Below are 57,671 nucleotides of genomic sequence, written 5' to 3' on the forward strand. Positions count from 1 at the left end.
GTAACTTCACCCGAAGGTGAAATCCGCTCGACTTGCATGTATTAGGCACGCCGCCAGCGTTCGTCCTGAGCCAGGATCAAACTCTCCATTAAAGTTGTAGTCCAACGCAAGCGTTGACTACCATAACAGAGCTTGTCTTAAGCTCAAAAATGCTGACTTGCTTGTATTTCTTAATGGCATTCAACCATCATTTGTTTAGTTTTCAAAGAGCTTTCGTTGCTTCTAACTCCATCACTCTTTTGCCGTGACAAGAATATATCTTATCAGATTTTCAAGTGAATTGCAACTGTTTTTTATTTATTTCTTTTTCTTCGTCATCCTCTGAAGCTTGTCTGTCTCAGCGGCGACAAAAAATAATGTACCACAAATCATGTGTGATATGCAACACTTTTTTAAAAAAGTTCGTGAAGCCGGTTTTTCATCCCAACTCATCACGATAATTAAAAGTGAAATAAACACTTTGCAAACAAAAAAGGAGGCACTAGGCCTCCCCTAACAGCTGCAGCAGCTCCTGTTCATCATCAATGACGCGGATGCCAAGATCCTGCGCCTTCGTCAGTTTGCTGCCCGCACTTTCGCCGGCGATGACGATGTCTGTCTTTTTGGATACACTTCCGGTGATTTTGGCTCCCATTGCCTCTAATTTTTTGCCGCATTCCTCCCGGCTCATGGAAGACAGCGTACCTGTCAGAACAATCGTTTTGCCAAAGAACGGGTTATCCGTGTCTACAACGGCAGGAGCCTCCTCACTAACGGGCTGGACACCGGCTTGAAGCAGCCGTTCGATACTGCGCTGCATGACCGGATCACGGAAAAAGCTGACGATACTTTCGGCAACAATATCACCAATATCATGAAGCAAGACGAGCTCTTCAGGTGTCGCTTGCATCAATTTGTGAAGATCGCGGTAATGATCGGCGAGCACCTTGGTCGTTGTTTTGCCTGTATTCGGTATGCCGAGGGCGAACAAAAATGAAGCAAGGTCGCACTGTTTGCTTTTCTCAAAAGCGGCCAGCAGCTTGTTGGCCTTTTTCTCGCCGAAGCGGTCAAGCTTGATCAAATCGTCGAAGGTCAGGTCATACAAATCGGCAGGGTCACGCACACCCAGCTCCTGATACAGCTGCTCTGCCGTCATAATACTGAATGTGTCGATATCCATCGCATCACGCGAGGCAAAATGAGTAATGCGCCCGATCAGCTGCGGACGGCATTCCAGCCGGTTATAGCAGAACAAGTGAGCGCCTTTCAGCTCCAACGGCGATCCGCAGGACGGGCATTGAGTCGGATAGATGATTTCCTGTCCATCCTGCTCCTCAGTAGCCTTACCCAATATCTCGGGAATGACATCGTTGGAACGGCGGATCAACACTTCGCTGCCGAGGGCGTGCTTCAGGTTTTTGCGCTCGATATCCCCGATATTATTCAATGTACAGTTCTGCACAGTGACTCCCGCAATATCGACGGGCTCGACCTTGGCCACCGGGGTGATTTTGCCTGTGCGGCCCACTTCCCATGACACGGAAAGCAGCCTCGTTAAAGCTTCCTCCGCCTCGAATTTAAAGGCTACAGCCCAGCGGGGAAATTTATCGGTATAGCCCAACACCTGACGGGTCCGCATATCCGTTATTTTTACAACGAGTCCGTCGATTAAGAAATCAAATGTATTCCGCATCGAAGCCACATTATCCAGCTCCTGCGCCACCGCTTCAATCGAATCGTAAAACTGAACGTACGGACTGACCTTAAACCGGTTCGCACGTAAAAACTCCACCATTTCCTGATGGTTCGCGAAGGTTAAGCCGTCGGTATAGCCTATATTGTAAAAGAAAGCGCTCAGCTTCCGTTCTGCCGTCACCTTGGGGTTCAGGTTGCGCAGGGCTCCTGCTGCCGCATTACGGGCGTTTTTGAGCGGCTCTGCAGCGGTCTCATTGTACTTATCCAGCACGGACAGATTCATGATTCCTTCACCCTGTATTTCAAGGATCCCTTCCGTGTAAGGAATGGTCAGCGGAATCGATCTGATCGTTTTGACCTGCGCCAAAATGCCCTCACCGACAACTCCGTTGCCCCTCGTAGCCGCCTGAACCAGCTTGCCGTGCTCATAGGTCAGATTCAGCGTCAAGCCGTCAAACTTCAGCTCGATCACAAAAGACAGCGGAGGCAGCGGCGATTCCGGATGCTGGGCATTGTAGTCGTTCACCAGCTTGGACGCACGGGTATGCCACGCGAGAAGATCCTCATGGTTCTGGGCTTTGTCGAGGCTCCAAAGACGGGAACGGTGCTTATGCGGGTCAAAGCCGCTCAGCAGCTGATCGCCTACCCTGAGCGTTGGCGACTCCGGCAGTACGGTGCCGGTTTCCTTCTCCAACGCCACAAGCCGGTCGTACAGCTTGTCATAATCGGCATCGCTGATGGACGGCTGATCCAAAGTATAGTACTGGTAATTATGGGTCTTGATTTCTTCGATGAGGGCTTTCATAGCCTCCAAGGCTTCCGTCATATAAAGAAAACATCCTCTCCAAAAGAAGTCCGCAGCTCGAATAGGGAGCTTGCGGTAAGGGCCACATCTGGATCCCGTCAAAAAAGAGCTTGCAGTAAGGACCAGATCAGGCTCCCGTCAAAGGAGCTTGTGATAAGGGCCAGATCAGGCTCCCGCCATGCGGGGACAGGCTTGCTGTTTCGGCTGCACATCAGCCAGGCATGGCCGTCAGCTTGCTTCTCGCCTTAGCTTTCTTTGGTAATCGGCGCGAATTTCGCAAGCAGCCGCTTCACGCCGACTGGCGCCGGGAAGGCAATCTGCAGCTCAGTGTCGTCACCCGAGCCCTTGATGGCCACCACGGTGCCGGTGCCCCATTTGCCATGGGCTACTTTGTCGCCCATGCGGTAGTCGGTGGCCGGCTTCGCGGCGGCACCGGAGGCTGCGGCGGGCCGTACGGCGCCCGCCGTGGCGGCTCCGCCGGCCGCCGTAGGCCGGAAGCCGGCGGCTTTAGCCGGCGCGGCAGAGCCGGCCGCGCCGAAGCCTCCAGCGGCACCGAAGCTGCCGCCGCTGCCGTAGCGGCTCTCGCGTCCGCCGCGCGAGAGGCCGCCCATCGAGGAGCGACCGCCGATGACGCCCGGCGTCACGAGCTCGAGGAGCTCCTCGGGAATCTCCGTCAGGAACCGGGACGGAGCGTTCATGTTCGTGCGCCCGAATAAGGTGCGCATGCGGGCACAAGTCAGGAACAGCTCCTGTTCCGCCCGGGTAATGCCTACGTAAGCAAGGCGGCGTTCCTCTTCGAGCTCTTCATTGTCGTTCGAGGCCCGCGAATGTGGGAAGACGCCTTCCTCCATGCCAATGATGAAGACAACAGGGAACTCCAGTCCCTTCGCACTGTGCATCGTCATAAGCACGACGGAGTTGTTGGCATCCGCCTGCTCCTCCGCAGCATTGTTCATCGAATCGATATCCGCGATAAGCGCCAGGTCCGTCAGAAATGAAACGAGGGATTTATCCTCATTGCGCTTCTCGAAATCCATCGTTACGGACAAGAACTCATCAATGTTCTCCAGGCGAGCGGTCGCCTCAATCGTTTTTTCCCGCTGCAGCTCCATCCGGTACTCGGTAAGCTCCAGCATTTTCTCCGTCAGCTCGGTCACCGACAAGTAATCGACCATCCGGTTCAGGTTGTCGATCATCTCGCGGAAGTCTGCCAGTGCATGCTTCGCCTTCGTTCCGATCTCCAGCCCATCGACTTCATCAAGCATTTCGAACATCGAAATGCCGCGGCGCCCTGCCGCTTCTGCCAAGCGGTCCACGGTTGTATCCCCAATGCCCCGCTTCGGCACATTGACGATCCGTACAAAACTGATATCGTCGGTCGGATTGGAAATTAACCGCAGATAAGCAAGAATATCCTTAATCTCTTTGCGGTCATAGAACTTGATGCCGCCGACAATTTGATACGGAATGTCCGACTTGATCAAAATTTCCTCGATCACCCGGGACTGGGCGTTCGTCCGGTAGAGGATGGCGTGATCGCTGAACCTTTTTCCGTTCGTTCTTACATTCTTATTAATTTCATTCGTAACAAAGTACCCTTCCTCATGCTCGGAATCGGCCTGGTAGAGCCGAATTTTGGGTCCGTCGTCTTTGCTTGTCCACAAATTTTTGGCCCGGCGTCCCGCATTGTTGGCGATCACTTTGTTGGCGGCATTCAATATATTGGAAGTGGAACGATAATTTTGCTCGAGCAAAATGGTCGTCGCCTTCGGATAGTCTTTTTCAAAGTTCAGGATGTTGCTGATATCGGCGCCGCGCCAGCGGTAGATGGACTGGTCGCTGTCCCCGACGACGCAAATGCGCTTGTGTTTGTCCGCGAGCATCAGGCAGAGCATGTACTGGGCCCGGTTCGTATCCTGGTATTCATCCACGTGAATGTACTGAAATTTATTCTGGTAAAATTCCAATACCTCCGGCACTTCCTTAAACAGCTGGATCGTCTGCATGATCAGATCGTCAAAATCAAGCGAGTTGTTGAATTTCAGTTTTTTCTGATACAGCTTGTATACTTTGGCTACGATCCCGTCGAAATAGTCGCCGATCAAGTTTTCCAGCATCTCCGGCGTCTTGAGTTCGTTCTTTGCCGTACTGATGGCCGCCTGAACGGACTTCGGCTCAAACTTTTTGACGTCGATGTTCAACTCTTTCATACAGTTCTTCACCACCGACAGCTGATCCCCTGAATCCAAAATGGTGAAATTCGAGGTAAAGCCGATCCGGGTAATATCTTTACGCAGGATCCGCACGCACATGGAGTGGAAGGTGGATACCCAAATATCCTGACCTCCCGGGCCTACGAGCTTGCTCACCCGCTCCTGCATTTCGCGTGCCGCCTTGTTGGTAAAAGTAATCGCAAGAATGGCCCATGGCGGGGCTTTGCGCGTCGCAATTAAATAAGCGATCCGGTGCGTCAGCACGCGGGTCTTGCCGCTTCCCGCTCCCGCCATAATAAGCAGCGGTCCGTCGACGGTTTCGACGGCTTGCTTTTGCTGCGGGTTCAACGTTTGTATCGAAGCAAATATATCCACATGTTCATTCATCGTAGTCTCTCCTAACCCTTCCCCATATTATGACGGCTGATGGGCACGCACGTCCCGTACCGCCTGAACCGTGGCCAGCGCCTGCTCCGGCTGCTCATATACGGCATTGCCGACCACAACGGTATGCGCCGCCTCCGCCGCTTGTCTGGCTTTATCCGGGCTGTCAATCCCGCCGCCGTAAAAAATCCGGGCCTGGTGCAGCAGGTCCCTCATCCGTTTCACTAGCGCCATGTCCCCGAAAGCACCGCTGTATTCTATATACAAAATCGGGCAGTGCAGCAGCCGATCCGCCATGCGGGCATAAGCTTCCACATCTTTGATATCGAGCGCAGTGTCCGCCTGTGTCATCTTCGCCGCGGTAGATTCCCCGTTTAAAATAACATAACCCTCGGTCATCACCTGGTTCCAATCCAGAATGGCCCCGTACTCGCGAAGTGCCTTCTGGTGATTCCCCACGATCCACTGCGGGTCGCGGGCGTTAAGAACCATGGGGATAAAAAATAAATCGAAGCCAGGTGCAATCGCGTCCTGGTCCGAAATTTCAAGCACGCAAGGCACCTCGTACCTGCGGATACGCGACATCAAATCGACCGTATTGTCAAAGGTCACTCCCGTGGATCCGCCTACTATAATGGCATCCGTTCCAGATAAACAAATCCGCTCCAACCATTCGTCGGACAGCTCTTTATCCGGATCCAGCTTAAATACATGACTCCATGTTGTTACATCCAAATGCAAAGGTGACAGCCTCCGTTCTATTGCATTGCACGAGCGGCGCCGACTTCATAAGCCTAAACTTCCGTCCCGCTCTAAAGTCATTCCTTCCGCTTCTTCCAAGCTCGCTTGCCTGTCTCATTCGGCACCTATGGGAATAGTCTATGCTACCATGGATACTGTGTCAAATGAGTTATGCACCCTTTTTTGGATCGGTTGAAAGGTAATTTTTGTTACGCTGCAGAGCAGGCCGAGGCAGGGCAGAATCCGGCAGTGATGAAGGTCGTTAAAGGGCCATGTCAGGGGAGGGAGGTGCCTTAGGGCTGTACCCTTTCTTGCAAATCACACAGGCACCAGCTCGCTGGCATAACTTATGCAGGGTGTTTTTCTTACGCAAAAAATCCCCCGCAGGCAGCTCCCTGCGGGGGATGGTTGGTTATCACCAGCTGTAAAGATTGGGTACTCTTTTACAGTTAGTATTTGCTGTTGTGGTTGTTGGCCTTCTCCGTGGAAATACTGGAGGTTACGCTGCTATCGGATTCGTCCGAGGCGCTCCAGTTATAGCTGTTCCCTCCACGGGATTCGCCTGCACTGCTTTCTGCACTCCAATTGAAGCTGTTTCCTCCACGAGGCTCGGTTGCCGAGGTATAGCTATCTTGCGACCCTTTGGACGCCGTGCTGCTGCTGAAGTTATTGTTGAAGCTGCTTCCGAAGCTTCCGGTGTAGCTCTGTGGCGATGTTGTCGATGCAGACTTTGCGGTACTGGCCATAGAGCCCGCATTGCCCGTGACAGAGCTGACGAAGCCTGGGCTTAATGTCGAGCCCGGCCCCGGGCTATAGCTGGGATTGCCATATCCTTGGCTGTAGCTGCCGGCCGATGATCCGCTTGTGCTGCTCTGGCCTGTGGTGCCATAGCCCTGCTGGCCATAGCCATACCCTTGTTGACCGAAGCCTTGTCCTGCTGATGTGGTCATCGGCTGGTAAGCGCTTGGCTGGAAGGCTGTGTTAGCCTGGTGCTGTGGATACGGTGCTGCTTGCGCCGCTTGGGCGAAGCCACCCTGAATCGCCTGCTGCACCAAGCCTTGCAGCTGCTCGGCCTTTTGCACTTGTTGTTGAAGCTCCTGGCCGATTTCCTGAGGGTTAGCCATTTTCACTGACCCGTAGCCGTTCAGCTGGGAAAGCACATCGAACAATTCTCCCTGCTGCTGCATCGTTTTCTGAGATAAGGCTTGGAAGGTTTGACGAATCACCGGATGCGTCGCTTCCAGAGCCGCAGTCGTATACTCACGAGCCGCACGTTTCAACTCGGATAAAATCAGATTTCCCCAATCCTGCTCTTGTATCAGGGCGGATGCTTGCTGGGACATGCTGCCGAATGAAGTTTGTTGATACATTGTCTCGCACCTCCTTATATGTTCATTAATGGGCCATCTGGGTATGCTGCTGCAAAGTTCGGAGCAGTTGATCCGTATGCTGCAGGCGGTCCTGAGCAATATGCGTCATTTTTTGCTTCAGCTGAGGCGTGTGGCAAGCGGAAATCGCTTGTGCGGCCATTTTGGCCAGCAATTCTTCATTTTTCAAGCAATCGGTTATGTAGGACAGTTCCTTGGAGCTAACCGTGTTCATGCCTTGCTGCTGCGCTTGTTGAGTAAACATCGAGAACCCTCCTTTCGTTTTGACAAAATTAGGTTGCCCAGTTTGTGGAAAACTATTTATGAACAAAGGAAAAAATTGCGATTCACGCTGCAGCGTACACAAACAAAAACTCACGACCTGACACGGCCGTGAGTTTGGCAGTTTGAAAGCTTTTATCCATTAATTACAGTGCCCCCATTAATATGAAGAAACTGTCCTGACATGTACGAGGCATCATCCGAGGCTAACTTCCTAAAGAGAACGAAACAGGCAATCGGGGCAGGCAAATCCATGTGCTACGGCTTAGGCAGCTTGGCCTGCTCATGCAAATCAGCCCTTCGCTTAAATAAGCGAGGGCTGACGATATAGAAACGCAGTCGGGTAGGCGAACTGTCTGCCCAGATGCAGATACCCTACCACGTACTACGCAGTTTTCACGGAGGGCCTTCTTACTGAGCTGCAGAAGAAGCAGCGGCAGCGCCTTCTTCCGTACGCGGCTGTTTTTTACTGTCCACCATCTTCGTAATTTGATCCGTCAAGCTGTCTTTGATCTGACTGATGAGGGAATCCTTGCTGATGCCTTTGGCTTCGGCAATTTCAGCAAGCGATTTGCCCGCCTTCAACTCGGTTTGCAGCTCTTCCTTGGTTAGTCCAAGAAGGGTAGCCAAGTTCTCTTGGTTGCCGAAGAAACCGCCGCCTTTGCCATGCTCGCCACCGAAGCCTCCAGGACCGCCTTTACCAATGCCTGCGTTCTCAATTTCCTTCTTCAAGCGATCGGACAAATTCTCCTTGCGCTTGTCCGCCTGATCCTGCGTCAACTTGCCTGCCGTTACCTCCGCATCGATAGCTGCGGTTTCGGCCGCTACCAATTTAGCCAAAAAGTCGTCTTCACTTAAGGAGGCTTTCTCCTGAGCGATTTGCGCTAATGTTTTGCCGGCCTTCAGCTCGTCTTGAATGACACTTTGTTCCACGCCAAGAATCGTTGCCGCTTCTTCAACAAGTTTCCCTCCGCCGCGCGGACCCCCTTCGGGACCGCCGCCAGGACCGCCGAAGCCGCCTTTACCCATCCCGGTGTTCTCGATTTCCTTCTTCAACCGATCCGACAGGTTCTCCTTGCGCTTGTCCGCCTGTTCCTGAGTTAACTTGCCTGCTGTTACGTCTGCATCGATAGCAGCGGTTTCAGCCGCTACCAATTTGGCCAGAAAGTCCTCTTCACTTAAGGAGGCTTTCTCCTGAGCGATTTGCGCTAACGTTTTGCCGGCCTTCAGCTCATCTTGAATGACGCTTTGTTCCACGCCGAGAATTGTTGCCGTTTTAGAGAGGAGTGGGCCGCCGCCGCGGATGCCCATGCCCCCCTGACGGTTGCCGAATTGGCCTTTGCCGTCTGTCGATTTATTCTGAACAGATGCCGATGCTGCATCCGCTGCGTTGGCTTGAGGAGTGTATAAACTTCCGACGAGGCCGCCTCCAAGTAAAAAGCTTGCTGCAATTGTACCTGTGATCATTTTTTTGCCGAATGGTTTCATAATGATTCCTCCACCTTTTTGTTAGGATTGTTCCTTACAATTCAAAGTATATAGGCGTTAACTTAAACTGGCATGAATTTCCGCTGAATGTTAACTGAGCGTTTCCTTAATAAACGATGAGCGTTTACTGCTGTCCGTAAGCAGCTATCCCTCTACCTTTTTCGGGGCCGCCATTGCAAAGCTCCCCATCCATCCTTTTCCGACCAGCACCGCAGTCAAGAACAGGATCCCGCTAGTCAGAAATAGCAGTGTGAACGAACCGTGGGCATACAAAACAGAACCAAGCATCGGGCCAAGCGCCATTCCCAAATACCTGACCAAGTTATACACGCCGATTGCAGTAGCCCTCTCTTCCGAAAAGAGCTCCGTTAAGATTACGGAAGGCATGGACATCGTTAAGCCCATTGCAAAACCAAACAAGCAAACCGCTAAAATCAAAAACGATAGAGAAGACATCGCAGTAAAAGCAAACAGGATAACCGTGAGCGCGTGGAGCAAGAAAGAATAAAAAAGGGCTCTTCGGTTGCCAAAATAGTTCTGTATCCACGTACCTAGCTTGATACTAGTAATAGAGCAGCCGGACAAGGAGAGAAGCACTACCCCCGTCTGGGCAGGCATGAAGTGATAAAGTTGGCTCAGCATTTGGGGTAAAAATACTAAAAATACAAAGTAGGCAAAACATTGAACAAAGCCGTAAAGAAGGATCGTACCGCTTATCGGATGTTTTGCGATTACACTAAAGTTTGTCAGACTGAACCTTCGTTGGCCTGAGTGCTCAGGCTTGGTCTCTGGAAGCACGGCTGCACTCACAGCCCATACTGCCAAAACGAGCACGGCAAGAAAAATAAACGCCCCTTGATAGCCGTAGTGCTGTCCGATAATCCCCCCAATAAGAGGTCCGATAGCAGGAGCAAGCATAAGGACGAGTTGATATGTCCCCATCCCCTTGGCACGGTCTTTCCCTTGAAACAAATCACCAATGACGGCTGCTGCAACTACAGGAATGACCGCCGAGCTGATGCCTTGGAGCAATCGAAAACAAAGCAATTGCCAAACGGAAGGCGCAAAAGCACATCCTAAGGAGGCGGCAGCATAGACGATAAGAGCAGGAAGAAGAATTTTTCTCCTGCCCTTTCTGTCAGCTAAAGGACCGAAAACGATTTGCATCACGGCAAGAGCCATTGTAAAAAGCGAGACGGATAAATTAACCATGTAACCGGTCGTATGCAGATGCTGTTCAACTTGTCCGAGCAAGGGGGAATACAAATTCTGGCCTAACGAGCCGACAAACGCACTAAAACCAATTAAGTAAAGAATAAAGCGCAGCTTCATAGAGCAGCTCCTCTCTTTCGTTTTTATTTAATGACTGACTATCAGTCAATAATTGCTTTTATTGTACTTCATTGACTGTGAGTCAGTCAACACGTAAAATGAAAATAAAAACATAAGAGGGGTACCTTACCGATGCCACGAATATCTAAAGATCCTGAAGTCAGACGTGCTGAAATTATGGACATGGCCATGGAGCTTTTTGCGGAGAAAGGCTTCGACGAAACGGCTGTAAGCGATATTGTGAAAAGAGTCGGCGTGGCACAGGGAACATTTTATTATTACTTTAAGACCAAACAAGAGCTTATGATTGCCATCATGGAACGCTCCATGGAGGAACAGATGGAGTTTATCCAATCCGTCGCCGATAATAAAAGCTTGTCTTCCCGGAATAAATTGGATGCCATTTTGTTCGATAAGCCCCATCATTCGGCTAGTTATATCAAAATGTTGGAATTCGTCCATCATGAGAGCAATGCCTGGATTCACCAAAAGCTAGTCATAAACAAAACAGGCCGAACCCTGCCTTATGTTGTTAAAATCCTGGAGCAAGGCAACAAGGAAGGAAGCTTCCATGTGCAATCCCTTCAAGAAACGGCGGAATTTCTTGTGACCGCGCTGAATTTCATGATGGACCCCGGTTTTTTCCAATGGACAGAGGAGGAGAAGGAGGAAAAAATAAAGAAGATGAAGCCATTGATCGGACGGTTGCTAGGCGAGGGTTTGAGGAGATAATTTAACATAAAAAAGCTCATGTCCCGAAATCGCTTCGGGCATGAGCTCTTTTCATGGAACCTTTTATTTCGCCGGTTGCGCAGGCGGGGTCTGCGCTCCGGTTGAGCCGGCAGGAGCCGGTGGAGCTCCAGGGGTTGCCGATTCCGCTGGCTGCGGTTTATCCAGCTCGGAGAGCTCTTGGATGGATGCGGATGGCACGGCATACGCCCATTCCCCACCCTCTTGGGCAACCCATACCTGTTCGCCGTCGAGCTTGCCGACATAAACCGTGGTTGCTTCCTTGCCCGCTATATCCGCCGTCTTGACCTCGACTCGGAGTTCTGGTGCGTTCAGCTTCACATCAGCGGCCTTCTTGGCCAGCTGCTCGGTCGCCAGGAACTGCAGCTTATCCAAGTATTTGCTGGAGTCTGCGCCCTTCACTTCCTGGTCGCCCAGCTTCCAATTGGCTTCATATGATTTTTTATCTGCATCGGTTTTGGTCAAGGTCCACTTATGGCCCTTCCAGTCGACGGTTAAGCCGCGGACTTGCTCGTAATCAAGCTTCACCGGACTTTTATCCATAAAATCAAGCGGTGTCTTCGCAAGAGACTTCACTTGAGAATCGCTTAGCTTGAACACCTCCGGCGAACCGCTGAACATCGCATAGTCATAGCCCTGTACAAGCATGGCATTGCCGACACTTAAGGTATGCACCGTACCATTGCTCAGCTTCACCGAAAATTGCTGCTGCGGCTTATCCAGCCCGTACTTCGCTAAATCTTTGCCTTCGGCATCAATCGTCGCGTCTTTCGAAATCGTATTGAACGAATCGATCCAACCGTTCGCACTGTAATCATTCAGCGGAAGCGGAGACGGCTTGGACATCGTCCATTTGCCGTCCTTTTGCTGCATTTCGAGCACCGTATCACCGGTTTTGACCGAATAGCTCGCTACCTCTTCCTTCTTCACCTTGGCTATAGGGGCGGCCTCAGGCTTTTTCTCCTTGAAAAAATCTTGGCTGGAAGCGTACCAGAAGCCGCCGATACAAATGATGACTAGCAGGAGCGTTGGAATGAGCCGCTTCATCCTTTTCTCCTCCTCCACCAAATCGACCCGCCGACGAGCAGGAAGAGTAATGGGAACAGCAATACGGTACCGTAGAAAATCGACTGTGCCTGCCCACCTGTAATGGCGGCTGTCGCTACTTTCGGATTCTCCCTAGGGCGAATCGTCACCTGGTCCTTCTGCTCCTGCAGCCAGCCTACGCTGTTCAAGGCAAAATCCCGGTTCCCTTGCTGTTGAATCACATCGTCTCTCAAGAACGTCGAACCGCCCAGGATGACCGCTTTGGGCTTGTTGTCTTTGGTAGATACGGCATACCCAAGGTTCAGCGGACCCTTGATATCTTTATCATCTTTGCCGTACTTGTTTTGCAGCAGCTGGGCAATGTCGGTCTCACCGAAGGCCTGGTCTGTCGTTTTCAGGATCGCTGTCGAAGGATAATTGTCCACCGGTGCCGAATTCAGCGCAACGGCCAAATTCATCAGCGTAAGCAAATTCGAATCCTGAAGCTTTTTCGTAATATCATGGGTACCATACTCAGGAATAATAGTGAGCGGGCTGAACAGCTTGCTTTGCTTCGGTTCGATCGCCACAGCGTGCTGATCCTGGATACCATAGACCGAAAGAAGCCCATCGATATTTTTCCACTTGGTTGCCATATCGTTATTGAAGCCAAGCGCTATATACAGCTTACCCTTGCCGTTCAAATATTCCTTGATGACTTCCGCTTCCTTATCGTTCAAGTCCGATTGCGGACCGATAATGAACAGGGATTGCGCGTCATCCGGAATTTTGCCTTCCCGCAGCAAATTTAAATCTTTAACCTCGTAGTTCTCTCCTTCCAGCCCGCTCTGCCACAAGGTCATTTGATTTAGAGGCAGCTCATTATGACCGGACAGGAAGTAGACCTTCGTCTTGTCTTTCACATTCAGGTTCACCAGCGCTTGCGTCAGCTTCTGCTCTCCGCTGAACTGATACTCGCCTTGCGATTGCCCCTGCTGGAACATTTCGTAGTAGTTGATCGACTTCTTCTGCGTTCCGCTCTCGACGACGAGGCTTCCCGACGGATCTACTTCATACTGCTGGGCAATCTCGGGATTTTTCTCCAGATCATATTGATCGAATACGATCTTCCCGTTGCGCTTCTTATATTCCTGTACCAGCTCGGAGACCTGGCGGCTCATAAGCGGATCGGTCTGGGAGCTGGTAAAGGCGATCAAATGCACGTCTTTGTCGAGCGATTTTAGCGTCTGCACGGTCTGATCGGATAAGGTAAATTGTTTATTTTGCGTCAAATCGATCTGCATCGTCTTCGTTGAATTCAGAAAGATCGTCAAGACGATGAAAATACCGATCACCGCAAGCGATAGCACGACCGCGTTCGTGCCGCGAATCCACTTGTTCAATGGTCTTTCCCCCTTAGAGCTTTGCGTAGCAAAGCTGTCTTCGAAAGCGTGGTCTGAGCTTTGCGCAGCAAAGCTGTTATCTTCGAAAGCATAAGCTTAAGCCGGATACAGCAGGCAGCAAATGATGACAAGCTGGGCTGCATTTCTCCAGCAGGTGTTATGTGATGCCGTCTTACATGAACTTAAACGAAGACGGTCCTTATCTCCAACGTTTTCTTTCGAGCACCTGGATGCTCAGCACGATAAACACGATAGCCAGCGTCACATAAAAGAGAACGTCGGCAAAGTTCAGCACGCCTTTTTGCAGGTTGTTTCCCCGGCTCACAATGGAAAACATGCCCAAATAATCTTTGATTTTGCCGCCTACCGTATCGCCAAGCCAATCAATCGTCCAGAAAACCAGCAGCAGAGCAATACCCAGCACACCGGACACCATCTGGTGTGAAGACAGGGACGAGGCAAACAGCCCAATAGCCATCATCGCCGCTCCAATCAGGAACATGCTCAAAAAGGACAACCAAAGCACCGGTTGATCCAGCGTACCGTAAGCGCTCATAATGAGCGGATACAGCAAGCACCCGCCGACCAGCAGCAGCTGTACGATCAGAGTGGACAAATATTTGCCGACCACGATCTCGGTGATGCTAACAGGCGAGGTGAGCAGCAGCTCATCCGTTCCTTGACGCAGCTCGTCGGATACGAGACGCATCGTCAGCAGCGGGATCACCAGCAGATACAAGAAGCTGACCGGACTCGACACCATCCGCACATCGATCATCGTCGAGTACAGGAAGTTCGAGCTGAACATATAGCCGACAATCAGGAAAAAGAACGCGAACGCCACGTAGGATGTCGGCGAGTAGAAATACATTTGCAGTTCTTTCTTCGTAATAGCCCAGGTTCTACGCATGCGGCGTCACCTCCTCGGACTCGGCAGACTCTGCTTCGCTCTGTACGGCGGGATCGGCTGCCGGCTCGTTCGTCGTCAGCTTGAGGAAGATATCCTCGAGACTCAAGCTTTCCTTCTTCATGCTGAGGATCGGAAACCTCCGCTCTGCCATGCGGTAAAAGATCGCTTCGCGAATGTCCGCGCGGTCCTTCGCGGACACAAGCACCTTGACGGTCGACGGCGCCGCGTCGACCGAGGCGTCCGCGCCCGCACCGGACTCGGGCGCGTCAAGCTCCGGCTGCGACGCGTCCGCAGCCGGCACGACTGCCGCTGCCTTCAGCGGGGCAGCGGGTTCTTCCGCCAGCGGCTTCACGCTGGCGATCTGCTCCATGCCGCGCAGCTCGGCCATAATGGCCTCGCGCGGCCCTTTGACCTCGAGCGAGACCTCGAACGTCTCGCCCATCGAATGAGCAAGCTGGTCGGGATGACCGTCCAGCACGATGCGCCCTTGATTGATGATCAGCACGCGGTTGCATAACGCGTTGATCTCAGGCAGGATGTGCGTGCTCAGCAGCACGGTATGGTTTTCCCCCAGCTCACGAATCAGCTGGCGGATTTCGATAATTTGCTTCGGGTCGAGGCCGGATGTAGGCTCGTCCAGAATAAGCAAATCCGGGTTGTGAAGGATCGCCTGTGCCAGCCCCATCCGTTGTTTGTAGCCTTTGGACAGGCCGCGGATCACCTGGCGTTCACGGCCCTGCAGCCCTAGCCGGTCAATGACCTCAGCGATGCGGAGCTTCTGTTCCTTCACCGGGATTCCGCGCAAATCGGCGATAAACTCCAAATACGATTTGACCGTCATCTCGGGGTATAGCGGCGGCGTCTCAGGCAAATAACCGATCTTTTGCCTTGCCTTCTTCGGATGATCGGCCATGGATAAGCCGTCAATCGTGATGGACCCCAGCGTAGGATTCAAATATCCTGTAATCATCCGCATCGTGGTCGTTTTGCCTGCACCGTTGGGCCCGAGAAATCCTACAATTTCCCCACGGCTCATTGAGAAATCGATGCTGTGGACCCCTCTTTGGTTCTCGTACAACTTACTGACCTGTTTGACTTCAAGCACGCCCTCAAACCTCCATTCGCAACAAAAAAATACCTACTAACCACCATATCCAGTTTTGTGTCAACTTAACCACCAACAATATACAGTTGAAACAATAATGCGAGATTAAACAAATCTGAAAATTAGCTTAAAAATATGTGTCCAAATTGTGACTGTCGCAGTTGCACCCGTATGCAGCGCCATACTTCGCGTCGGGAGCTTGCGCGCGATGCGAAAAGCAGTGCAAAAATAAGAAGCGAAAAAAAGACTATTCCCATGGCCGCCCTAAAGGAATAGTCTTTTTCATTGAAGCAAACATTGAGCTTTGCTGCTCACTCAGCCGTTTCTTCTATTAATATAGCTCCCTTTTCTTACCTTCCGTCTTTTATCCGAGAATAGGATACTTAAGCCTTGCTGCGCACCCGAATCATATCCTTGCGCCGATACACACCGAGAATGAGCCCGAGTGCAGCCAGTTGAATCACAATCTGGCTTCCCCCATAGCTAATGAAAGGAACACCGATGCCCAAGATCGGAAGCAGGCCAAGCGACATCCCCAAGCTCCAAATGAATTGAACAGCGAACAAAGCCGCAAACCCGCTCACAAGCAGTTTGCCGTAAGGATCCCGTACCTCCACAAACACATGAACCATTTGGTGGATCAATAATACGGCTCCCAGGAGCACAATCCCCCCCGCAACCCAACCAAGACTATAAATAAGATACGTAAAGACGGTATCCGTATGAATCATGGGCAATCGGGTCGTCACCGAAGCCAATCCATGCCCCCACCAGCCAGCAGTTCTTACGGCATGATCAATTTGTATGTACATGTATCCGGCTCCCAATGGATCGCTGTGCCGGTCGAAAAAAGCCGCAAGCCTCATAGTTATATAATGTAGCGAAGAGAGATACCAAGCCGTCAGCACACCTGCTGCCAGCATCGACGGGATCAGCTCCCTCCAGCTTCTCCGTGAGACAGCGAATAACACCAAGTAACCAAACCCATAAATGAATAAAGAACTGAAGCTGCGTGAATAAATAAATAAACTGGCAGGTACTGCTACAAGAAGCAATTGCTGCTGCCAGACCGACCTTCTGCTGTTATCCATCTGCAGCAATATTCCTGCAGCCGCCAAAATAAGAGCGTAGGGGCTGATAGCTATCCAGTTGACGCTCAACCCGCCGATGGCAACATAAGCGCGCATCCCATTGATCGTATGGCCAAAGCCGGCAGTTCCAAGCATAAGCAGGATGGCTCCGGTATACAAGACCCAAGAATACGACTGGAGCCGCCGATAGTCCACAAAAAAGAACACAGCGGTCAAGACCAGACCTATCCCGGCAAATACCGCTTGTTTTTGCAAAAAGCGTGCTGGGAACTGCTTATAAACACTGTCTTTCATCGCGTCGTAGCTAAGCTCTACCGCATACATAGCGAACAACGAAATCACCAGAAGCAGAACCAGGCCGCCGATCAGCCCCCAAGCCACCTTCGGCTTATGTACTTGATTCAGTCCCGCTCCGACGGTCTCCGGATCGCCCATCTGCGCCACCGCCCACTGTACAGCCTCCTCCTCATCCGATCCTTCGCTGCGCTTCAACGCAATAAGATCGTCCAGATGATCCGCCATCTCCTGTCTGATTTCCTTGTGCAGCTCCCGCGCCTTGACTTCCCTGCATACGGAGGACAAATATTGCTCAACTAACAGGTGTTTGTCCATCAGGCATTCCCCTCCCCAAGCACACGGTCCACTGCATTACGGAACAGCCGCCATTCCCTTTCCTTCTCCTGCAGCTTGCGCCCCCCGTCATCGGTTAACCGGTAATATTTCCGTTTGCGTCCTTCGACCTCGGACCAATAAGCTTCTACCCAGCGCTCCGCTTCCATCGCATGAAGAATAGGGTAAAGTGTTCCCTCCTTCAAAACGAACGTTCCGTCAGAGCTTCGTTCGAGCTCCTTAATAAGCTCATAGCCATAGAGATCCTGCCGATCCAACAACTTGAGAATCAGCGTCCCCGTACTGCCCTTCAGCAGCTCCTTGCCCACCTGCAATGCATTCAACTCCTATACCTAGATTATCTATACATAGTATATCTAGGTATAAACTATTTTACAAGTTCTCTAGCAGAAGAAAATAGACAAAGGATCTCTACAATTTGTCCATTTCAACGATGAAATGCAAACATAGAATACACTATGTAGTGGAAAGGGAGGTGAAAATAAACCATGAGTAAATTAATAGATGCAAGAACCTCTCAAAACGCCAGCTATGCCAACTCTATCGCTATCGTTAACCTCGTTATCAACACGCCTCAATTGGTTGGTCAAATCGGCCTGATCACTGAAGGCGTAGGTGCCAAACCCCGTGTGCTTCTCAACGGTACGCTTGCGGTTCAACTGCCGCTGCTGCCGTTGCTTACAACCGTGACTATTACAATTGTGAGAGGAACTCTACCGACAGACCCACTCGTATATTCCGCAGCTCAGAACCTGGATCTCTCCATCCTTGGCCCTCAAATCTTCACAGTAGCCGCTGCCGACTACTTGCCGCCGATCACACCACAGCTGACATACAGCATGTTCGTATCCTCCAGCCTTCTCGGCACGATTCGTGTTGGCCCTGAGTCTTTCAACGGTACATTGGTATCCGACTAATACCATTTCTATGAAAATACCCCGAAGACAGCTCTCCGGGGTATTTTTTCGTAGGTTCCTATCGAAGTTTCGAACCACGTTAAGCGGTATGTCTCCCGTTTCCTTGCAATCTTAACAAATAGAATTAACCGTCTCTTTACTTAGCATGTATTCGCTTATGCTCAGCGGTCATCTTCTTCCGTTCTATTCCACGTGGATCAGACCGGAAGAATATAAGAAAATCAATACCACCAGCACCGGTGCGATGTAACGAACCACGAATATCCAAACCCGGAAGACAGGGTGAGAAAGATTTGCCTCATCCCCTGCTTTTTTCCATACATACCCTGTGAACAAAGTAACGATCAGTCCACCGAGAGGAAGCAAAATATTGGAGGCGACGAAATCCATAAAATCAAAGATCGATTTGCCCGCTATCGTATAGTCTCCCAATACCCCTCCAATGGACAAAGCCGAAGGAATGCCGACCAAGCAGCACAGCACCGTGGTCCATAGGGTCGCCTTTTTCCGACTCCAGCCCCATTTATCCATGACATAAGCGACGGGAACCTCCAGCAGTCCCACCGTCGACGTCATAGCCGCAACGGTCAACAGCGTGAAGAACAAGCCCCCAAACAGATTCCCGAGGGGCATAGCGGAGAAAGCAGCCGGCAGCGCCATAAAAACAAGCCCTGCACCTTGTGACGGTTCAATGCCAAAAGCAAAGGACGTCGGAAAAATAATAAGGCCCGCTACGAGCGCATACAGCAGATCGCCAAACCCTACGGCCGATGCCGCCTGCCCCAACGACTGTCTTCGTTCCACATAGCTTCCGTACGTGATCATCGTCCCCATTCCCAGAGACATGGAGAAAAATGCGTGACCCAGCGCTACAAGCACCGAGTCGGTCGTCAGCTTGGAAAAGTCCGGCTTCAGAAAAAATTGGACGCCTGCCATCGCTCCAGGAAGCGTTAAAGCCCTTACCATCAGGATGACAAGCAGGATCAGCATCCCCGGGATCAGAACCTTGTTAAATTTCTCAATCCCTCCGGAAACCCCTCTGGCTACCACCACGCCGGTTAAAAACATGACCACGACCTGCCACAGCACGGGCATGCCGCCTGCCGCAAACGAAGTGAACCGGTGGGTATAATCCGTATCCTGGAACAGCACATTCGAGAAGGAAATAACAGCATAATGGATGGTCCAGCCTGCAACCACCGAGTAGAAGGATAAAATCAGAAACGCACAAATAATCGATAGAAAGCCCAGCTTCCCCCAAGGGCCTGACTTGGAAAGGCGTGTAAAGGAGGTGGAAGCATTGCCTCGTCCCCCGCGGCCGATCGTAAGCTCCGCCAGTAATACAGGCAAGCCGACTACCAAGAGACAGAGGATGAACAATAAGAAAAAGGCGGCTCCGCCATATTTCCCGGTAATATAGGGGAACTTCCACATATTACCTAGTCCAACGGCGCTGCCGATAGCCGTCAAAATGAAGCCCGAGGAGCTAAAGCGTTCCTGCTCCGGGTTTAGGGTGGAGTTACCTTGAACGGATGAAGGTCCTGATGAGTGATTCTGCATGGTGATCTCCCTTACTTGTCAGTTAAATGTTGTGTTGGTTCGATACTAAAAACAGGCAGTATCATACCCTCTTTTCCGACTCTTGTCTATGGGGAAATTTGTTAAAAAATTTGAATTAGATGATATTAGCATTCGATAAGAGCTCTTGGTTCATACCTTCAATAGCAATTTCGTTAGCGCTATAAAAGCAAGAAAAAAGCGGCTGCATACAAGAAAGTAACCCCCCTTGTACCAGCCGCTTGCATAATAAGCCTATTTAATTAATTGACCACGGGTCACACCCAACTGATTCGTCGCTTTCAAGGTTTTCCACACCTGCGTGCCGCTGATTTCCCCCTGAAGTGCACGTTGGTACAAATCGATCACCTCATGCACCTTGTCGGCAGATTCCTCCAGGAACTCTACGCGGAACGTAGTAACGCCCAGCTCGCGGAAGTTCCGCAAGTACTCCGCTCCCGATTGCTCAATCGCGTTATACACGGTATTCCGGCAGCCTTCATCCACACGTACCGGGTGGGACATGCCGACCCGATCCTGCAGCGACACACGGTGGTCCTCACATGGACGCCCGCAGTTCGTGTAGTCCGTCCCCTCACTTAAGAACGTACAATAAACGCAGTGCTCCGTATGGAACATCGGCATATGCTGATGAATAACGACTTCCAGCTTCGAGGTATCCGCTACCTCCAGCAGATCGACCATCTGTTGAATGTTCAGATCATACGAAGGGGTTACTTTATCCAAGCCCGCTTCCAGGAACAGCGCCGCTGTTTTATGGTTTGCGATATTGAGCGAGAAGTCGCCGATCAGCTCCGGATGGCGGTCGTTCAGACGCTCTTGGCGCTGCTTCATATAGTAATACACCGCTCCGGTATTACGAACCAATACAGCATCCGGCTGCAGGTTCGTGATGTTCTTGAAGTAGCCGGTTTCTCCCGGCATATGAATTCTCGGCGTCGCAAGCGCAATGCGCTTGCCTGCCGCACGAGCCGCTTCGATCGCAGCCGGAAACTGCTTAATAAATTCAAAGTCGGCGTAAATCATATCGACGTCGGTCTCTACCGCCGCCTGTACCTGCTCCAGTGTGCGGCACAGAACGGTCAGCCGCGCCTCTCCTGCGGCAGCCCGCTTCTGCGGTACATCCGCGAGCACGTCAACGCCCCGCTTGACGTAAGCTCTAGGACGCTGTCTCGCTGCCTCCAGCTGCTCCACCGCACGGCGGCGCATGCCGTTCAGCTCGCGCATCGGCACGATCAAGTCGCCGTTCAGCTGCACTTCCAGCTGGTCCGCCGCCAGCTCGAAGATCGTACCGCCGAGCCGTCCGAACTGCTCCTCGAACAGCGCGGCGTCCATCGGACGCTTCTCTGCCTGCACAAGCGCAAGCTCGGACTCCACCTGTACGGTATGACCTGTTTGCAGGTCGGTCCAACGGCTTTTAAGCGGCTCGCCGAGTGTCCCGGTTACCCGAACGGCTACCGGGAACGTGCGGTACGGCTTGTCGGTTTCGAACGATTGGCGCAGCCGCTTGTCCAGATGCGGATCGTTCGTCTTCCAAATCCGGTCCCCCACATGAACACGGCTCAGATTCACATCGTTGCGGCCTGCAACGATTTCAATCAAGCCGCCGGGAGCCTCGCCCTCGATCTTCACGCCCTTGCGCCGAATATCATAGACGCGTCCGCCCTCTTCCTTACGCGTCGGATCGCCCGCATCGAAGCAGATGCCGTCGCCGCGCTTCACCGGCGCTTCCAGCTCACAGACCACGCCGTCGCGCAAAATTTGCTTCACCCGGCCTAGATACACACCGCGGCTTTTCGGGTAGGTGCCTTCCACCAGCTGCTTGTTGTTCGTCCCTTTCAGGAAGCCATACGTGAAGCCGCGGGAGAAGCTTTGCTCCAGCTCACGCAGCTCTTCCTTCGTCGGCTTCGCCTCGCCGGTTTCAAAGTACCGGTCGATCGCCTTCCGGTATTTGCTGACCACGTTAGCTACATATTCAGGGCTTTTCAGACGGCCCTCAATCTTGAATGAAGTCACTCCCGCTTCGATCAGCTCGGGAACAAGCTCCAATGCGGCCAAGTCCTTCGGTGACAGCAAATAAGCAATGTCGCCCATCGGCTTTTGCTCCCCGTCAACCATCAAATCGTACGGCAAGCGACAGGCCTGCGCGCATTCCCCTCGGTTCGCCGAGCGTCCGCCCCACATCTCCGACGTCAGACATTGACCGGAGTAGGACACGCAAAGCGCTCCGTGCACGAACACTTCCATCGGCAGCTTCGCCTGATCCCCGATCTGCTTAATTTGCTTCAAGTTATTTTCACGCCCAAGAACGACACGCTCTATGTCGAACGGCTTTGTGAACTCCACCGCCTCCGGCGAAGTGATCGTCATCTGTGTGGACCCGTGAATCGGGAAATCGGGCGATAAATCCCGGATCATTTTGACCAGACCAAGGTCCTGCACGATCACAGCATCGACACCTGCATCGATACAGGCTTCAATCAGCTTCTTCGCATCATTCAGCTCATCCTCAAACACGAGAATGTTGAACGTCAAGAAGCCTTTCACCCCATATAGATGAAGGAACGACATAATATCCGGCAGCTCGTCCATCAAAAAGTTGTTCGCACGCGCACGCGCATTGAACTTTTCCACTCCGAAAAAAACAGCGTCCGCCCCGTTGGCCACCGCCGCCCTTAAGCAATCCCAATCGCCGGCCGGCGCCAGCAGCTCAATATCTGATTTTTGTAGCTTCATCATGCTTCATTATCCTCCGAATGCTTCTCTATTCCTATCTACGAGTATGGACAAAAAGAAACAGTTATTTCTATTGCCCGCAATATCCCCGACAGCTTCGATAAATCCATATAAGATGTAGTATCTATCTAGTGTAACAGAAAACCGCCCGCCAAAGCGAATGAAACCAGCAAATGGCAGACAAACCCGAAACCACGAAGCCCTTGCGTCACGGGCAAGACTCCCAAACAAGAAAAAGCCCTGGCTGACCGTACGCCAGGTCACGAATGACACGGTTGGCGGATACGGCCAGATAGGGCTCTCGGCAGCAGCGGAAGCTGCATCTATGTAGTTATTCATGCTCTTCACTTGCTCTGAAACGAAAGCCGGTGAATAAGGATGGTATATATTACTTGTCCTTCTTCGCGTGGGAACCATCACAGTTTCCTTCCGCGTTTTGCGTGTTGCCACAAGCGCATTTGCCCATACTCGAACCCTCCTTCGCCTAGAATGACCAGGAAACGATAGCACGTCCATCGCGTCCCTTGCAGTAAACTGCTTCTTGAAACCGATTATATCTTATCCACTTACTTTTGTACACCTTGTAATTAAAAATTAGTAAATGAAAATGATTATCCTTCTCAGCATTCTCCTCATCGTCGGGGCTCGAAACAGTTCACACAACGACTTCATCCTCCGCGATGAGATCCCGTTTCCATGCGCTTTATGCCTCGCCTCTGCCTTTTTGAATCCGCACTCCCGTAACCCCGCACGCCATCGACAAAAGTTAACAAACAGCGCTAATCCATGCTATAATGGCAGGGTAGTTCAACCGAGTCATAATTGAGGGATTTGATCTTGAAGTTACTTCCAACCCGATTCCGAATCGCAGGTGCCATTCTTGGTACGCTGCTGATTGCTGTGGTGCTGCTGCTCTCCTTTTGGAACAAAGAGCTGGCCGTGCGGATGCTGTACGTGACCAAAGGCGACAGCTTCGATCCTGCGGCATACAGTCATTTACAGCAATCACTCGTTGCTAATCTGCAGCTGGAGCGGAGCCCTCTGGACAAGCTCACGCTTCGTCAAATGAAGGGCTACGACTCCGTTTATTTGGATGCTTCCTTGCACGGCGCCATGACAGACCCGCAGCGGGAGATGCTGCAGAGTTATGTGGCCCAAGGAGGACATCTGTTCCTTGAAAATGAATTGGCGGCGGACTTCCCGCTGGCCTTTATCGGAGCCAAGCAGCTGGTCGCCCTTCAGCCGCCCCTGGCGTTAGCCGCAAGCACGGGCAAAACCGCCGCTTCCGGCGCACCCGGCTTCAGCTATCCCGAGGTGGAGTTGAATCTGCAGAGCCTGCAGCAGCTGTTCCGGCAATACATCGATAATTACTTGAACCATGACGGTTTTGCCGACTTAGCCAAGTTCGCTTGGGGACAAGGACTCATCCCCTCAACGGCTGAGCCGCTTGTCGCTTGGAACGGTACCGCCTTGTATGCGCTGAACCGCTATGAGAAGGGGACGGTCTTCATCAGCAGCGCCCTGCTGCCGAACCGTTATTACCTGACAGGCTACGACCTGAACAGCGGCATAGATCCGGCGCTCGGGTTCAAGCGTCTTGCAGAGCAGACCAATCAGGCGAAAACGCCGACAGCCGGCGCATTGTACTATGATCGCAGCCAGCTTCCCCTGGAGCCCTACTTTCATTTCACCTTCGCAGCCGCAAGCGCGATGTTCCGCAGTGAATATGCCTCCTTCGTCTCCAAAGAGACGCTGGGGTATACGGTGAAAAAGGTGCTGGGCCCGTACGGGCGGCCGGCGATGTCGCATCAGAACCATTTTGAAGCGATTGAAGCGATCCGCGACGGAGAAGGGATTCAATGGGCCGAGCTGTTGAAGAAATACAACCAAGTCCCCTCCTTCTCCCTCGTCCGCTCCTCCTTTCATTGGGGGCTTTGGCAGGAATCCGTCGCCGTTCATCTGAATGTCGGCGACAAGGATAAGCCGGCCTTTGCCGGAGAGACGCCGAATTCGTTTTATTCCAGCGGAACTCGGCTCATCAGTGACGGCAAAGCGATTCAGCTGGCTCCTTATCCGGATTACCGCTCGCTCGGCGATCCAATTCAGCTGCCGTATCGCGCTTATCCCGCCGTCGCCGACCTGAACGGGGACGGCAAAGCGGATCTGATCGTCGGTTCAGCCGACGGCACGCTCGGAGCTTACCTCAGCGCGGGAGCGCAGCAGGGTGCCTATGCCGGGCAGCAGCTGCCCGGCCCCGCGCCCGATGCCTTCGGCAAGCGCGAGCCGCTGCGGCTGACGAATGGACAGCCGCTCGCCACAACCTCGTACGCCAGCGTCGCCGCGTACGATCTCAATGCCGACGGGCGGCCGGACCTGATCATCGGCCGCTCGGACGGCACGCTGGCCGTCGCCTATGGCGCAGCCGGCGGCGCGTTCGAGCCCCCCGCCCCGCTCACGGCGGGCGGGAAGGCCATTGCCGGGGCGGCCCCTGTGGCCCCGGCCGTAGGCGACGTCACCGGCGACGGCATCCCCGATCTGTTGGTCGGGGATGCCGCAGGCGGGGTGACGCTGTACCGCGGCCACCGTACAGCGGGCCGCGAGGGTACGGCAGGCCCAGGCGCCGGCGGGCCTGTGGGGTTTGACCCGGGCAGCTTGCTGTTCCAGCTGCCTGCGCCTTTTGCCGCGCCGTCGGTGCACGACGTGAACGGCGACGGCAAGGCCGACCTGGTGGTCGGCAACCTCGAGGGCGATCTGCGCGTGTACACGCAGCAGGCCAGCGGGGCGTGGCAGCCCTCCGGCGTGCTGGAGGGCGCCACGCTGAACCAGCTCGGCAACCACGCCCTCGTCGGAGGGCATAACTCCGTACCGCTGTGGTACGACGTCAATCACGACGGCAAGGATGACCTGATCGTCGGCCAACTGGAATTCGGTATGCCGACGACGGTGGACGATCCGAAGTTTCCTTATGCCAAGCAGCTGCAAGCCTTCGTTCAGTACAACAAGGAGCACAGCCTAGACCTGTATCCTCATATATTCGTGCATAACTTTACAAGCGACGCCCAGGAGAAGGAAGAAATCGAGCTGCAGCGCAAGTCGTTCGATACCTTGGGCATCCCGTGGCATATGCCGGGAACGAACCAGCATACGTGGCGCATTAACAATCCCGATCCGACGCAGACGCTGCGCAACGAGCGGGATGCGGGGATTTGGTTCAACTTTGGCTTCCGGCCGGCTAATATTCCGAACGAGCCGCGTCTCGGTGTCCAGTACAACTGGGGCGTACCGTTTCTCATGACCGATCCGAAAACCGGGAAGCCGTCGGATCCGCCGATGCTTCTTTCTACACCGGCGCCTGTTCTCAGACTGGATGCGCAAAATTCAACAGAGGATTTATTCCAAACGTATATCGATCAGGACTGGCCCATCGATTACTTCGAGCATATCGAGTACCATTTCCCGGCACGGGTCGGCGAGCTGCTCGAATTCGTCAAGTATTTGGATAACGTGCGCAATCAGCAAAGCTATAATTTCATGACGGAGACCCAAATGGCCCGCTCCGTGCTCAATACATTAACAACACACGCTGAGGTTTCCCGTTCCTGGCTGGATGCGCTGCTGGATCGTGCCAAACGCCTTGCGGGTCTTCACAGCTCGCCGGCTATCCGGATCCGCCCGGTCACAGACGGAGTTCCCGTTCAAGCCGGGGAATATAAAGGAACGCTCGGCCTCGTTATCGAACGAGGGCAGGCTTATGCAGACCGGCTTCCGGTTACCTCCTCGGATGTGTTCGAACTCCGCGGCGGCAAGCTGTATCTAGGCGCTCCGCGGTCTACGCAAGTTCAGTTCAAGCTTGCGCCGGTGAAGGAAGCGCCACAGCCCCATCTCGTGCGCTCTAACGTCCCTTATACCCTCACCAAGCAGGAGGGACGGTGGACGGTGGAGCTGCAAGCAGGCGGCATGCAGCAAATTCAGCTGTGGAGCGATAAGCCGGTCACGATCGAAGGCGACCAGCTCCAGGTCAATCGGGACGAGGCCGCACAGACGTACACCATTACCCATTTCGGCGCATCGGCCAAAGTCACGATCCGGTTCTGACGACCGGATCTTTGACTGTCACATTACCGCTGCGCCTGCTTTTAACCATCAGACCATTCAAGGAGGAACTCCCATGCAAGACCTGCTCCAACAGCTTGAGGATCATATTCGTACCCGTTATGAAATTGAAGCCGATGACGATGATTTTACCGTAGATGTCCATCTGTTCGACTATGGCTATATCGATTCCATCGGCGCGACTGCCCTGATCGCCCATATCGAAAAAACGTACGGCATTCAAGTGACAAACCAGGACCTCATGCTGTATTCTATGAACACAGTACGGGAAATCGCTGATTTCATCCAACAAAAGACTGCGAGGTAATTAAATTATGGAATGCGTCGTATCCCTCGAGGGACTGGCATCGAGCCAGCATGGTCAAGTTAAATACGCCGCCGCCTTCATCGACGAGCATATACAGGATATCCGGCTGGAGAACGAGCAGCTTACGATTATCCATGAATCCCCCAAAGGCAACGAAGCGATCGAATCCCAGGTCCGCCGCTTAATTGAGCGCTTTTCCCATGGCGATTTCGGCTTCAAGGAAAACATTTTATTCGAGCATAAGGTGGACACCCCTTACGAAGGCGACATTATCGCCGAGCTCGTGGAACGTAAGATTATTAAGGTGCTGGAGCCGGGCCTTTTCATTTTCCGTGAGCCGTTCTCCAGTCTGATGCGTTTTCTCGATTATTCGTTCGTTACGAAGATCGCGAATCGCTTTACCGGCATTACCGAGGAATCGTACCCGGCTGTCATTCACGCCGATACCTTGAATAAAACGAATCACTTCACCTCGTTCCCGGAGCACATTCATTTCTTGACGCATCTGCGCGAGGATCTGGACATCATTGAGAACTTCTCCCAGACGATCCGCGACGCGGGCGGCTGGAAGCAGGAGGATGCGCTGGACCTGAACACCAGCATGCCGAAGCCGAAGTTCACCATGAACCCTTCGACCTGCTACCATTGCTATGAAGGCTTGCAAAATGAGACGCTGGAGGGCGACGGTCTCGTCGTTACCGCCATCTCCAAATGCCATCGCTTCGAATCTCGCAACCATACGGACTTCGGCCGTTTGCTCGACTTCAGCATGCGGGAAATTATCTTTGTAGGTAAGCCGGATTTCGTCAAAGAAAACCGCCTGCGCTCCATCGAATATTTGAAGGAGCTTGCCGTGGAGTGGAACGTGGACAGTATGCTCGAAATTGCAAATGATCCATTTTTCACAAACGATTTCCAGGTCAAGGCATCGTTCCAGCGCAATCAGGAGATGAAATATGAGCTTCGCCTGACGATTCCGCACGTAAAGAAATCGATCGCCTGCAGCTCGGTCAATTTCCACAGCAACACCTTCGGTACAGCGTTCAACATTAACATGGGCAAACGGAAAGCCGTTACCGGCTGCGTAGGCTTCGGTATCGAGCGCTGGGCCTTCGCCTTCCTGGCTCAGTACGGGCTGGAAGAGAGCGCCTGGCCGGAAGCGTTCCGCGAGCAATACCATGCATGGCAGCAAAAGTCGCTTTAATTATTAGCTATAATCCTGGTACTTCCGGCTTCACACATTAAATGATAAGATGTGGTATCCTTATGAAACTTTTTGCTGGCTTACGGCGCAGCAGCTTCGTGCTGCTGCTGTTGGCCGTCTTTATTTGCTCGGACGTCGCCATTTCCTATTGGAACCCTATGGAGACGTCACGGCGCTTTTATAAGAATGATTTCACCAAAACGCTCTACCACCACGGGTGGCTTGACCACGGCCCCGTCTTTTTCGGCAATTCGGCCGTAACCGGTGCTTTTATCGAAAATGAATCGAATTCAGGCCTCATCGAAATGGGCCTCTCTTACGGTAAGCTGACCGATCTCAAGGAAATTTTGAATCGGCAGCTTTTCCATGTAGAACGGGAGCTTGTCGTCGGTATTGACGTGCATACGATGATTGACAGCCTGGACACCGACCCGACTTACCCGTGGTTCAAGCCTTGGTACCAGCCTTATGTATACACCTACCGCGATTACTTCCGCGACTCCGGTTCGGAATTCGTCCGCAATCTGTACAAGGGTACCCTGGACCTGAACCGCTCCGAGATGCTCGCCTATGAGCCCCGCTGGATCGATAAGGAGCTGTACCCCGGTCAGAAACCGCCCGCTGAGCTGAAAGCCAAGTGGGACGACTACGACAAGCGCTTCGGCTGGATGTCGCAGCACGATTACAAGGATAACCTGCAGGCGCTCGATGCCATTATCCGCTATGCGGAAGAGCATCAATTGAAGCTGAGAGTCGTCTGGATGCCGTGGAACAAAGCCTACACAGTTCCCCGCTACATGCCGGGTCTACAGGAAGAGGTCAATCAGCGGCTCGCCGCACATCAGATACCTGTCTTGAACTTACTGCAATCTTACGATGCCCGCTACTTTCACGACCTCGTCCATTTGAGCCGTGATGTTGGCGCTCCCGTATTTACGAAGGAGGTGGATGCATGGCTCCAATCGCTCGCAAAATCCTCGAAATAATCATTTACACGGCGATGCTGATTATGGTTCTCGTGTATTTTACCGGCAAAGGCCTGTTCATTTACGAAGGGTTCTAGCCCGCCATCTTGTCGCAAGGGAGTTTCGCTATGTGGTACTTAAATATGAACGCGGTCATGGCGATGAGCGGCATGATTCTCGTTCTGGCATTGACCCGGTGGTGGCCGCATAACAAACGTGTGCTGCTGTTGGCCTTCAACCTTTGTTTCTTACTGGTATTTAGCAAGAAGCTTTTTATCTTCTATGTCGTCTACACGCTGTTAAACTACTTGGGCTTCTTATTCCTGTGTCATGTCACCAAGTGGCGGCAGGGCTGGTTCATTACGGCGATTGTGCTGAATGTTGCGGGCGTATCGTGTCTGCGGCTCTTCGGCATGAAGGTTCTTGAAAATCCACTGTTTGATACGGTTATCCTGCTCGGCTTGATCTACAACGTGCTCAAGGTCATTGATGCGTATTATTTCGCCTACTTCTTCGGCAAGGATGCCCGCGTCAAGCTGATGGATTACGCGAACTTCATCCTGTTCGTGCCTACGTTCACATCGGGACCGATCCTGAAGTTCAAGGATTTCATGGCGGATACGAAGCAGCCATACCGCTTGAACGCAGCGCAGGTGGAGGACAGCATCAAGCGGATCATTAAAGGGATGTTCAAAAAGATCGTTCTCGTCACCTGGATGACGGATTTATTCAACCATATGCAGGCCCAGGAGCTGCACACGCATCAGTCCCTGTTCCTAATGATCTGGTTCTACGCTTTAATTTTCTTCGACTTCTCGGGCTATTCGGACATTGCCATCGGGTTCGGCCGTTTAATGGGCTACAATATGCCGGAGAACTTCAAGAAGCCGTTCCAATCGCCTACCTTAACGCAGTTTTGGCGCAATTGGCATGCGACCCTGGGAGACTGGTTCCGGGAGCACATCTTCATGTTCTTCTCCCGCCAAGCTCCGAGCCGATGGACAGCCGCAGGCTTGTCCGTGCTCATTATGGTCCTTATCGGCCTCTGGCACGGCTTCAGCTGGCTTTACTTCCTGTATGGCCTCTATCACGGCATCGTGATGGCGCTGGAGAACCTGCTCGGCAAATCGACGGTCAACAAGAAAAAGGTGTCGCGCGCCTACTTTTACGCCCGCTGCCTGCTGACCCAAGCCATCGTTACCTTCTCCGTCATTGTGTACAGCGGCAGCGAGGATACCGTCTTCAAAATATATCGCGGCCTGTTCCACTGGCCCTGGTCATGAGAAAAGCGAAAAGAGTCTTCCCCTGCCAGTCGCAGACGGAAGACTCTTCTTTTGTATATAAGGCTTATCCGGATAAATGATTATGCGTATAAGGCCAGACACTTTCGCAGTTGGGTCGAGCTGTATAAATGTGCTTCCATGCCAACGACTTCAATTCTTTCCAGCGCTTCCATGTCAAAATCCCCACTCCGTTCCCGGCTCCCTTGCGTCGCACGGAGGGTTTGAATCAGCTGTGGAATTACCTTATGGTCACTCGAAACGAACGTTACCGGTATTTCTTTGTTATCAATGCAAATTCTCACGCCGATTCCTCCTTTTCCAATTCCTTTACATTTTCGCTGTCTCCCGCTTGGATGGGGCCCAGCTTCACATGACCTACCCTCTCCTGCATCCAGCCTTGAACGGCTGTGCACTGGATCTGGGTTTGGGTAGCAGAGATGAACAATTCGCCGACGGGCTGATACACCTGGTTGTGATCCTTTTTATGAACGTATACGCTGCCTGATTTACTATCGATATTGAGCGAAATTTGATTGGACAATTCGACCAAGCATGTGGACTTTTTAAAGTGATTAGGGAAACGAAGCCATTTTCCAGTAGTCGTTTCAACAATTTGAGTATCTTTGCTATACATATTTGATCCGCCCTCTCTTCAAAAAGTAAGTTCCTTCCGCACGGTACCGACGGGTTCATCTCGGCAAATTCAAAACCCACCTCTCCTTCAATTTTTTCGATACTGTCTTTAGTTTATCGGTTTTGTACCGCAAAGAAATGGGAACGATGTCGAGAGGACTTGTCGAACTTCATTTTTTTTATATATGGAGCAAAAGTTTGTTGTTCTGTCCGCATCTTGCACTTTGAGTTGTCCCGAAACAGTGTTATAATTTGAGGAGTCGCGTTACGTACACGCGTACATTTTTCATTTATTTTGGAGGTGTCGTATGAAGTTAGGCGTTTTTTCTGTATTGTTCGGACAAAAACCTTTTGAAGAAGCATTGGATTACATCGCTTCCAAAGGCTTGGACGCTGTAGAGTTGGGTACCGGCGGCTACCCGGGTAATGCGCATTGCAACCCCGATGTGCTGCTGGCGGATGAAAGCAAGCTGAAAGCCTTCAAAAAAGCCGTTGAGTCCAGAGGCTTGTTCATCAGTGCCTTGAGCTGTCATGCCAATCCCCTGCATCCTCAAAAAGCAATCTCAAAAGAACATCAGGAAATCATCCTTAAAACCATTGAACTGGCTGAAAAGCTTGAAGTCCCTGTTGTGAATACATTCTCCGGCTGCCCCGGCGATCACGAGGATGCCAAATATCCGAACTGGCCTGTGGCACCATGGCCGCCTGATTTCCAGGAAATTCTGGACTGGCAGTGGTCTAATAAAGTCATTCCTTACTGGACGGAAACCGGTAAATTCGCCGCGGCGCGCAATGTCAAAATCGGACTCGAGCTCCACGGCGGCTTCTCGGTACATACGCCTGCCACGCTCCTGCGTCTGCGCGAAGCGGCCGGCGAAGTGATCGGAGCGAACCTCGATCCAAGCCATATGTGGTGGCAAGGGATTGATCCGGTGCAGGCCGTTCAAGTATTGGGCCGTGCAGGCGCAATTCACCACTTCCATGCGAAGGATACGACCATTGACCCGATCAATGTGAACAAGCACGGTTTGACGGATATGCAGCCTTATACCGCGATGCTCGATCGCGCGTGGCAGTTCCGTACCGTCGGCTTCGGTCATGACTTGAAAACATGGGCAGACATCCTGAGCGCACTGCGCCTGGTTGGCTACGACTATGTTGTCAGCATTGAGCATGAGGACGGCTTGATGTCGATTGACGAAGGCTTCACCAAAGCGGTGCAAAACCTGCAGCAAGTGCTGATCAAGGAGCCGCTCGGCGAGATGTGGTGGGTGTAAGACCACAACGAAAAGCCCTTAAACCAACAGGTTTAAGGGCTTCTTTAGTGTGCGTGGTACAACCGATCTTATATTTTGTCCATCCAGTTCATGACCATGACAACATCCATAATCAAGAACACAAGCAAACTTACAACTCCGAAACCGATAGCAAAAGGATTTTTCTTTGCAGCCATCAGCAAGCGAACCACACCAATCGCGATTACAATCGTAAACAAAATAACGAATGGGTCAAAACCGGTAAATTTACTCGCTGCTTGTGCTGCCTCAGCGGCCAAAAACATCGAGAGACCTCCTTTATTATACAAAAATGCTTAACTTCTATCTTAGCTTGACTCGCAACGAAGTGCAAGCAATAAAACCCAAGTGTAACAAGTTTGTCAACTTTTGCCGAGCTGCAGAGCAAGAAGGACATCTACCTCCCCCGTATAACGCAACTCCTTCAGAATTATAATAAATCCTTATAAGTTGTACATGTTTTCCGATTTACGTTCCCTGGTAATCATGATACTATTAGGATAGGCTTTTCATACTATTTTAATCGGATTTACGTTCTTTACATTAAGGGAGGCGCTCAAGTAACATGGCATACGAACCGATTTGGATGGCAGACCCGTCCAAACTGAACAAGGTCGAGCTTCAAAAGATCGAAAAAGACGGCCTTGATGTGATCCGCACCATTATTGAACAATACGCAACGGAAGGCTACGACGCGATTACAGAGGATGATATGAACCGCTTCAAATGGGCCGGCGTTTACGAGCAAAAGCCAAAAGACGGCCATTTCATGATGCGCGTACGTATCAATTCCGGGGTGATGACTTCCGCACAAGCTCGCGCTTTGGCAGAAATAGGCCAATTGTACGGACGCGGCTTGATCGACGTTACAACACGTCAAGCGATTCAATACCACTGGCTTCGCGTTGAGAATTTGCCGGACATCTTCAAGCGTCTGGAAGCTGTAGGCTTGTATTCCTTCGAGGCTTGCGGCGACTGCCCGCGTACAATCGTTGGTAACCCGCTTGCAGATATCGATCCGGACGAACTGATGGATACGACAGCTCTGGTGAATCAGGTGAACGATTTCTTCCTGCTGAACCGTGATTTCTCAAACCTTCCACGTAAATATAAAATGTCCATCTCTTCAAATATTTATAACTCAGGTCACGCAGAAATTCAATGCTTGGCTTTTACACCGGCTACCAAGGTGATCGACGGCCAAGAAGTACTTGGCTTCCATGCATGGGTAGGCGGCGGCTTGTCTGCTAAGCCTCACCTGGCGAAGCAGCTTGATATGTTCGTCAGACCGGAAGAAGTACTGAAGGTAGCTATCGGGGTAACGACGATTTATCGTGACTACGGCTATCGCGAGAAGCGTCACCACGCCCGTCTGAAATTCCTCATGGCCGATTGGGGTCCGGAGAAGTTCAAAGACAAGCTGATTGAGCTGATTGGTGACATGCCTTCCCTCGGAGAAGATAAAACGATCGGTTGGAAGGCCGCTTACTTCGACGGCGTTCATCCGCAAAAACAACAAGGACTGAACTACATCGGTCTGAGCGTTCCTGTAGGCCGGTTGAATTCGGAAGAGCTGATTGAGCTGGCCCGTATCTCTGATGAGTACGGCGACAGTACCATCCGCACGACTGTTTCGCAAAATATCATCCTCTCCGGTGTACCTGATGCGAAGGTAGAAGCTGCACTGCAAGAGAAGGTATTCGAGCGTTTGACTCCGAATCCGGGTCATTTCATGAGCCGTACAGTATCCTGTACAGGGAACGAATTCTGTAACCTGGCTGTCGTTGAGACGAAGAAACGAGCGGTCAGCGTTGCTGAGTATCTGGATGCTCATGTCGAGCTGGATGAAGAAGTACGCATTCACTTCATCGGCTGTCCTAACGCTTGCGGTCAAAAGCATATTGCCGACATCGGTCTTCAAGGCGCTTTGGTGAAAACGCCAGAAGGCATGGTTGACGCATTTGATTTGGCTGTAGGCGGTATCCTTGGTCCTAACGCGCAGTTTAACACGACGCTGAAAGGCCGTGTCAAAGGCGATGACGTTGCTCCTGTTCTGGCTCAACTGATTTTGTTCTATAAAGAAAACCGCAGTCCGGAAGAAACGTTCAATCAATTCGTGAACCGTGTCGGTGCGGCTGCGTTCCAAGAAAAGCTTACCGAGATTCTTGCTTCTTAAATCCGGCGGCAGGCCATCTTGATAGACGGCGAAGCCTGTTATCCTTTGCTCGATGAAACGTAACTCATAAAGCACATGTGTCACATGTGCCTACAAAATAAACCCAGCCACAATGCGGCTGGGTTTATTTCGATTTTTGCATATAAGCAATGATTCTCGCTCTCCGGCTCCAGGATTGACCAGCCGGCAAATTGGTACGTTAAATGACACTCTGCTCCAGCCGTTTGGCATAGTCCTTGGAACGAATCGTATCCCTCTCCAGAATCGGCTTCAGGTACCGGCCTGTATAAGAGCCCTCCACCTTTACAACATCCTCTGGCGTTCCCGTTGCCACAATAGTCCCGCCTTTGCTGCCGCCCTCAGGGCCCAGGTCAATGATGTAATCGGCTGTCTTGATGACATCCAGGTTGTGCTCGATCACGAGTACGCTGTCGCCGTTCTCTACCAAGCGGTGCAGTACCTTCAGCAGCCGGTCAATATCATGGATATGCAAGCCTGTCGTAGGCTCATCCAGGATATAGATTGTCTTGCCTGTACTTCTGCGGTACAGCTCGGCAGCCAGCTTCACGCGCTGCGCTTCCCCGCCCGACAAAGTAGTAGCAGGCTGACCTAAGTCCATATAGCCTAAGCCGACATCCAGCAGCGTCTGCAGCTTGCGATGTATCCGCGGGATATTCTTGAAAAATTCACAAGCATCCTCAATCGTCATCCCGAGCACTTCCGAAATATTTTTCCCCTTGTAATGGACCTCCAGTGTTTCGCGGTTGTACCGTTTGCCCTTGCAAATTTCACATGGAACATACACATCGGGGAGGAAATGCATCTCGATTTTGATAATGCCGTCACCACGGCACGCTTCACAGCGCCCACCTTTGACGTTGAAGCTGAAGCGGCCTTTTTTGTAACCCCGCACCTTCGCTTCATTCGTGTTCGAATACAGGTCACGGATGTCGTCAAATACGCCTGTATAGGTGGCCGGATTGGAGCGCGGGGTGCGCCCGATGGGAGACTGGTCAATATCGATGACTTTGTCTACATGCTCCAGCCCGACGAAGTCGCGGTACTCGCCAGGACGCACCTTGGCCCCGTTCAATTCCTTCGCCAAAGTCTTGTACAATATTTCATTAATGAGCGTACTCTTGCCGGAACCGGAAACGCCGGTGACGCAGGAGAAGACACCCAGTGGAATTTTCACACTGACATTGCGCAGATTGTTTTCCTTGGCTCCCTTGATCTCAAGCCATTTGCCATTCGGTTTGCGCCGGTCTGCGGCAATAGGAATGAACTTTTTCCCGCTTAAATATTGACCTGTTAACGAATTCGGATCGTCCATAATTTCCTTCGGCGTTCCCTGGGAGACAACCTTGCCTCCATGGATACCGGCACCTGGACCGATATCGATAATGTAATCAGCGGCCATCATCGTATCCTCGTCATGCTCCACTACGATTAACGTATTCCCGAGATCGCGCATATGCACCAGCGTCTGGATGAGCCGATCGTTGTCCCGTTGATGCAGTCCGATGCTCGGCTCATCCAAAATATAGAGCACGCCCATCAAGCTCGAGCCGATCTGTGTCGCGAGACGGATACGCTGGGCCTCACCGCCGGAAAGAGTCCCCGCCGCACGGTGCATCGTTAAATAATCCAGACCCACATTTACCAAGAAGCCCAGGCGCGCCTTGATTTCTTTTAAAATGAGATGTGCAATCTGAAGCTCCCGCTCATTCAAATCCAACGATTCGAACCATTCCTGGGAATCCCCGATGGATAAGGAGGTGACGTGAGCGATGTTCTTTCCGTTGATCGTTACTGCCAACGTTTCCGGCTTCAAGCGCTGTCCCTTGCATTTGCCGCACGGCTTGGAGCTCATATAGGTTTCAATATGCTCGCGGATGCCTTCGGAGAACGTATCCCGGTACCGGCGCTCCAGATTATGAATGATCCCTTCAAAAGCGACCATCGCTTCTTTCCGGTGCCCCATATCGTTCTCATAGCGGAAACGCACCTTTTCGCCGCCCGTGCCATACAGCAGCTTTTTCATATGCTCCGCGGACAAGTCGGCTACCGGCACGTTCTGCGGAATGCCGTAATGCTCGCAGACCGCCGCCAAAAATTGCGGATAATAGTTCGACGTGCTTCCTGCCCACGCCTCGAACGCTCCCTCTTCAATAGACAGCTTCGGGTTCGGCACAAGCAGATCCGGATCGACAATCATCTTGCTGCCCAAGCCGTCACATTCAGGGCAAGCCCCGAAAGGGCTGTTGAAGGAAAACATTCTCGGTGCCAGCTCCTCGATGCTGAAGCCGCACTCCGGACATGCGAGGTTTTGACTGAACAGCAGCTCTTCCTTCTCCATCACGTCGACGATGACCCGGCCGTTCCCGAGCTTAAGCGCGGTTTCGAGGGAATCCGCCAGCCGCGACTGGATGTCCTCCTTCACCACGATCCGGTCGACGACCACTTCGATGCTGTGCTTCTTGTTCTTATCCAGCTCGATTTTATCAGAGATGTCCATGACCTCTCCATTGACCCGTACGCGTACAAAGCCCTGCTTCTGGATATCCGCCAGCAGCTTGGAATGCTCGCCCTTGCGGCCGGATATAACCGGCCCCATAATTTGCAGCCTTGTCCGTTCAGGGTACTCCATAATCCGGTCCACCATTTGTTCCACGGTCTGGGACGTAATTTCAATTTTATGATCCGGGCAGTGCGGACGCCCAATTCGGGCGAACAGCAAGCGCAGGTAGTCATAAATTTCGGTAACTGTACCTACGGTAGAACGCGGATTGCGGCTGGTCGTCTTCTGATCGATGGAAATCGCGGGGGACAAGCCTTCGATGGAATCCACATCCGGCTTATCCATTTGTCCGAGAAACTGGCGTGCATAAGCGGACAGAGACTCTACGTATCTTCTCTGCCCTTCCGCATAGATCGTATCGAACGCAAGCGATGATTTGCCTGAACCGCTCAGGCCCGTCAGCACGACGAAACGGTCACGCGGAATTGTTACGTCGATATTTTTCAAATTGTGCGCTCGCGCGCCTTTGATCACAATATTGTCTCTAGCCACTTACTTTCCACCATCCTCCATGATAAAACGGCCCATCGGCTGATGCTATGTCAGGCGCCTGCAATAGGTACCGCTCCTATTTACTATTTATTGACAATCGATTCCATGGACTTTATTACCCAGTATAACCACTAAAGGTCTGCTTTTAACTCCAGCACCGCGTCACGAAGCTCGGCGGCCCGCTCGAACTGCAGATTCTTGGCCGCTTCTTTCATTTCCTGCTCCAAACGCTCGATGAGCGACATACGATCCTTCTTCGACATCTTCGCATCCTTCACGTCGGCCAAATAATCGGCCTTCGATTCGGCTACCTTCACCGCTTCAATAACATCGCGTACCTTCTTCTGAATCGTTTGCGGTGTAATGCCGTGCTTCTCATTGTAGGCAAGCTGAATTTCGCGGCGGCGGTTCGTCTCCCGAATCGCTTTGTCCATCGAATCCGTTATTTTATCGCCATACATAATGACGCGCCCGTTCGCATTCCGCGCCGCGCGGCCAATTGTCTGAATGAGGGAACGTTCCGCACGGAGGAAGCCTTCCTTATCCGCATCGAGAATCGTGACGAGCGACACCTCCGGCAGGTCAAGACCTTCTCTGAGCAGGTTAATCCCGACCAGGACGTGGAATACGCCAAGCCTCAAATCCCGCAAAATAGCCATACGCTCCAACGTCTTGATATCGGAGTGCAAATACCGGACCTTGATGCCGACCTCCTTCAGATAATCGGTCAAATCCTCGGCCATTTTCTTCGTCAGCGTTGTGACCAGCACCCGCTCATCCTTGCGGATCCGTTCATGAATCTCGCCCAGCAAATCGTCGATCTGCCCTTTGGTCGGCCGCACTTCAATAATCGGGTCAATCAGACCCGTCGGACGGATGATCTGCTCCACCATAACCGGGCAATGCTCCAGCTCAAAAGGCCCCGGCGTCGCGGAGATGAATACCGCCTGCTTCACCTTGGACTCGAATTCCTCGAACCGCAGCGGACGGTTATCCATCGCCGATGGCAGACGGAAGCCATGGTTAACGAGCACTTCCTTGCGCGCCCGGTCCCCGTTGTACATCCCGCGGATTTGCGGCAGCGTCACGTGCGACTCATCGACCATCAGCAGCATGTCGTCCGGGAAATAATCGAACAGCGTATACGGTGTTGCTCCGCGCTCACGGAACGTCAACGGCCCGGAATAGTTCTCGATACCGGAGCAGAAGCCCATCTCCTGCATCATCTCGATATCATAGCGGGTCCGCTGCTCCAGCCGTTGGGCTTCCAGCAGCTTACCATCGCTCCGCAGCTCTTCCAATCGCTCCTCAAGCTCCCGTTCAATGTTCACAAGCGCTCTCTTCATCGTATCTTCATGGGTTACGAAGTGGGATGCCGGGAAAATTGCGATGTGATCCCGCTCGCCAAGGATCTCGCCGGTCAGTACGTCGATCTCCGTAATGCGCTCGATCTCGTCACCAAACAGCTCCACCCGAACCGCCTGCTCCCCGTGGGATGCCGGGAAAATCTCAATGACATCGCCACGCACACGAAAGGTCCCGCGTACGAAGTTGATATCATTGCGCTGATACTGGATATCGATCAACCGATGCAAAATGTCGTTGCGGGACCGCTCCATCCCTACCCGCAGGGAGAGCACCAGATTTCCGTATTCGATCGGGGAACCCAAGCCATATATGCACGACACGCTCGCCACAATAATAACATCGCGACGCTCGAACAACGAGCTGGTCGCAGAGTGGCGAAGCTTATCGATTTCTTCGTTGATGCTTGAATCCTTTTCAATAAACGTATCCGAAGACGGGATATACGCCTCCGGCTGGTAATAGTCGTAATAGCTGACGAAATATTCGACGGCATTATTCGGAAAAAACTCTTTCAGCTCCGCACACAGCTGTGCCGCCAGCGTCTTGTTGTGCGCGATAAGCAGCGTCGGCCGGTTCAGCCTCGCAATCACCTGAGCCGCCGTAAACGTTTTCCCCGTTCCCGTCGCTCCAAGCAGCGTCTGATACCGCTGTCCCGCTTGAATCGTCTCTACCAGCTTCTCGATCGCCTGAGGCTGATCTCCCTGTGGAGCAAAGTCCGAGACCAGCTCAAAAGGTTTATAGCTCATCGGTACTTCGTTCATTTCATCACCCGCCTATTGAAAAAGATCATTTTCTATAAACTTTTACACCTGAATGTCCGATAAATACTATGCGCATATCGACGCAGGTTGACTCCGTTCGACTTTTTCCTCTATAGGAATACTTGTTCCCATTTATTATACCTTTTTTCACCTTTTGTTGCAAACGGATAAAGCTTCCTTCCATCCGCTATTGCAAGATTGGGCATGAAGGCATAGACGCACAAGCGCATCTTAATTTACTTATTCTAGGGGTGGTACAAAGGTGGATTTAACAACGATTATCGGTCTCGTCATAGGCTTAGGCGCCTTGGTAGGTGGTTATGTGTGGGACGGCGGTCACATCAGCGCCTTGATCGTCCCGAGTGCGATGCTGATCATTTTCGGGGGCACCATCGGGGCCATTGCAATCAGCTTCCCGATGTCCCGCCTGAAGGAAATAGGCCAAGCTTTGAAAATGGCATTTACAGAGACAAAGCGCGATCCGCGAGCTACCATTGAGGAGCTGGTGGATATGGCGAGCATTGCAAGAAGAGAAGGCGTGCTGGCTTTGGAGCAGCGGGCTCAGGAACACAGCAACACCTTTCTGCGTGATGGTCTGATGATGGTTGTCGACGGTACCGATCCGGAGCTGACTCGGCAAATTTTGGAGCTGGAAATGGATGCCCTCGAGCACCATCATGAAGGCTGGGCCAAAATATTCGAAGCCGCTGGCGGATACGCCCCGTCCATGGGGATCATCGGTACGGTTATGGGCTTGATCCACGTATTGGGGAATCTGTCCGATCCAAGCACCCTCGGGCCTGCTATCGCAGTAGCTTTTACGGCTACGCTGTACGGCGTATCCTCAGCTAACGTTGTGTACCTGCCTATCGCGCAAAAAATTAAAATTCGCAGTAAAGAGCAAATTTCCGAAATGGAACTGATGCTTGAAGGTATTCTTGCACTGCAGGCGGGCGAAAATCCTCAATTGATCAAAAAGAAATTGAATTCCTTCCTGCACCAGGACCATAAGAAAGCGGCAGAAGGCGAAGGTGATAGCGGTGGCGAGGAAGTCTAAGAATCATGGCAGTCATGAGAATCATGAACGATGGCTCATTACCTATGCGGATTTGATTACGCTCCTGCTCATCTTTTTCGTTATCATGTATGCAATGAGTAAGATCGACAACGAAAAGTATCAGGTGCTCGCACAAGCGCTCAGCTTCGAATTCAAAAAGTCCGATACCGTGATGCCGATGGGCGAAGGCGTTCTGGGCCGAGTAAGTACGGCCAAGGCTCAGGAAGGCGAGAAAACGCAGGACGATGAGAAGGAAAAGAAAGAGAAAGAAGAAAAAGAGAAGCGTGAGCAGCAGCTGGAGGATTTGCTGAAGAAGGTTCAGCAATATATTGAAGTAAACAACCTCCAAGCTCAGGTTGCCGCTGCAAATACGCCGAGGGGCGTAGCCGTCACGCTGAACGACTTGTTCTTGTTCGATCTGGGGAAAGCGGAATTGAAGAAGGATGCTTATCCGATCCTGAATCAGCTCGCCAGCCTCTTCCCTACGCTGAATACTACGATCAGTATTGAAGGCCATACGGATAATTTACCGCTTGCTACAGGCTCAATCTACAGGGATAACTGGGGCTTGTCCAATGAACGCTCCTTGTCGGTGCTCCGTTACTTCATCAATAACGCAGGGCTTGAACCGAGAAAGTTCATTTCCACCGGTTACGCAGACACCCGTCCTGTAGCCGACAACAATTCTCCTGAGAATCGCTCCAAAAACCGCCGCGTTGAAATTGTCGTGCTGCGGGAGCCGAATTAGGGGTATCTACCGAGGATAACCGGCTTTGCCATTTTTCAGGATGGCATGCGTTGTCAAGGTTGACGAAAGTTGTGAAACTTATACTTTCCTATCTACTCAAAAAAAGCTGTCAGACGCATTTCTGCGTTATGACAGCTTTTTTTTGTAGGAGACCGGCCATAGAATGGTCCGGCTGGTCTTGCCGCTTACATCGGCTTGGTGCCCGAGGAAGGCTTGCTGAGCAATCCGACGAGCTTTTTCCTTACATAAGCGATAATGTGTGTTTGCTTTTCTTCCGCATAGTACATCGCCTCTTGATCAGGCGCTAGCAGGATACCGAGCTGGTGATGCTCCCCGGAAAACAGCGCGTGCTTCACGAACTTGGTCTCTCCCTCCAAGTTCAGCACTTCCAGCTTGCAAAAGGCTGAATTCAGCTGCATCGCTTGATGCAGCTCCCGTTTGGTATGAACGGCGACTCCGTTCACCTTGTGAATGATCTCCCCCGCCTCCAGCTCCAGCCCTGCAGCGGCACTGTTCGGCAGGATCGCGAGGATCTTCAAGCCTCGCTTATCATGCACGAAGATCGGGCTTCGCTTGGCCTCGTCCCAACGGCTGTAGACGAGAAGCCCTTCGTGCAGCGCGATGCACAGCAGCGACGATAGTACCGTAAGCACAGGCGCCAGCTTGGCCAGTATGGCCAGCAGCAGCACAGCGACGGCGTAACCTGCCAGCAGCTTCGCGCTCATGCGCACCTTCTCCTTCGGCAGCCGGGAGCGCGTCATCTCGGCAAAGCCGATCATGACCGGAAAGCCGACGATCGTCCAGCCACCGCTCCACAGATCTCCGCCCAGCAGCGGTGTCCACGGTAGAGGGACCGTATTCGCCCCCTGCATAGGGACGAGCAGGAACAGCGCCAGCGGCCAAAACCCTTGCAGGTGGTAGCCTCCGACGATTTTGCCCCGCTTGCTTTCGTAAAACATCGGCGTCGCTGTGCGCGTCCCCTGTTGGCGGACGAACAACGCCTCCACCAAATGGAGCACAGCTACCAGCGCCAGCAGCGCCGGCATGTTCAGGCTTTGCAATGCGCCTGTAAACCATGCAGCTCCATCCGAGGAGCCAAGAAGGCTAAGGGACGGGAACCAACCGAGAACCGCTTGGAGTATACCGATCACACCGATCGCATATGCCCAGCACAGAAAGCGTACGCGAAACAAAATCAGCAGCAGCGAAACGATCCACAGCAGAAGGATCGCCTCTGCTTGAATGGTGGCTCCCACCACGGCCATCAGCACGGAGGCTAACAGTCCGCCGATCCAGCCCCAGAGCACGGTGCGCCACGTTTCCGACACCAGCGAATGCAGCTTGGTATGAAACAGCTTTCGTTCAAACAGGATTTGTCTGCGATACTGCAGCACAATGAATATAATGCCTACATAGTAGAACGGATGGGTTAACAGTTGAAGCAGGGCGTGAAGCCCTTTTTGTACCACTTCCATAAACATGGCCATCGGACTGCTCCTTTACTTGGATAACGGCTTCGCCGTATCTCGTGGAACGGCTTGCTTGTCTAAGTAATTGCCACCTAAGATGAATACAAGGATAAACGGCTTCGCCATCGTTCCAGATGGCACGCGTTTGCCAAGGTAACCGAAGTATATGAAACTCATACTTCTTACCTACCTAAAAAAGATTAGAAAAGCTGGACAACCCAGCCTTCCTAATCTTTTCGACGTGCTGTATTCAATTTCCTCCCAGCCCCTTAACTTTCCGGTTGGAGGAGCCCCCGTCAAGCCTTCCGGCTTACCGGGATCATTTGGCCATTTGCGTCTGAATTTGCTGTACAGCGGCCTTCAGCTGCACATCGTTTTTCGGATCCTTAATCTCGTTCAAAATCGCTTTTTCCAGACGGTTGGCCGTTTCCGCGTCCACCTCTCCGGTGATCGGCAGATTTTGCGTCCGCTGAAACGCCTTGACCGAGAGTGCCGTTTTCTCGCTGAAATATCCGTCGGACCGGTCCGGACTTAGGCCAAGCCCCGCCAGCATGATCTGCAGGTTCTTAACATCCTCGGAGTTCGAATCCGGCTTCAAGGTCGATTTCTTGCTGAGCGGCGCGACTTTGAAGTAGGCCGGCTGTTCGACTGGGATATCCGCCGCAATTCCTTTTTTATGAATCCATGTTCCATTCGGCGTCAGCCACTTGTACACGGTCATTTTGATGTTGCTGCCGTCTCCCATTTCCTTCTCGAACGTTACCTGCACCGTACCCTTGCCATAACTCGTCTCTCCGACCAGCTTGCTGCCGGCCGAATCGTGCAGAGCCCCTGCCAATATCTCCGAGGCGCTTGCACTTCCTTTGTTGATCAGCACGGTTACCGGGTAATTTTTGCCGGTGCCTTGGGAATTCGTCGCTTCAATCTCACCTTTACGGTTCTCAATCTTCACGATCGGCTTCCCCTTTGCCACGAACGGCTCTACAATCTCGACGACAGCGGACAATAAGCCGCCCGGGTCATTACGCACGTCGATGATCAAGCCCTTCATGCCCTTGGCTTCCAGATTAGCCAGCTCGTCTTTAAACCGCTTGGCCGTATTACTGGAAAACTGACGGATCTCGATTTTGCCGATATTGCCGGACATCATCTCCGCATAGACCGTTTCCACATCGATATCGTCACGAACGACGATCATCTGAATAGGGTCCTGCGTTCCCGGACGGACGATTTCGAGCTTCGCCTGCGTCCCTTTGGGACCGCGGATTTTCATAATCGCCTGGTTGAGGGTAAGCCCGTCGAGCTTTTCACCATTGACCGACAAAATGACGTCTTTCGCATGCAAGCCCGCTTTTTCCGCCGGCGAGCCCTTAATCGGTGCGACAATCGTCACCTTCCCGTCATCGGAGGATACTTCGGCGCCAATTCCTTGGAACGAGGAGGTGATGCTCTCATCAAACTGCTTCGCCTCATTCTGATCCATATACACCGTAAACGGATCTTCGAGCGTCGAGAGCATTCCGTTAATGGCCCCGTTCACGACCTTCTCCTTGTCCACGTCGGAAAGAAACTTGTTCTCGATCAATGAATACGTCGTCGAGATTTTGTTCAAATCCTTGGTGGTCAAGCCTGACTTGACTGCTGCAGTCCCCTCCTTGCCCGCTACGGCAAAGATAGACGGATTCACGATCGTGAGCGTCATAATGCTGCTGGCGAACATAGCCAACAAAATAAATGCCAATACCGTACGACCTTTAAATGTCATTGCTTCTTCCACACCGCCTTTTATCCACTCGTCCCTATGAGGCCAACTCACTCATTTGTAGTATATGACAAGCCATTAGAAATTATTAACAGCGGTTAACGCAAGTAAGGCTTCGGATCGACCGGCTCCGAATTGACCCTCACTTCAAAGTGCAGATGGTTGCCGGTGGATTCACCGGTTGAGCCGACCTCTGCGATTTTCTGTCCACGTTTTACCGTATCGCCCTTCTCGACTACCGTGCCGCCGTTGCGGATATGACCGTACAGCGTCCAGTAGCCGCCACCGTGGTCGATAATGACCGTATTGCCGTAGCCGCTCCACCAGGAGGCCACAATAACGACGCCATCACCTGCTGCCAAAATGTCCGTTCCATTCGGCATCGCCAGATCAATCCCTTTATGAAGCTTCTTGGCACCGGTAAAAGGATCCGAGCGGTAACCGTAGTCCGAGGACATCACAGCCAGCTTCGGCAGCGGGTAGCCGAACTTACCGCCTGCAAACGAAGGGGTAATCAGCGGACCGCCGCCGCTTCCGGATTTGGCTTTCGCCGCAGCCGCACGGGCGGCTGCTTCATCCGCCTCCTGCTTCCGCTTGGCGGCCATCAGCGTGGACTGCTGCTTCGCAAATGCGATCATGTTCGCTTCTTCGTCTTCCGTAATTTCCTCTTGTTCCTTTTGCTTCTTGTCCAAACTTGCAATCAGCACATGCTTTTCTTTGTCCTTCTGCTGCAGATCCGCATTCGTAGCGGACTGCTGACCATACAGATCGCTCAAATCGGCAAGCTTCTTCTGCGATTGAGCTTCCTTTTCCACCTTCACCGCGCGATCGTGCTGGTTATCCTCCAGTATCTTCTTATCTTGACTGGCAATCGATTTCAGAGCATACAAACGATCCAGGAAGTCGCCGAAGCTGGTCGCATTGAGCAGAACGTCCGTGTAAGACACAACACCGTTCATATACATCAACCGAAGGCGGGATTTTAACAGCGCATCACGCGCTTCAATCTGCGCCTCCACCTCATCCACCTGCTGGCCGATATCCTTCAATTCCGCTTTCGTATTAAAAATCTGATCGTTCAGGGTATTCAGCTTCACATTGGAATCCTCAATTTGCTTCTGAAGCACCTTGAGGTCCGCTTCCACCTGCTGCTTATCCTTCTGCACTTTGTTAATCTCATTTTGTGCGGTGGTCGCCTTTTGCTGCGAAGCCGATATCTTTTTCTTCAAATCGTTCAGCTGCTGCTCAATTTTCTGCGAACCGGATACGGCATAAGTGAGCTGCGGCGTCATCAGCGTTCCAATCAAGCCTGTAGTGACAACGAGAGACAGAAAAGTCTTCTTCAACCTTTGTTTCCTCCCCTGATACTTACCCGTGGCCGGGCAATTGCTACACACGCAAAAATTTACGGACCGACAGCATACTTCCCCAGATCCCGATCATAATACCAATGCCGAGCAGCAGTGCTGAAAGCGTCAAAGATATTTGCTGAAACGGGAGCAGCTTGACCATCAGCATATTCAAATTCGCGTCCGCGAAATTCATCAGCTCATAATAGCCGTACAGCAGCAGCGCAACAGGAATGACTGAACCCGTTACCCCAAGCAGCATACCTTCTATAAAAAACGGCCAGCGAATAAAGGAATTCGTCGCACCGACCAGCTTCATAATCGCAATCTCCCGGCGCCGGGCTACAATCGTCAGCTTGATGGTATTGGCAATGAGAAACATCGCCGTCAAGGCAAGCCCGGCTACAAGGATTAGACCGATATAGCGAACGATTTGCGTAACCTTGAACAACGTTTCCACGGTGCCTTGGCCATAGCTGACACGATAGATCGGTTTGCTCGGCTTACCTGTATTGATTTGGTTAATTTTCTGGGCAACCGTTGCAACCTCTCTCGGCTGGGTTACCTCCACCGTGAACGAGTCGTTCAGCGGGTTGTTCTCCCCTTCATAGCCTTCGGTTAATTGCTTGCCGTTCTCCCCCAGCTTATCTCTCAAGTAAACGAGTCCTTCATCCTTCGACACGAAGGTCACCTTGTCCACCTGCGGCAGTGCAGCGATTTCATTCTGCAAAGGGGCGACCTGCTCCTTCGGTACGTTGACGTCCAAATACACCTTGATCTCTACCTGCTGCTCGATCTGCTCGGCCAAATAATTGACATTGAGCGTCAGCAGCAAAAAGATCCCTAATATAAACAACGAAATAGCAATGGAGCTCACTGAAGCGAATGACATCCAGCCATTGCGGATCACATTTTTGCCGCCTTCCCGTAAGTGGCGGACCCCTGTGTTAATCCTCATAGCCGTATTCACCCCTTGCTTCATCACGCGCGATTTGGCCCTGCTCAATGGCAAGCACCCTTTTGCGCATCGTGTTCACGATCTCTTTGTTGTGGGTAGCCATGATGATGGTGGTGCCCCGGAAATTAATTTCCTCCATCAGCTTCATAATGCCCCAGGACGTTTCCGGATCCAGGTTCCCTGTGGGTTCATCTGCAATGATTACCGAAGGATTGTTCACAATCGCACGCGCAATCGCAACCCGCTGCTGCTCTCCCCCGGACAGTTGGGTCGGCAAGGATCCGGCTTTGTCACGAAGGTTCACGAGCTCCAGCACCTCGCTCACCCGTTTGCGGATCAATTTCTTCGGAGCTTCGATCACTTCCATCGCGAAAGCGACATTTTCCGCTACGGTCAGCTTTGGCAGCAAGCGAAAATCCTGAAAGATCACCCCGATATTGCGGCGAATGTAAGGAATTTTACGCTGCTTCAGCTTCTCCAGATTAAACCCGTTCACAAAAATGCTGCCCTTGGTCGGTCTTTCCTCTCTATAAATCAATTTCATGAATGTCGATTTTCCTGCACCTGATGGCCCTACGACATATAAGAATTCGTTACGGTCGACTTTGACGCTGATGCCTCTGAGTGCGTGACCCCCGTTTGGGTACGTCTTCCATACGTCCTGCATTTCAATCACGTTATCACATCCTGAATTTTCTGTAGCTAATATAAGTTCGACATAAATAGGTAAAATCCTCTGCTTGCTTGTGAATTTCAACACTTTTTTCACAATTTGGAATGACTTCACACGGAGTGGCAATGGTGCGGGCAGGAAAGTTATACGGCTTCAAGCATATACATAGAAAGGTACGAGCCGTGCTTGTCAATGAGATTCATTTAACCCAAGCTGCCCCGTCAAGGAAAAGGATAAACGACTTAGCCGTTTTTCAAGCTGGCACACGTTTGTCAAGGTAGACGAAGGTTGAGAACTTAACCTTTCTCATCTACTGATAAAATCTCTATCGAGGCTTGCGAAGATGAGCGGCCTCGTTCAGCGGTTGGTTTTAGCTATTTGAACGATTATGATCAAAGGAGACCTGTCTCATGGCTCGTCATTCCCATCTTATCGTGCGGCTGCTGATCGGCCTGCTGCTCGTGGCCGCTTCGGCCTGCGGGTCCGTCGCATGGTACGGCTCCCAGTCCACGCTGCCACCTGGGATTACTCTGGAGGGCTGGCCCGTCGGCGGCCTGTCCATCGATGCGTTCGAGCGCCAGCTGGCCGAGCACAAGCAGCGGCTGCTCGGTCAGGTCGTGCGCATCTCGAGCGAACGGAGCGACATGCCGCTCGCGCCTGCGGACTGGACGCTCGAGCAGCTCGGCCTCACCCTCCCGCTGGAGGCCGTGACGGCCAAGCTGCAGCCGCTGCGATCCGGCTCGCCGTTCCAGCGGGCGCTGTACCGCTACGGGCTGCGCCGGCAGGCGTGGGATCTGCCTGCGGCCTTCGACGCCGGAGCGCTGCACGCCTCGCTGCAGCGCGGCTTCCCCGGCGTCTACGCGCAGCAGCCGGTGGACGCGCAGCGGATCGTCGGGCCGCAAGACGCGATCAGCTACGTGCCCGACGCGGGTGTGCTGCGCATCGATGAGGCGAAGCTCATCGGGCAGCTGTACGCGGTGCGGCCGGCGCTTGGCACGGTCGCTGCAGCGGAGGGAGCGTCCGGCGCTGCGGGGGCCCGCTCCGCCGTGCCGGTAGCGGTCCTTCCCTTGCCCTTCTACAAGCAGGAAGCGGCTGTTACCATGCGCACGCTCCAAGCCCAAGGCATTGAGCGGAAAATAAGCGAATTCTCAACGGCCTTGGCGCAGAACAGCGAAGGTCGTCTGCATAATGTCTGTTCCACGGCAGCATCCATCCACGATCTGCTGCTGGCTCCGGGCGAAGTGTTCGACTACGCCAAATATATCGCCGAGACCGAAGCCAAGTTCGGCTTCAGGGAAGCGCCCGTCATCCTGAACGGGAAGCTTGTTCCCGGCATTGGCGGAGGCATCTGCCAGGTGTCCTCCACCTTGTATAATGCCGTGCTGCGTGCCGGACTGGACATTGTTGAACGCCGGAACCATTCCCTTCCCGTCAGCTATGTTCCTCTGGGGCAGGATGCAACCTTCGCCAGCGGCTATATCAACTTCCGGTTCCGTAACAGCACGCCCCATTACTTGCTTTTGCGCACATCTGCCAACGAGAACCGACTCACAGTCAAACTGTTCGGACAAATTCCTTCGGATGTGACGTACACCATCGAGTCGAAAACGGTCGAGACGCTGGAGCCCCCCGTTAAATATGTGCTCAACCCTACGCTGCCTGCAGGTCAAATCCAAAAGCTGTCCAGCGGCCAGCCGGGCTACGTGGTGGAAACCTACCGCTACAAAAATCAGAATGGACAGCGGGTCGCCACAGAGCGGATCTCCCGCGATACGTATTCAGCCCAGCCGACCATTTACGCGTCGAATCAAGCCGGCACGGCTTCACCGCATGTGCCCAACGGCCAGCCTCAGGCCCCGCTTATTGAGGATGGGGTCAGGGGGCCTGCCTTTCCTTAGCTTATAGAGATCAGCGGTGCCACTCCGGGGCATAGAAGGCCCTATTTACGAAAAACCCGGCCTCTCGCTCATTGGCGAAGGGCCGGGGTTCCATTTTTCCAATATTCGATGCGTTTTTAAGCTTGGGGGAGCCTCACTGTAAACGTGCTGCCCTCTCCCACTTCACTTTCTACGCCAATCGTCCCTCCGTGTATATCTACGATAGACTTCGTAATGGACAGCCCCAGTCCCGCTCCACCGTATTTGCGCGCACGGGAGGTTTCAATCCGATAGAACCGATCGAACAAATGAGCTTTATGCTCCTCGGGAATGCCCGGACCATTATCCTTGACCGAGAGCACAATCCTTCGCGACTTGGGATCTTCGCGCAGCGCGACCTCAATATGCCCTTGTTGGGCATCGGTATGCTGAATCGCATTTTGGAACAGGTTCAGTACCACCTGCTTTATTTTATCCTGATTGCAGTGGCACTTCAGATCAGGCTGAAGCGCGAACGCCACGGTCCGGTTACCGGCCAGCAGCCGAAGCTGCGGCTCCATATCGTGCAGCATCCGGTCGAGACGCTCCTCCTTCACCTCGAAGGTCGGCGTTCGGTCGAGACGCGCCAGCATAAACAAATCCTGCACCAGCTTATTGATCCGCTCGGACTCCCCGTACATGCTCTTCAGCGCCTTCTCCAGCTGATCCGGATGGCTTGCCGCGCCGCGAAGCAATATTTCCAGAAACCCGTGAATCGAAGTCAACGGTGTTCGCAGCTCATGGGAAGCATCGGCAATAAACCGCCGCATCTGTTCCTTGGCTTCCTTCTCCGCCTCGAACGATTCCTCCAGCCTTTCCAGCATGGCGTTGAATGACATGGACAGACGGTCGATTTCCAGCTGGCCCTGCTGCACCGGCAGCCGTTCATTCAATTTCCCGGCATCAATTTGTTCCATCGTATCGACCATCGTAAATAGCGGAACAAGCGTACGGCGAAGCACCGGCAAAAAGGTCAACAGGCCAAATATCATGGCCACAAGGGACAGCCCGACAAACGTCATGAGCTGCCGGAACAGCAGATTCTTTAACGGTATTGTGCTCGAGCTGAGCTGAAACAGGCCTACCGGGCGCCCTCGCGGACCTACCGGCTGAAAGGACACCAGCTGTTCCTCTCCGTTACTGTCCTGCAGCACCCTGTACGGCAGCTTGCCTTCGCTGTTCAACAGCTCCGCGTACGCCTCCGTGGAAAGCTTCGGTCCCTTACCCGAGCTGTTGGGCGGCTCCGAGACCAGATTATAATTCCCTTCCGCATCGATGTAGGCAATGGTCGTCTCCGGTACGAATAGCATGGGACGGTCCATCCGCGGAGGATTGTTTTCCTTCTCGCCTGTTTTGTCCCTATCCCGGTCAAACCGGTTCCAAGCTTCGCGAGGCAAGGATATCGCCTGACTTTGCATCGTTTCCGCCTTGTTCTTATACAGAAACTGCTGCATGAAAATATACTGAAACACTCCGATTAACAGCAGCAGGCCTGCGAGAATAAATAAAGACCGGGACAGCAGCTGATACCGAAGCGATTGAGGCGCAAAAAAGCGGAGGCAGCGGGCAAACACGGCACTCATGACAAATCGACTCGGTAACCCGCTCCGCGCAGCGTACGGATCAGCTTATGCTCCCGATCGTTCAGCTTGTCTCTTAGCGAGCGGATATAGACTTCCACAATATTTTCTTCCCCACCGAAATCGTAACCCCAAACCTTTTCCAATATCATCGATTTGCTCAGCACCAGCCCGTGGTTGATCACCAAAAATTTCAGCAGCTCATATTCGGTCGGCGACAGCTCTAATACTTGTTCCCCATAAATGATTTCCTTGCGCCGGTCGTCGATACGGAATGGTCCCGCTACCACTTCCCCGAACAAATTCGGAAATTGATTGCGTATTCTTGCGTGGATACGGGCCAGCAGCTCCTCAAAGCTGAAGGGCTTGCTCATATAATCGTCCGCGCCCAGCGTCAGCCCCTTGATCCGGTCCTCCACCTCTTCCTTGGCCGTCAGCATAATGACTGCTATGTTATGCGTTTTCTTCAGCATGCGGCATACTTCAAACCCGTCCATTCCCGGCATCATCACATCGAGAATGGCGACATGAGGCTGAAATTCCTTGGCGGCGGTGACCGCCATAAAGCCGTCCTGTGCCGTCATGACCTCGAAGCCTTCATTTTGCAGGCCAAACTCCAAAAATTGCAAAATATTCGGCTCATCATCTATCAACAATATCTTGATTCCTTTTAATTGACGCATATATACATTCCCCTCCGACCCCTATTGTACCTCATTTTTTCCGCGGCGCATCCCCCTTATCCAAGGTTTCAGCAAACTTTCAGCCTATGCTCAAGATTGCCTCAGGTTGTCGTTACATAATGTTCTCATAAGCAATGAAATTACTATAAACCATCCGGCTCTGCTCCATTGCCAGAACCGGTTCAAAGGAGCTAAACCATATGAAGAATAAAACATCAAAGTGGCTCAAATGGAAAATCGGTGCCGTCGGACTGCTTGGACTCGTCCTTTTGTTTCATGAGGTGAAATCCAGTGCCGCATTTCAACAGGCCTACGCTCATGCATCGCCCAACAAGGAACAGCCGACTGCGAGTACACAGGATCATCAGGACGGGGTTATGAAGGAATGGCGGCAAAATCGCCAGGAGGGCTCCAGCATGGATAACAGCGCCCCCTCTTCACGCAAACACCGTCAGAGCGCTAATGCCGCTCCCAGGAATGACGCTTCTCTGAACGGCGGCTCAGGCTTTGGAAGCTCCAGTGGAGGTACAGGAAGCTCAAGTCGTTCAGGCGATTCCAGTTCGGGAGGCTCCATGAATCCGGGCAGCTCCTCCACCACGACGCCGAATACACGGACCGGACGGTCTTAACCGTACCTGAATTATAGATAACAACCTGTCTACGAAATACCCCTATAAAAGGAGGGCAACACCATGGCTATCCCATCAGGCAATGATGCGAATCAATCGTTCCAATTTCGGGCCATGAATACCCATATTGACATCACATTGAGCTGCAATCCGGAAGATGCCGCTGATTATCTCGACCTCGCACGCGACTGGTTCCATTATGCGGAGGAACGGTTTAGCCGTTTTGAGGTAAAAAGCGAGCTGAGCCATCTGAACCGGCTTGCAGGAGAAACGTGCCTTGTTTCCGAAACGATGCTGGAGGTACTCGTTCTTGCGGACAGCTACCGCCAGCTCACGGACGGCATCTTTAACCCCCTGCTGCACCATGCCATAACCTCGGCCGGGTACAGCGATTCATTCGAGCGTTTGCAGCATGCCGCCCAGCCGATAAAGTCTGGCATCCTGCCTGTGGAGGAAGCACAGCCGCCCCTGCCTCTGCTGATCCAGCCGGCCATGAGGTCCGTCAAGCTGCCTTCCCAGGCGGGCCTCGACCTGGGCGGTATCGTCAAGGGCTGGTCAGTGAAAAGGCTGGCCGACTATTTCAGAGATACACTGCAGGTGAAAAGAGGCCTCATCAATGCCGGAGGCGACTTGACGGTCTGGGGAGGAGCCTCTGCGGAGGGAGCTCCCTGGATTATCGACATCGAGCATCCATGGCAGACGTCGGATAGCTTCGGACGGCTGACCTTCTCCGAGGGCGCGGCTGCCACTTCCAGCATATTGGGAAGACAGTGGACTACCGACCATGGCCCGATGCACCATTTGATTGATCCGCGTACGATGCGGCCAAGCGCAAGCGACGTCGTACAGTGTACTGTCACCGGAGGCCAGGACTCCGATACGGTGGCCTGCGAAGTCTGGGCAAAGGTGCTGTGCGTTCTCGGAACAGAGGAAGGATTGGCTCTGCTGAACCGCAAAGGAGTCCGTTACGAAGCGCTCCTTTTTACAGCTAATCAGGAAACCCATTTCTACGGAAATCCCGAATCCTTGGGAACGATATGGCAGCAGGTTGATACGGATCACTGCCACATTCATAAGAATACGGCGGCTTCTCCCCGCTACGGAGGTGAATGGAGATGATTACATGGATAACACAATTACCCCTATGGCAAATCATTCGGGTGCTGGGCTTGATTTCCTTTGTTTTGCTGACGGCAGGCATCGGGCTTGGCATCAGCTATGGCTTCCCTTTTTGGAACGGTCAGGTCAAGGCAAAGCTGTACAAAATCCATACCCTGTCTACCAACACCGGGATGGCTCTCGGTCTGCTGCACGGGATGATCACGGTGATCGATACGTATACCCCTTTTAGCTGGAGTGGCGTATTCATTCCTTTCACGGCGGCTCGCTCCCCTGTGCTGAACGGTTTGGGGACCCTGTCCGTATACGGGATGCTTCTTGTTATATTCACGTCGGATATCCGCAATAAAATCAAGAAAAAGCTGTGGTTTCTCATTCACCTTCTCTCTTATCCAATCTTCGTCATGACGTTCATTCATGGCTACTTCCTCGGTACGGATACGCAGTATACCGGTATTCGTTGGCTGTATCTGGTATCCGCCCTTGTGGTCGTCGGCCTAAGCCTGGTGCGGTTTATGATTACATCCGGGGGGCCAGCAAGGACAGCGGGGAAACCGGTAAGCCGGTGAAAAGCTGAAATATCCTGCCTCTTGATCGCATCCAATAGAAGGTTGTGAGTAAATACGCCTCTATAAGATAAGTTACCTTATAAGCAAAAAAAGCCCGGTACCGTCGGTGCAGAAGCTGTCAGCTTCAATGCACTTGGTGTACCGGGTTTTGTTTTTACGGGGAGCTGCGCTGCCCATGCCCGTTATTTGCTTTTGTTATAAAATTGCTCGAACCACTCGTTCGTTTTGCCTGCAACAGCTTCCGCACGCGTGATGGCCTCGCTCACCTGATTGCTCGCCGTACCGCCGTATACGTTACGGGCGTTCACCACTTGCTCCGGCTGCAGCACTTTGTAAATGTCCTGCTCGAACAGCTTGGAGAACTGGTGGAATTCTTCCAGCTTCAGATCCAGCAGGAACTTTTGATTCTGAATACAATACAGAACCGTTTTCCCGATGACTTCATGCGCCTGACGGAACGGCAAGCCTTTGTTCACCAAGTAGTCTGCGATATCTGTAGCATTGGAGAAGTCCTGATTCACCGCTTGACGCATTTGCTCCTTGTTCACCTTCATGGTGCTCACCATCGGAGCGAACAATTGCAGTGCGCCCTGCAGCGTTTTCACTGTATCGAACATGCCTTCCTTGTCTTCCTGCATGTCCTTGTTGTAAGCCAACGGCAGCGATTTCAGCACGGTCAGCAGGCCGAACAAATTGCCGTATACCCGCCCGGTTTTTCCGCGTACGAGCTCGGGAACATCCGGGTTTTTCTTTTGCGGCATGATGCTGCTGCCTGTACAGAACGCATCATCCAGCTCGATAAAACGGAACTCGGTGCTGGACCACAGAATCATTTCCTCGGAGAAACGGGATAAATGCATCATGATCATCGAAGCGTTGGACAAAAACTCGATAATAAAGTCGCGGTCGCTCACCGCATCCAGCGAGTTCTCGTACACGCCGTCGAAGCCCAGCTGCTGCGCCACGAAATGACGGTCGATCGGGAACGTCGTTCCGGCCAAAGCACCCGCTCCTAACGGCAGCACGTTGATCCGCTTGTAGCTGTCTTGCAGACGCTCGATATCGCGTTGGAACATCGAGACATACGCCATCAGATGATGGGCGAACAATATCGGCTGTGCCCGCTGCAAATGCGTGTAGCCCGGCACGATCGTGTCGATGTTGTTTTTCGCTTGCTCCAGGAGCGCTTCCTGCAGCTTGTTCAGCAAGCCTACGAATTCCACAACGCGCTTGCGCAGGTACAAATGCATGTCCGTCGCAACTTGGTCATTACGGCTGCGTCCTGTATGCAGCTTGCCCCCGACCGGTCCGACCTCGTCGATCAGCGCTTTCTCGATGTTCATATGAATATCTTCATCGCTGACGGAGAACTCCATTTCGCCGCGGCGAATAACATGCTGCACCTTCAGAAGGCCGTCTTTGATTTTCTCGACGTCATCCAAGGGAAGAATACCGCATTTGCCCAGCATGGTGACATGCGCCAGGCTGCCTTGAATATCCTCTTCGGCCAGCTCTTTATCGAACAGGATGGAAGCCGTATACTCTTCCACCAACTGATCCGTTTTCTTCGTAAATCGTCCACCCCAAAGCTTTGACAACGTAATTGCCTCCTTATTGTGGCTTGTGAGTCTTCAAGTGCAATTTGAAAAAGAAGCCCTCCGGGATGGTATATCCTCTCCGACCGTTGTTGTCCATGTGAAAATTATTGATCCGCTTTTCAGCGTGCTTTTCCCATGGACAAAGGCGGTCGCTTCACTCCTCCAGAGAATACACCATCCCTTCGGCTTGTTTCGAGAAACATTGCATACTCACAAGCTTTGTACTCTAGAAAAACAGTGGCGTCCAGCTATCTGCCGCCATATGGCAACCCGCATCGACCGAATGAAAGCACCCGAGTCAGTCGCGGGCCATAGCCCAATACTGCCTTCGCCTTTACGCTCATCACTCGTATATCCATATCACATATCGCCCCGAACAGCATTAGACATCCTATGCGCCAGGTGTGATCCTGCACCCAAAACAAAGGGGAAAACATAGCAAAAGCGATGCAAGCTTCCCCAAGTGTCCAGAGGACACTGCAGGAAGCCCGCTTCGCTATGGGCAGGCCGGACTTAGCCGCTTCATTTCTCCCTATGCCGCGGCCCCTAAGCCGTTCATTACTTCTTGCTTTGCTCTACGCCGGAAGAAACCTTCAAGCGCAGCGCGTTCAGACGGATAAAACCGGCCGCGTCGCCTTGGTTGTACGCCTGGGTAGGGTCCGCTTCCATCGTCGCGATGTCAGGGTTGTACAAGCTCACAGGGCTTTGTACGCCGGCGCCGATGACGTTGCCTTTGTACAGCTTCAGACGTACGGTACCAGTTACGTTCTTTTGGCTCTCATCTACCAGCGCTTGCAGAGCAAGACGCTCCGGCGCGAACCAGAAACCGTTGTACACCAGCGTAGCGTAACGGGAAATCAGAGAGTCGCGCAGGCTCATAACCTCACGGTCCATCGTGAGGGACTCCATTTTGCGGTGAGCGGTGAACAGGATCGTACCGCCCGGTGTTTCATACACACCGCGGCTCTTCATGCCGACAAAACGGTTCTCAACCATGTCGACACGGCCGATACCATGCTTGCCGCCAAGCTCGTTCAGGCGTTCCATGACAGTGAGCGGATCCATTTTGTCGCCGTTGAGGCCAACGCAGTTTCCTTTTTCGAAATTCAATTCCACGTATTCCGCTTGATCCGGAGCATCCTCCGGGTCTACGCTCAAGACGAACATATCTTTGTTCGACGTTGCGCTGGGATCAAACCAAGGATCTTCCAGCATACCGCTCTCAAAGCTGATGTGCAGCAGGTTGCGGTCGGTGGAGTAAGGCTTCGCAGCGGATGCCGTTACCGGAATGCCATGCTTCTCGGCGTAAGCGATCATTTCCGCACGACCCGGGAACGTTTCACGGAACTCTTCCAAGCGCCAAGGTGCGATCACTTCCAGCTCAGGTGCCAAAGCGGCCGCCGTCAGCTCGAAGCGCACTTGGTCGTTGCCTTTGCCTGTAGCGCCGTGGGCGATTGCCGTTGCGCCTTCCTTGCGCGCGATTTCTACCATGCGCTTCGCGATCAAAGGACGGGCAATGCTCGTGCCGAGCAAATATTGTCCTTCATACAAAGCTCCCGCCTGGAACATCGGGAAGATGAAATCCTTTGCGAATTCCTCGCGAAGGTCGTCGATATAAATTTTCGATGCGCCGGTGGCCAGAGCTTTCGCTTCCAAACCGTCAAGCTCGTCCTTTTGCCCGATATCGGCAGTGAACGCGATAATTTCCGCATCATACGTTTCTTTCAGCCATTTCAAAATAATCGACGTATCCAAGCCGCCGGAGTATGCCAATACAATTTTTTGCTTCGCCATGATTCAAGTTCGCTCCTTAGAAAAAGTTCTACATAATTGCAGCCATAATCGCTTTTTGCGCGTGCAGACGATTTTCCGCCTGATCAAATATAATGGAGTTCGGTCCGTCAATGACCCCTTCACTCACTTCTTCGCCGCGGTGTGCAGGCAAGCAGTG

General features: G+C 52.5%; 46 protein-coding genes and 1 rRNA gene (1 of these 47 running past the window's edge). 15 read left to right on the plus strand and 32 right to left on the minus strand.

The genetic code is table 11. The annotated features are described in order from the left end of the window. The 8 genes from CF651_RS32635 to CF651_RS10250 form a co-directional block, all read right to left on the minus strand. A 16S ribosomal RNA gene (locus CF651_RS32635) occupies positions 1 to 92 on the minus strand; the annotation flags it as partial. A gap of 389 nt (positions 93 to 481) precedes the next feature. After that, on the minus strand, positions 482 to 2,500 hold the full coding sequence (gene ligA / locus CF651_RS10220; RefSeq protein ID WP_094014758.1) for an NAD-dependent DNA ligase LigA: 2,019 nt from the start codon (positions 2,498 to 2,500) through the stop codon (positions 482 to 484). 224 nt (positions 2,501 to 2,724) lie between these two features. After that, positions 2,725 to 5,079: a DNA helicase PcrA gene (gene pcrA, locus CF651_RS10225; RefSeq protein WP_094014759.1), complete on the minus strand. Its 2,355-nt coding sequence runs from the start codon at positions 5,077 to 5,079 to the stop codon at positions 2,725 to 2,727. 27 nt (positions 5,080 to 5,106) lie between these two features. After that, a complete protein-coding gene (gene pcrB, locus CF651_RS10230; protein WP_094014760.1) occupies positions 5,107 to 5,817 on the minus strand; it encodes a heptaprenylglyceryl phosphate synthase in 711 nt (236 codons plus the stop codon). Positions 5,818 to 6,266: 449 nt separating this feature from the next. Then, positions 6,267 to 7,187, minus strand: a complete 921-nt coding sequence (locus CF651_RS10235; protein ID WP_094014761.1) for a spore coat protein — start codon at positions 7,185 to 7,187, stop codon at positions 6,267 to 6,269. 25 nt (positions 7,188 to 7,212) lie between these two features. Then, the gene (locus CF651_RS10240; protein WP_094014762.1) at positions 7,213 to 7,449 is read right to left on the minus strand and encodes a spore coat protein; all 237 of its coding nucleotides are present in this window, start codon (positions 7,447 to 7,449) and stop codon (positions 7,213 to 7,215) included. A 428-nt stretch (positions 7,450 to 7,877) separates the two neighbouring features. Beyond that, a complete protein-coding gene (locus CF651_RS10245; protein ID WP_094014763.1) occupies positions 7,878 to 8,954 on the minus strand; it encodes a hypothetical protein in 1,077 nt (358 codons plus the stop codon). 144 nt (positions 8,955 to 9,098) lie between these two features. Continuing rightward, positions 9,099 to 10,286, minus strand: coding sequence for an MFS transporter (locus CF651_RS10250; protein ID WP_094014764.1), 1,188 nt, complete (start codon positions 10,284 to 10,286; stop codon positions 9,099 to 9,101). Positions 10,287 to 10,418: 132 nt separating this feature from the next. Between CF651_RS10250 and CF651_RS10255 the strand changes: the two genes are divergently transcribed. Continuing rightward, positions 10,419 to 11,018 (plus strand): TetR/AcrR family transcriptional regulator, encoded by a 600-nt coding sequence (locus CF651_RS10255; RefSeq protein ID WP_094014765.1) that lies wholly within the window; start codon positions 10,419 to 10,421, stop codon positions 11,016 to 11,018. Between the two features lie 63 nt (positions 11,019 to 11,081). On the opposite strand, the gene CF651_RS10260 is transcribed toward CF651_RS10255, so the two are convergent. The 6 genes from CF651_RS10260 to CF651_RS10285 all read right to left on the minus strand — a co-directional run bounded on the left by CF651_RS10260 (position 11,082) and on the right by CF651_RS10285 (position 17,515). Beyond that, positions 11,082 to 12,083 (minus strand): DUF4340 domain-containing protein, encoded by a 1,002-nt coding sequence (locus CF651_RS10260; protein WP_094014766.1) that lies wholly within the window; start codon positions 12,081 to 12,083, stop codon positions 11,082 to 11,084. Continuing rightward, positions 12,080 to 13,465, minus strand: a complete 1,386-nt coding sequence (locus CF651_RS10265; RefSeq protein ID WP_094014767.1) for a GldG family protein — start codon at positions 13,463 to 13,465, stop codon at positions 12,080 to 12,082. Before CF651_RS10265 ends, CF651_RS10260 begins: the two co-directional genes overlap by 4 nt. A gap of 199 nt (positions 13,466 to 13,664) precedes the next feature. Then, on the minus strand, positions 13,665 to 14,375 hold the full coding sequence (locus CF651_RS10270) for an ABC transporter permease subunit (RefSeq protein WP_094014768.1): 711 nt from the start codon (positions 14,373 to 14,375) through the stop codon (positions 13,665 to 13,667). Continuing rightward, the gene (locus CF651_RS10275) at positions 14,368 to 15,480 is read right to left on the minus strand and encodes an ABC transporter ATP-binding protein (protein ID WP_094014769.1); all 1,113 of its coding nucleotides are present in this window, start codon (positions 15,478 to 15,480) and stop codon (positions 14,368 to 14,370) included. The genes CF651_RS10270 and CF651_RS10275 overlap by 8 nt, the downstream gene beginning before the upstream one ends. 383 nt (positions 15,481 to 15,863) lie before the next feature. After that, on the minus strand, positions 15,864 to 17,183 hold the full coding sequence (locus tag CF651_RS10280; protein ID WP_094014770.1) for an FtsW/RodA/SpoVE family cell cycle protein: 1,320 nt from the start codon (positions 17,181 to 17,183) through the stop codon (positions 15,864 to 15,866). Next, entirely contained in the window at positions 17,183 to 17,515 is a 333-nt protein-coding gene (locus tag CF651_RS10285; RefSeq protein ID WP_094014771.1) for a PadR family transcriptional regulator, read from the minus strand. Before CF651_RS10285 ends, CF651_RS10280 begins: the two co-directional genes overlap by 1 nt. Positions 17,516 to 17,689: 174 nt before the next feature. Here CF651_RS10285 and CF651_RS10290 point away from each other — a divergent pair, with 174 nt between their 5' ends. Further along, on the plus strand, positions 17,690 to 18,118 hold the full coding sequence (locus CF651_RS10290; protein ID WP_094014772.1) for a hypothetical protein: 429 nt from the start codon (positions 17,690 to 17,692) through the stop codon (positions 18,116 to 18,118). Positions 18,119 to 18,301: 183 nt separating this feature from the next. Here the strand turns inward: CF651_RS10290 and CF651_RS10295 are convergent, their stop codons facing one another. Together CF651_RS10295 and CF651_RS10300 are read right to left on the minus strand one after the other, a co-directional pair. Continuing rightward, positions 18,302 to 19,678, minus strand: coding sequence for a sodium-dependent transporter (locus CF651_RS10295; protein ID WP_094014773.1), 1,377 nt, complete (start codon positions 19,676 to 19,678; stop codon positions 18,302 to 18,304). A gap of 252 nt (positions 19,679 to 19,930) precedes the next feature. Continuing rightward, positions 19,931 to 22,435, minus strand: a complete 2,505-nt coding sequence (locus tag CF651_RS10300; RefSeq protein ID WP_094014774.1) for a U32 family peptidase — start codon at positions 22,433 to 22,435, stop codon at positions 19,931 to 19,933. An 834-nt stretch (positions 22,436 to 23,269) separates the two neighbouring features. Here CF651_RS10300 and CF651_RS10310 point away from each other — a divergent pair. From CF651_RS10310 to CF651_RS10330, 5 genes are all read left to right on the plus strand, one after another. After that, positions 23,270 to 26,527, plus strand: a complete 3,258-nt coding sequence (locus CF651_RS10310) for an FG-GAP repeat domain-containing protein (protein ID WP_245855824.1) — start codon at positions 23,270 to 23,272, stop codon at positions 26,525 to 26,527. 73 nt (positions 26,528 to 26,600) lie between these two features. Continuing rightward, on the plus strand, positions 26,601 to 26,852 hold the full coding sequence (locus CF651_RS10315; protein ID WP_094014776.1) for an acyl carrier protein: 252 nt from the start codon (positions 26,601 to 26,603) through the stop codon (positions 26,850 to 26,852). A gap of 7 nt (positions 26,853 to 26,859) precedes the next feature. Next, positions 26,860 to 28,056, plus strand: a complete 1,197-nt coding sequence (locus CF651_RS10320) for a class-II aminoacyl-tRNA synthetase family protein (RefSeq protein WP_094014777.1) — start codon at positions 26,860 to 26,862, stop codon at positions 28,054 to 28,056. A 62-nt stretch (positions 28,057 to 28,118) separates the two neighbouring features. Next, complete coding sequence (locus CF651_RS10325) at positions 28,119 to 29,042, plus strand: hypothetical protein (protein WP_094014778.1); 924 nt, start codon at positions 28,119 to 28,121, stop codon at positions 29,040 to 29,042. Positions 29,043 to 29,149: 107 nt separating this feature from the next. After that, on the plus strand, positions 29,150 to 30,304 hold the full coding sequence (locus CF651_RS10330) for an MBOAT family O-acyltransferase (RefSeq protein WP_094014779.1): 1,155 nt from the start codon (positions 29,150 to 29,152) through the stop codon (positions 30,302 to 30,304). Positions 30,305 to 30,384: 80 nt separating this feature from the next. Here the strand turns inward: CF651_RS10330 and CF651_RS10335 are convergent, their stop codons facing one another. Together CF651_RS10335 and CF651_RS10340 are read right to left on the minus strand one after the other, a co-directional pair. After that, a complete protein-coding gene (locus CF651_RS10335; RefSeq protein WP_094014780.1) occupies positions 30,385 to 30,606 on the minus strand; it encodes a hypothetical protein in 222 nt (73 codons plus the stop codon). Then, positions 30,603 to 30,938 carry a hypothetical protein gene (locus CF651_RS10340; RefSeq protein ID WP_179232759.1) on the minus strand — a complete coding sequence of 112 codons (336 nt, stop codon included), beginning with the start codon at positions 30,936 to 30,938 and terminating at the stop codon, positions 30,603 to 30,605. The genes CF651_RS10335 and CF651_RS10340 overlap by 4 nt, the downstream gene beginning before the upstream one ends. A 307-nt stretch (positions 30,939 to 31,245) precedes the next feature. Between CF651_RS10340 and CF651_RS10345 the strand changes: the two genes are divergently transcribed. Beyond that, complete coding sequence (locus CF651_RS10345; protein ID WP_094014781.1) at positions 31,246 to 32,214, plus strand: sugar phosphate isomerase/epimerase family protein; 969 nt, start codon at positions 31,246 to 31,248, stop codon at positions 32,212 to 32,214. A 68-nt stretch (positions 32,215 to 32,282) separates the two neighbouring features. Here the strand turns inward: CF651_RS10345 and CF651_RS10350 are convergent, their stop codons facing one another. Further along, complete coding sequence (locus CF651_RS10350) at positions 32,283 to 32,498, minus strand: hypothetical protein (protein ID WP_094014782.1); 216 nt, start codon at positions 32,496 to 32,498, stop codon at positions 32,283 to 32,285. A gap of 299 nt (positions 32,499 to 32,797) precedes the next feature. Here CF651_RS10350 and CF651_RS10355 point away from each other — a divergent pair, with 299 nt between their 5' ends. Next, complete coding sequence (locus CF651_RS10355; RefSeq protein WP_094014783.1) at positions 32,798 to 34,408, plus strand: nitrite/sulfite reductase; 1,611 nt, start codon at positions 32,798 to 32,800, stop codon at positions 34,406 to 34,408. 199 nt (positions 34,409 to 34,607) lie between these two features. Here the strand turns inward: CF651_RS10355 and uvrA are convergent, their stop codons facing one another. Continuing rightward, entirely contained in the window at positions 34,608 to 37,481 is a 2,874-nt protein-coding gene (uvrA, locus tag CF651_RS10360) for an excinuclease ABC subunit UvrA (protein WP_094014784.1), read from the minus strand. Positions 37,482 to 37,612: 131 nt separating this feature from the next. Beyond that, complete coding sequence (gene uvrB, locus CF651_RS10365) at positions 37,613 to 39,610, minus strand: excinuclease ABC subunit UvrB (RefSeq protein WP_094014785.1); 1,998 nt, start codon at positions 39,608 to 39,610, stop codon at positions 37,613 to 37,615. 262 nt (positions 39,611 to 39,872) lie between these two features. Between uvrB and CF651_RS10370 the strand changes: the two genes are divergently transcribed. Next, a complete protein-coding gene (locus CF651_RS10370) occupies positions 39,873 to 40,667 on the plus strand; it encodes a flagellar motor protein (protein WP_094014786.1) in 795 nt (264 codons plus the stop codon). Continuing rightward, positions 40,651 to 41,415 carry a flagellar motor protein MotB gene (locus CF651_RS10375; RefSeq protein WP_094014787.1) on the plus strand — a complete coding sequence of 255 codons (765 nt, stop codon included), beginning with the start codon at positions 40,651 to 40,653 and terminating at the stop codon, positions 41,413 to 41,415. Before CF651_RS10370 ends, CF651_RS10375 begins: the two co-directional genes overlap by 17 nt. A gap of 185 nt (positions 41,416 to 41,600) precedes the next feature. On the opposite strand, the gene CF651_RS10380 is transcribed toward CF651_RS10375, so the two are convergent. The 6 genes from CF651_RS10380 to ftsE all read right to left on the minus strand — a co-directional run bounded on the left by CF651_RS10380 (position 41,601) and on the right by ftsE (position 47,629). After that, positions 41,601 to 42,902 carry a PDZ domain-containing protein gene (locus CF651_RS10380; protein WP_094014788.1) on the minus strand — a complete coding sequence of 434 codons (1,302 nt, stop codon included), beginning with the start codon at positions 42,900 to 42,902 and terminating at the stop codon, positions 41,601 to 41,603. A 12-nt stretch (positions 42,903 to 42,914) separates the two neighbouring features. Next, positions 42,915 to 43,061 (minus strand): hypothetical protein, encoded by a 147-nt coding sequence (locus CF651_RS32235; protein WP_179232760.1) that lies wholly within the window; start codon positions 43,059 to 43,061, stop codon positions 42,915 to 42,917. Positions 43,062 to 43,203: 142 nt separating this feature from the next. Beyond that, on the minus strand, positions 43,204 to 44,649 hold the full coding sequence (locus CF651_RS10385) for a S41 family peptidase (protein ID WP_094014789.1): 1,446 nt from the start codon (positions 44,647 to 44,649) through the stop codon (positions 43,204 to 43,206). A 95-nt stretch (positions 44,650 to 44,744) separates the two neighbouring features. Beyond that, positions 44,745 to 45,992, minus strand: coding sequence for a murein hydrolase activator EnvC family protein (locus CF651_RS10390; protein ID WP_094014790.1), 1,248 nt, complete (start codon positions 45,990 to 45,992; stop codon positions 44,745 to 44,747). A 43-nt stretch (positions 45,993 to 46,035) separates the two neighbouring features. Further along, complete coding sequence (ftsX, locus tag CF651_RS10395; protein WP_094014791.1) at positions 46,036 to 46,953, minus strand: permease-like cell division protein FtsX; 918 nt, start codon at positions 46,951 to 46,953, stop codon at positions 46,036 to 46,038. After that, positions 46,943 to 47,629, minus strand: a complete 687-nt coding sequence (gene ftsE / locus CF651_RS10400) for a cell division ATP-binding protein FtsE (RefSeq protein ID WP_094014792.1) — start codon at positions 47,627 to 47,629, stop codon at positions 46,943 to 46,945. The genes ftsX and ftsE overlap by 11 nt, the downstream gene beginning before the upstream one ends. Before the next feature lie 407 nt (positions 47,630 to 48,036). Here ftsE and CF651_RS10405 point away from each other — a divergent pair, with 407 nt between their 5' ends. Then, positions 48,037 to 49,524, plus strand: a complete 1,488-nt coding sequence (locus CF651_RS10405) for a VanW family protein (RefSeq protein ID WP_094014793.1) — start codon at positions 48,037 to 48,039, stop codon at positions 49,522 to 49,524. 116 nt (positions 49,525 to 49,640) lie between these two features. Here CF651_RS10405 and CF651_RS10410 read toward each other — a convergent pair whose 3' ends face one another. Both CF651_RS10410 and CF651_RS10415 read right to left on the minus strand, forming a co-directional pair. Next, positions 49,641 to 51,125 (minus strand): sensor histidine kinase, encoded by a 1,485-nt coding sequence (locus CF651_RS10410; protein ID WP_094014794.1) that lies wholly within the window; start codon positions 51,123 to 51,125, stop codon positions 49,641 to 49,643. Next, a complete protein-coding gene (locus tag CF651_RS10415; RefSeq protein ID WP_094014795.1) occupies positions 51,122 to 51,805 on the minus strand; it encodes a response regulator transcription factor in 684 nt (227 codons plus the stop codon). The genes CF651_RS10410 and CF651_RS10415 overlap by 4 nt, the downstream gene beginning before the upstream one ends. A 200-nt stretch (positions 51,806 to 52,005) precedes the next feature. Here CF651_RS10415 and CF651_RS10420 point away from each other — a divergent pair, with 200 nt between their 5' ends. The 3 genes from CF651_RS10420 to CF651_RS10430 all read left to right on the plus strand — a co-directional run bounded on the left by CF651_RS10420 (position 52,006) and on the right by CF651_RS10430 (position 54,122). Beyond that, the gene (locus tag CF651_RS10420) at positions 52,006 to 52,434 is read left to right on the plus strand and encodes a hypothetical protein (RefSeq protein ID WP_094014796.1); all 429 of its coding nucleotides are present in this window, start codon (positions 52,006 to 52,008) and stop codon (positions 52,432 to 52,434) included. A 63-nt stretch (positions 52,435 to 52,497) separates the two neighbouring features. Then, positions 52,498 to 53,553 (plus strand): FAD:protein FMN transferase, encoded by a 1,056-nt coding sequence (locus tag CF651_RS10425; protein ID WP_094014797.1) that lies wholly within the window; start codon positions 52,498 to 52,500, stop codon positions 53,551 to 53,553. Then, the gene (locus CF651_RS10430) at positions 53,550 to 54,122 is read left to right on the plus strand and encodes a ferric reductase (RefSeq protein WP_094014798.1); all 573 of its coding nucleotides are present in this window, start codon (positions 53,550 to 53,552) and stop codon (positions 54,120 to 54,122) included. The genes CF651_RS10425 and CF651_RS10430 overlap by 4 nt, the downstream gene beginning before the upstream one ends. Positions 54,123 to 54,304: 182 nt before the next feature. Here the strand turns inward: CF651_RS10430 and argH are convergent, their stop codons facing one another. From argH to argF, 3 genes are all read right to left on the minus strand, one after another. After that, positions 54,305 to 55,720: an argininosuccinate lyase gene (gene argH / locus CF651_RS10435; RefSeq protein WP_094014799.1), complete on the minus strand. Its 1,416-nt coding sequence runs from the start codon at positions 55,718 to 55,720 to the stop codon at positions 54,305 to 54,307. 558 nt (positions 55,721 to 56,278) lie between these two features. Further along, complete coding sequence (locus CF651_RS10440) at positions 56,279 to 57,514, minus strand: argininosuccinate synthase (RefSeq protein ID WP_094014800.1); 1,236 nt, start codon at positions 57,512 to 57,514, stop codon at positions 56,279 to 56,281. A gap of 28 nt (positions 57,515 to 57,542) precedes the next feature. After that, positions 57,543 to 57,671 carry the end of an ornithine carbamoyltransferase gene (gene argF / locus CF651_RS10445; protein WP_245855825.1) on the minus strand. The gene runs 804 nt beyond the window's last position, so 129 of the gene's 933 nt are visible here — the last part of the coding sequence; its start codon lies off the right edge, out of view — the gene reads right to left on this strand; it ends in the stop codon at positions 57,543 to 57,545.

This window comes from Paenibacillus rigui (assembly GCF_002234615.1).
In the GTDB taxonomy this organism is placed as follows: Bacteria; Bacillota; Bacilli; order Paenibacillales; family NBRC-103111; genus Paenibacillus_S; species Paenibacillus_S rigui.

Bases quoted from the DNA above. Each gene is read 5' to 3' on its own strand.
- CF651_RS10430 (WP_094014798.1), top strand. From the start codon at position 53,550: ATGATTACATGGATAACACAATTACCCCTATGGCAAATCATTCGGGTG.
- CF651_RS10295 (WP_094014773.1), bottom strand. From the start codon at position 19,678: ATGCAGAATCACTCATCAGGACCTTCATCCGTTCAAGGTAACTCCACC.
- CF651_RS10340 (WP_179232759.1), bottom strand. From the start codon at position 30,938: ATGTATAGCAAAGATACTCAAATTGTTGAAACGACTACTGGAAAATGG.
- CF651_RS10355 (WP_094014783.1), top strand. From the start codon at position 32,798: ATGGCATACGAACCGATTTGGATGGCAGACCCGTCCAAACTGAACAAG.
- CF651_RS10330 (WP_094014779.1), top strand. From the start codon at position 29,150: ATGTGGTACTTAAATATGAACGCGGTCATGGCGATGAGCGGCATGATT.
- CF651_RS10350 (WP_094014782.1), bottom strand. From the start codon at position 32,498: ATGTTTTTGGCCGCTGAGGCAGCACAAGCAGCGAGTAAATTTACCGGT.
- CF651_RS10345 (WP_094014781.1), top strand. From the start codon at position 31,246: ATGAAGTTAGGCGTTTTTTCTGTATTGTTCGGACAAAAACCTTTTGAA.
- CF651_RS10300 (WP_094014774.1), bottom strand. From the start codon at position 22,435: ATGATGAAGCTACAAAAATCAGATATTGAGCTGCTGGCGCCGGCCGGC.
- ligA (WP_094014758.1), bottom strand. From the start codon at position 2,500: ATGACGGAAGCCTTGGAGGCTATGAAAGCCCTCATCGAAGAAATCAAG.
- CF651_RS10385 (WP_094014789.1), bottom strand. From the start codon at position 44,649: ATGACATTTAAAGGTCGTACGGTATTGGCATTTATTTTGTTGGCTATG.
- CF651_RS10405 (WP_094014793.1), top strand. From the start codon at position 48,037: ATGGCTCGTCATTCCCATCTTATCGTGCGGCTGCTGATCGGCCTGCTG.
- CF651_RS10425 (WP_094014797.1), top strand. From the start codon at position 52,498: ATGGCTATCCCATCAGGCAATGATGCGAATCAATCGTTCCAATTTCGG.
- uvrB (WP_094014785.1), bottom strand. From the start codon at position 39,610: ATGAACGAAGTACCGATGAGCTATAAACCTTTTGAGCTGGTCTCGGAC.
- CF651_RS10325 (WP_094014778.1), top strand. From the start codon at position 28,119: ATGAAACTTTTTGCTGGCTTACGGCGCAGCAGCTTCGTGCTGCTGCTG.
- CF651_RS10315 (WP_094014776.1), top strand. From the start codon at position 26,601: ATGCAAGACCTGCTCCAACAGCTTGAGGATCATATTCGTACCCGTTAT.
- CF651_RS10415 (WP_094014795.1), bottom strand. From the start codon at position 51,805: ATGCGTCAATTAAAAGGAATCAAGATATTGTTGATAGATGATGAGCCG.
- CF651_RS32235 (WP_179232760.1), bottom strand. From the start codon at position 43,061: ATGAGTTTCATATACTTCGGTTACCTTGGCAAACGCGTGCCATCTGGA.
- ftsX (WP_094014791.1), bottom strand. From the start codon at position 46,953: ATGAGGATTAACACAGGGGTCCGCCACTTACGGGAAGGCGGCAAAAAT.
- CF651_RS10280 (WP_094014770.1), bottom strand. From the start codon at position 17,183: ATGGACAAACACCTGTTAGTTGAGCAATATTTGTCCTCCGTATGCAGG.
- CF651_RS10380 (WP_094014788.1), bottom strand. From the start codon at position 42,902: ATGGCCATGTTTATGGAAGTGGTACAAAAAGGGCTTCACGCCCTGCTT.
- pcrA (WP_094014759.1), bottom strand. From the start codon at position 5,079: ATGAATGAACATGTGGATATATTTGCTTCGATACAAACGTTGAACCCG.
- CF651_RS10250 (WP_094014764.1), bottom strand. From the start codon at position 10,286: ATGAAGCTGCGCTTTATTCTTTACTTAATTGGTTTTAGTGCGTTTGTC.
- CF651_RS10270 (WP_094014768.1), bottom strand. From the start codon at position 14,375: ATGCGTAGAACCTGGGCTATTACGAAGAAAGAACTGCAAATGTATTTC.
- CF651_RS10255 (WP_094014765.1), top strand. From the start codon at position 10,419: ATGCCACGAATATCTAAAGATCCTGAAGTCAGACGTGCTGAAATTATG.
- CF651_RS10290 (WP_094014772.1), top strand. From the start codon at position 17,690: ATGAGTAAATTAATAGATGCAAGAACCTCTCAAAACGCCAGCTATGCC.
- CF651_RS10245 (WP_094014763.1), bottom strand. From the start codon at position 8,954: ATGAAACCATTCGGCAAAAAAATGATCACAGGTACAATTGCAGCAAGC.
- CF651_RS10235 (WP_094014761.1), bottom strand. From the start codon at position 7,187: ATGTATCAACAAACTTCATTCGGCAGCATGTCCCAGCAAGCATCCGCC.
- CF651_RS10420 (WP_094014796.1), top strand. From the start codon at position 52,006: ATGAAGAATAAAACATCAAAGTGGCTCAAATGGAAAATCGGTGCCGTC.
- CF651_RS10260 (WP_094014766.1), bottom strand. From the start codon at position 12,083: ATGAAGCGGCTCATTCCAACGCTCCTGCTAGTCATCATTTGTATCGGC.
- CF651_RS10440 (WP_094014800.1), bottom strand. From the start codon at position 57,514: ATGGCGAAGCAAAAAATTGTATTGGCATACTCCGGCGGCTTGGATACG.
- CF651_RS10240 (WP_094014762.1), bottom strand. From the start codon at position 7,449: ATGTTTACTCAACAAGCGCAGCAGCAAGGCATGAACACGGTTAGCTCC.
- CF651_RS10320 (WP_094014777.1), top strand. From the start codon at position 26,860: ATGGAATGCGTCGTATCCCTCGAGGGACTGGCATCGAGCCAGCATGGT.
- CF651_RS10410 (WP_094014794.1), bottom strand. From the start codon at position 51,125: ATGAGTGCCGTGTTTGCCCGCTGCCTCCGCTTTTTTGCGCCTCAATCG.